The following is a 57,671-nucleotide window of genomic DNA, read 5'->3' as shown; positions in this document are numbered from 1 at the left end:
ACTATAGTATCAATGTTCCAATAAAACAATTGAAGTACCACAATCAAAACTAACAGCAACAATACTCCATTTCGTTGTCCGTTAGTAAAATTAAGTTTCAATAATAAAGATTTCACAATATTCATGCTATTTCTATTTATAAAAAAACATTAACAAACCTCTAACACAATGCACAACACATCAAAGAAAAGTAATTTTAACTATTAAAATCAATTATATCCATAAAAAAACAAAAAAAGTCACAAATCGAATAAAAATGTTTTTCTTTTTTATAAAAAACAATACATTTGAGACCTAATAACAAAAAATTATAACAATGTCAATTTGGAGAGTTAAACCTGTATCTGCTTTTGAAGCTGATATGAAAAAAAGCGAATTAAAACGAGTTTTAGGAAAGTGGAGCCTTACTGCTATAGGAATTGGAGCCATTATTGGTGGAGGGATTTTCGTTCTCACGGGAACAGGAGCTTACAATCATGCAGGACCAGCTTTAGCCCTTTCTTTTGTTATCGCAGGTATAGCTTGCGTATTCGCTGCACTTTGTTATTCTGAATTTGCTTCAATTCTTCCTGTTGAAGGTTCAGCATATGCTTATGCTTATGGAACAATTGGAGAGATTTTTGCATGGATTATTGGCTGGGGTCTCATTTTAGAATATGCCATGGGATCCATGACGGTTGCCGTATCCTGGTCTGGATATTTTAACAAAATGTTAAAAATGTTTGGCATTCATCTTCCAGAATGGCTCACCACAGATCCGGCAAGTTATGCAGGGGATGGATTTTCTATGAATTTACCTGCATTTCTTATTGTCGTTTTTGTGATTTCACTGTTAATAAAAGGAACTAAAAAAGCTGCAACTGCTAACAATTTCATTGTTATATTAAAAGTATCGGCTGTTATTTTTGTAATTATTGCAGGTGCATTTTTTGTACATATCGAAAACTGGACACCATTCATTCCTGAAGTTCAAACTATTATTGTAGACGACAAACCACATCAAGCTTATGGTATAGGCGGAGTAATCTCTGGAGCTGCTGCAATTTTCTTTGCCTATGTTGGATTTGATGCCGTATCGACACAAGCAGGAGAAGCCATTAACCCTAAAAAAGACGTTCCTTTTGCTATCATTGCCTCATTATTGGTTTGTACTTTATTGTACATTTTAGTATCATTAGTATTAACTGGTATGATCAGTTACCAAGATTTTAACCCACTAGGAAAATATCCTGAAGCAATCAAAGCACCTGTAGCTTATGCTTTTGACATTGCCGGGCAAGCTTGGGCGGGTTACATCATTACAATTGCAGCTACTGTAGGACTAATCTCTGTACTTATGGTAATGATTATGGGACAATCAAGAATTTTTCTTGGAATGTCTAAAGATGGTTTAATTCCTTCTGTATTTTCTAAAATCAATCCAATATCAGGTACACCAAAAAACAACTTAATGATTTTAGGAACATTTATCGCGCTTGTTGCTGCCTTTACTCCTATTAGCAAACTTGCAGAAATGACCAGTTTTGGTACTTTATTTGCCTTTACTATGGTATGTATTGCTGTTTGGATCTTAAGAGTAAAACAACCGGGATTAGAACGTACTTTTAAAGTACCTGCATTACCTGTTATAGCGTTATTAGGTATTGCAATCAACACTTATTTAATGATCAACCTAAGCAAAGACGCTCAATTACTATCCTTGGGATGGTTGGTAATTGGAATTTTGATTTATTACTTATACGGCAAACGAAATTCAAAACTTAATCAAAAATAAAAAACAAAAAGCTCCAGAATCCTGGAGCTTTTTTTATACTTATAAATCAAAAACCGAAGATCTTTTAGCCCGCACTAAATCCTTTAAGCGTATCCAAAAGGCAATAGTCAAATAAAAAGCAAAGCCTAAACCAGCAGTAACAAAGGATAAATAAATAAAAAACAACCGAACATTAGAAACACGCATTCCTAATTTATCTGCTAACCTCGATGACACTTGAAAGCCATACTTTTCAAAAAAAAACTTAAGTGGTACTATTGTTGCCATATCCTATTTTTGGACTGTAAAAATACAAATTATCCTGAATTGCCATTTAAAAACCTCGGGGGTTTGAAAGCTATCCCACAACTTTTGATTTTGTCTCTAACAAATTGGCTCCTATACCACAATCCAAACACTTATTTTGATTACAATACTCGGTTTTGAGCTGTAACAAAGTTTGAGACTCATAGGCATTATTGACACTAACTCCAAAGGAGTTGAACTTTTCTAGCACTGCATTTTTCTCAGCATTCAATGAACTCATTAGAATCAAAAGACTTTCATCGATTTCTTTTCCCAGGTATTTTGCATAGGCAAACTGCATGGGGATTATGGTATTAATAATCAATAAATCTATAAAAGAAGCTGAAAGTTTTTTATGCTTTGCTTTACTAACTTTATCAAATTGATAATGTGTTTCCCAATAAGAAGAAGCGGATTTACTGAAAAATTGGTACAATGATTTTTGGTCAAAATTTTCGATTATTTTACCGAAAACATTCACGTCCTTACTGTATAGATTTGCAAGTTGAGAAAGTCTAATGGTTGCAAAATTATCTGGTCTGTGTTTAAAAAACTGAATTGGGGCAATCTTTGGTGGTTCTATAGAATACTTTTGCAGTAAATAATAATATCGAAATTGCAGATTTTTATAATAATTATCTTCTTTTTCGTTTTCCAACAAACCTCCTAATCCGAAAAACAATGCTTCGAGATTTTCTACTTCGTTGGCTTCTTTACGTATAATTGAAAATGGGATTGCTTCAGCAATTTTAAAAAAAGAATGCCCATTGCTGTTTAAACCAAAATTTTTGGCTAATACTTGAAAAAAAACGGCATCCCAATCATTTCTGGTGGCATCAAGTCGTTCAAATATAAACTGTGTTTTTCGTTCCAAACGTTCAAAAAACAATCGTTCTTGCCAGTTTGCCCATACAAACTCCTCAATATCCTTAATCTGATTTTCGCAGTTTATCCATGACTTTTGCCTCATTAATTGTTGGTAATTATGAAATAAATCTAAAGCGACATAATCTTGAAGAACTAAAACAGGGATTTCATTATTATTTGGGGCAAAGACTGCTACATCATGCTCCCATACTACATGTAATATAACATTATCATAGGCTGAATCTCGTTCGTGATGGTGTAAATACCAGTCTGATGACTTGACATGAATTTCTACATTGCCAGCCCATCTTTGGTTAGCAATAATAATTTGAGCATTAAAAAAATCTGGTCCAGAAGATTCGAGATACCTACCAGGATGTATCACTGTGACACACTCCCCTTCAGTTGTTTTTAATTGAAGAGCATTTAATTTTTGGAATTTCCAGATATAGTGCAAAAAGTTTTCTTTCATTTGTAACACCCCTTAACTCTAAGTAAACTAAGGTATTAAAAAAACAAATAAAAGTAAACTTATCGTAAAAGAAATAACTTGGCACAAGCTCTAGCATCAGAAAGCGCCTCATGATGTTGTAATTCTATCTGCATGATTTTGCAACAATCACTTAATTTTGTGGGTTTAATACCTTTAGCCTTGTAAATTTTCATGGTACATTCCCATTTAGGAGCAATGTATAAATCATTATAATTTAAATTATTGATCGCCATAGATTTGAATAACACATTGCGATCAAAACTTTCGTTATGAGCTACAAGTACTCGATTTTGTATTCTTTGTTGAATTTCCGGAAAAACTTCTAAAAAAGTTTTTGCATATCGAGTATCTTCTGGATAAATACCATGCACTGCAATCGTATAAGGATTGTAATTATTATTAGGCGGTTGAATCAACGAAACGAATTCGTCAACAATTTGGCCATTCTCAACAGTCACAATCCCTACCGAACACGGGTGAAAAGCAGTAGCTGTTTCAAAATCAATTGCAGTAAAAGTCATACGTTCATTTTACTTTATAGAACCTATAATATCATATTTAGTAATGATATGATGTTTCCCGTTTCCTAAATCAATCAATACCGCAGCATTTTCTCTTGTAAACAATTTAGAAACCTCTTCTATAGGTGTTCCTAGAAGCACAATTGGAAAGGGAGCCCCCATAATTTCACGCAATGGACGTTCCGCTGAGTTCTTATCATTTACATAACTCTGAAACAATAAAGATTCGTCTACAGAACCTACAAAACCGTTTACATCCACCACTGGAATTTGAGAGATTTTATAGTTACGCATGCGCTCAATAGCATGAGAAACCAACTCTTCTGTTCTGGCAATAATCAAAGGTTTGTCTATATGATCTTTGATTACGTCTTCAGCTTTGGTAATCTCGTCATCCAAAAATCCTCTTTCACGCATCCAATCATCGTTAAACATTTTACCAACATATCTACTTCCAGAATCATGAAATAATACTACAACAACATCATCTGGTTTAAAGTGTTCTTTGAGTTGTAACAACCCTTTTAAAGCTGCGCCTGCAGAGTTCCCAACAAAAATCCCTTCCTCCAAAGCGATTTTTCGGGTGTACACCGCAGCATCTTTATCGGTCACCTTGGTAAAACCATCAATTAAAGAAAAGTCAACATTTTTTGGTAAAATATCTTCGCCAATGCCTTCGGTGATATACGAATAAATTTCATTTTCATCAAAAATACCCGTTTCATGATATTTTTTAAAAACAGAACCGTAAGTATCTATTCCCCAAATTTTAATATTTGGATTTTTCTCTTTCAAATATTTGGCCACCCCAGAAATGGTACCACCAGTACCTACACCAACAACGAAATGAGTAATTTTCCCATCGGTTTGTTCCCAAATTTCTGGGCCTGTTTGCTCATAATGTGCTAAGGCATTTGATGGATTATCATATTGATTCACATACCATGAATTAGGCGTTTCTTCGGCTAGGCGCTTAGAAACAGAATAATAGGAACGTGGGTCGGTAGGTTCAACATCGGTTGGACAAACTACTACTTTGGCGCCCACAGCTCTAAGTATATCCATTTTCTCTTTGGATTGCTTATCAGAAATAACACAAATTAACTTGTACCCTTTAATGATCGCTACTAGTGCCAATCCCATACCAGTATTACCTGAAGTTCCTTCAATGATTGTACCGCCAGGTTGCAAACGACCATCTGCTTCGGCATCTTCTATCATTTTTATGGCCATACGATCTTTAACGGAATTCCCTGGGTTAAATGTCTCCACTTTCGCCAAAACCAAAGCTGGAATACCTGCCACAATCTTATTTAATTTAACTAATGGTGTATTGCCTATTGTGCCTAAAATATTCTCTGAGTAGTTCATAATTGTTACTATTAATTGAAAAAATTCCAAATTAAACCAAAGCGAAATGTAAAATCGCGGTAAGGCGTATTTGGTGCTGAAAAATAATTATTGGGTGAAAACAAAGCATTAAAATGTTCTGCTTTTAAATAGATACGTGTTCTTTGTATTTTGGCGTTGATAAAGAAATCAAGTAATGGAAAATTTCCGATTTTTTTATTCGTTTGAACAAAAAAGTCGCCAACAACAGGGTTATAATCATTGGCATAAAAAGAAGAAAAATAATTAAATACAAATCCCGTTTGCAAAAAAAGTGCTTTGTTCTTAAAAAATGAATCCGAAAAATAAATGGCATTTCGAAGCATCAAATCTGGAACATTTAAAACCGGCTGATTTTGATTAACCTTTTGAAAAAGCACCGTATTATCCAAACCAAATTTCCCGAAAGTAAATTCTCTTGAAGCTTTTATAGAAAAATAATTTATTGTCTGATCAAATTGTTTGGGGGACACTATCTGTTGGCGTAAAATTTGTTGACCACTTGTTGTGACATCAGAAAAATACAAATAATCGTTGATAACAGAATATTGTGCATCGATTGAAGCCCATTTTGTGGCAGCGTTTACAATAAAACTATTGGTTTTCTCGTTTTTAAAATCATTTGACCAGTTATAATTAACATAACTGGATTGATATAAATTAAAGTTGTTATTAGGTAATTTGTTTTTACTTTGGTAGCGCAATGTAAACTGATTTTCATCGTCTAATTCATAGACAACTTTAGCTTCTAAATCAGATAAAGATTGATTGGTAAGTGATCGGGCATACTGCAATTTTGCTTGCCACTTTTCTTTTGAATAATTGTATTGTCCTCCAAAACTGTTAATATTGTATTTGAGTGCACTTGGAATTACTCCCGAATTCAAAATTAAGATTTGATTATAATAAAAATTACTTCTAAAGTCATCTACAAAGAAATGAAAACGCCCTAATGTGGTATTTTCATAGACTAATCCAGCTTTATTATACATGGTATTGTAACGGGTTTGATCATTAATCCCTGAACTTATATAGGATTCACCAAACCGATTCACCAATGTACTTCCTACAAATGAAGAAACGGTAGCTTGATTGTATTCAAAAAATTTGTTCTCATAATTGAATTGATGCGTTAACAACAGGTTGTTTGCCCCTTTGGTTGGGTTTATTCGAAATTCATGATCCAAAAATATTCTACGTCCTTTTAAAAAGGATTTGGCATCCGTAAAAAAAACCTCAAGTCTTGCCCTATTGTCATAATTTGGATTTTCTCCTTCAAAATCCGAAAGCGTCGTTATTCCGCCATTTTCTCCGTTTAAAATATCTTGATAAGTATAATGCGCATTGGCGATGTATCTAAAATCTTTGCTATGATAGCTTGTTGTAAATCTAAAATTCCCAGTACTCGACAATTGATTAATATACCTTCCCAAGGAACGCAAACCTCGATAAGCAACAGAAAAATTCAAGTTTGGATTAACATTTACAGTAAAATAGGAATCCACAGATTGACCTTGTTCAATAGTCGTTTTAAAAAAGAGTTCTGTTACAGGCGTTGCCACAGAGGCATAACGAATTTGATTGGCTTCTAAAAAGTTAAAATGCTTGGCTTTAAATCCCATTTCAGGTAAAACAGTATGCGACACTAAACTATAATCAAGCGTGTTAAAAGGTTGTCCTTCATTAGGAAAAAGCAACAATCCAAAGTTGTCTTTGCGAAGAAAATTATGAGAATACTCTTTTCGAATGGTTAATGAAGTATCAATATAGGTCGTGTCTTTTTCAAGTGATATTATGCGATACAAATCAATGGTAGCCACTTTTGTCTTAGAGGTATCTTTTTCAACAGTTCTTTCTAATTGTGCAGGGCTTCTCCTTGGGGATTGAGAAAGTAATATAGATGGAAAAAGTAAAATAAAAAAAAGGATGGACGCTCTCATTGATTATTAGAAATAAACAGTCATTCAAAAGGCAAAGGTAAATTAATAATGTTTAAAAACGAAAACTATTAAAGATAGGAAAACATAAAAAAAACCGTCTCAATTATATGAGACGGTTTTAAATTTAAATTAAACAAACACTTTACTACCAGCCAGGATTTTGTTGAGCGGCTAAAGTTGGATTGTTATTTGTTTCCAAAAGTGGAATAGGCCATAAAATTCTAAAATTAGAACTTGGAATTGCTTGCTCTCCAAAAGGACCAGCGAATGGAGTTCCTAAAGTAAACATAGATGCAGTAACCGCTCCATTACCAACTTTTGCAGGGATTCCGTCAATAGGTGCAATATCGTCATTTTGTAAACGATGAATATCAGACCATCTTCTTCCTTCCATTAAAAACTCAATTCTTCTCTCTTTTAGTATAGCTTTTACTAAGTCTGCTGCAGTTGCAAAAGACGTAGCTGTATAAGCTTGAGTTGCAGGGTTAGCAAGAGCTCTGTTTCTTACACTATTTAACAAAGTTAAAGCTCTAGTTAAATCTGGCGAAGATTTTCTAGCTAAAGCTTCAGCCATATTCAAAACAACTTCAGCGTAACGAATTACTGGTGCTGCATCAGATAATCCAGTTCCATCTTTGTATTTATTTGTGTATTTGATACCAGCTACTGTTTCTACCATAGAACCTTCCGCTCTACGTTTATCATCAGCTAACCAGCTTGGATCTCTCCAAATGATTGGACTAATACAAACTAATCTTCTAGTTTTGTATTGAGAAGGCAGAGCACCATTTGGTCCTGGATTTTGTCCAGAAGCTTTACCATGTTTTATAGAAAAGATAGACTCTGAATTAGATAAGTTTGTATCTGTATTGAAAGGTCCATCAGGTTGAGCCGTTAGAGCTATACCTGTTAAAGTTTTAGATCCTTCAGCAATTACTTTATCCCAATTTCTTTGGTGCAAATACACTCTTGTTTTGAAAGCGATAGCTGCATTTTTAGTAGCTAAACTTTTATCTGAAGTTTGACTAATTTTAGCTTCGGCTTCATCCAAATCAGCTAAAACTTTAGAATAACACTCAGCAACAGTATTTCTACCTTTTGTTAAATCAGCATCAACTTCAGCTTGAGTATCAATTCCAACTTCTCTGTATGGAATACCTGGATGATTTGCCGTTGCAGTGAAATTATAAGGTCTTGCAAAATAAGTTAGCAATTCGAAGTGTGTAATTGCTCTTAAAAATTTAGCTTGCCCAATATAATCGTCTCCAACTGCTTGAGTAATTACACCATTAGCAACGGCTTTGGTTACCCCTTCAATTACTAAGTTACAACGATTAATCAAACGGTATCCATCTACCCAATAATACACATTATTTGCAGTACTTTGATCAGACGTAGCTTGATAAGTAAATTGATAGAACGCAGCAATATTTACTACATCTTCACCTCTGTTATCTCCTTGTTGAACAAAAGCTGCCCCCCATAAATACCCTCTTCCTCCGTTAGGATCTGTAGTGTTGTATTGCCCTAATTGGGCTGCATTATACATTCCAGCTACTGATAGCTTAATCAATGAAGGAGTAGAATACGAAACTTCATTTGAAATATTATTTACTGGAGACAAATCCAACAATTTATCTTCATCACAGGAATGCATTAAAAATGCCAATAACAGTACGCTTGTTAGTTTTATATATTTTTTCATAATTTTTTACAAGTTAACATTAATACCCACTGAGAACACTTTGGCACGTGGTGTACCATTTAAATCTACACCAAATGTTTCCATCTCAGGATTAATCCCTTTGTAATCAGTAATAATCAATAAATTTTGAGCTTGAAGATAAACTCTGAATTTTTCTAATTTCAATCTATCAATCACAGATTTTGGGAAACTATAACCTAAAGAAACATTATCTAAACTGATGAAATCACCATCTTCAACAAATCTTGTACTAGCAGCACTTGCTAAATTGATAAAGTTACCTCTTGCAGCCCACAATCTTGGAGTAACCCCGTCTCCAGGATTGTCCACACTTTGCCATCTGCCTAAAATTTCAGTACTGTTATTGTTCAAATCTTGGTTTAAAAGATCTCTTCTTGTAGAGTTGAATACTTTATTTCCTCCACTAAAACGAACTAAAAATGTAAAATCAAGATTTTTATAATTCATTGTAGAACTTACCCCTCCAAAATATGTTGGCAAAGTATTTCCTAAAATTTTTCTATCCGTTAAAGCTAAAGAAGAAGGTGTAGAAACATTAGTTGGATTTGCAGGATCAAACGCTACATAGGTTTGAGTTGCAATGTTGCCTTGTACTAATGAACCATCAGCTTTAACATAAACAGGGTTTCCGTTTGAAGGGTTCACACCCCAATATTGAAATCCAAACAATGCATTTGGAGACTCCCCTTTTCTGATAATAATGTTTGGGTTAATGTTAATGTCAGAAGAAGATCCACCAACAATATCAGCATTATTACTAGGCAATGAAGTTACGATACTTTTTTGTAACGTTAAATTAGCATTAACATTCCAGTTGAAGTTTTCGGTATTGATTACATTAGCTTCAACCCCAAATTCCAAACCTGTATTACGCATTGCTCCAATATTTTTAGCAATTCTATTATTAGGCACACCTAAAGAAGGCGCTACAGGAACATTTAAAATCATTCCATCAATATCATTTCTGAAATAATCAAATGTAAGTTTGATTTTGTTGTTCAACAATCCTAAATCAGCACCAAAATCAAGTTTTTTACTTGCTTCCCAACGTAATTCATCATTACCAAATTGCGTATATCCAATACCGTTTGTAGTAGCATACTGAGAAGCTGAAGTTAATCCTAAGTAAGGGAAGTTACCAATCTCGGTATTACCTACTTCAGAATAAGAAGCTCTTAATTTCAAATCAGAAACATATTCTTTAATTCCAGACATGAACTCTTCATTAGACACTGTCCAACCTCCAGAATAACCTGTAAAGTTGTTCCATCTAGTTTTTGGACCTAATTTTGAAATACCATCACGTCTGATAGATCCTTGTAAGAAATACTTTTGCTTATAGTTATAAGAAAGCCTTCCAATATATGAGATAATTGAATTTAAACCGATACCTCCAGTAATAGCTTGTACTCCAGAACCACCTGTTACGATATTTTGATTGTAAAAATTATCCGCTAAATCTGTTCCAATAGCTTCAAAAAATTGATTTTTCTCTTTTTGATATTCAGCTACAGCAGTTGCTGAAACATTGTGATCCTCTGCAAATGTTTTGTTGTACGAAAGGATGTTTTGAAGATTCCATCTCAAAGAATTTGAATTACTGTTTTGAGCTCTACCATTTGTAGATCTTCCATCTCCATGAAGAGGATCCCAGTATAAAAACCCACCAGTAATAGCATTATCAGCACTTGCTTGAAATCTATAGTTCAAGTCTTTAGTGATATCTAAAGCTGCAAAAGTGTTGATTAAAATCCTTTGAATATTTGAATTTTGAATATTTTTATCAAGTGCATAAACCACATTAGTCAATTGTGAACCAACTGGTTGTAAATTATCCCATTGACCAACTTGGTTTAAAGCAATATTAATATTATACCCTGTTGGATTTTTTGGATCATAAATTGGAATATTTGGTAACTGACGTATAGCGTTGAAAATATTACCTGAAATAGAATTTCTTCCAGTATTTAAACCAGAATAATCCGTTTTCGTTAAAGCAACATTACCACCAAAAGACAATTTATCGTTTACTTTATGCTCTATATTTGTTCTAAAGCTGTAACGAGCCATTTCGTTCGATTTAGCGATACCATCTTGATCAGTATATCCAAGAGACAAGAAGTATTTAGTTTTTTCGTTACCTCCACTTACAGATAAATTATGATCAACTTGTACAGCACCATCTCTTAACACTGCACGTTGCCAGTCAGTATTGTAAGCATTACCAGCTGCCCAAATTGGTTGCGCTCCATTAGTTCTTTTTTCATTCGCAATAGTTAAAAACTGAGATGTGTTTAACAAATCAAATGTTTTAATCGGAGATGCAAAACCAACAACTGAACTAAAACTTACTTTAGCATTTCCAGCTTTACCTTTTTTGGTTGTAATTAAAATTACTCCATTTGCCGCTCTAGAACCATAAATAGCTGTAGCCGCACCATCTTTTAAAACTTCAAAAGATTCAATATCATTTGGATTGATATCTCCAAGACCATTGGCGTTTGCATAACCACCAACATCTCCAGAATAAATTGGCATACCATCTACAATGTACAATGGAGAAGTACCTGAAGAAATCGAAGCAACTCCACGAATTCTAACTACAGGCGCTTGTCCAATAATCCCTGTAGGCGCAGTTACTTGCACCCCAGTAGAACGTCCACCAAGTAAACTTTCGAAACTAGGAGAAACAAGTCCTTTGATCGCGTCTCCTTTTATCTGAGAAATAGCACCCGTTACATCTTTTTTCTTTTGAGTTCCGTAACCGATAACCACAACCTCTTCTAAATTTTGCGCATCATCACTTTTTAATTTAACATCAATAGTAGTCGAAGCTCCTACTGTTTTTCTTTCAGTATTCATTCCTAAAAATGAAAACACAAGAACATCACCTTGTTTTGCTTTGATAGCATAGGTTCCATCAAATCCGGTTTGTACTCCAGTTTTGGAACCACTAATTACCACGTTTACTCCTGGTAACACTCCAGTTTCATCAGTAACTGTACCTGTAATAGTTTTCTCTTGTGCGAAAACTAACTGCATGGACATAGCCACAAGCAAAGAAAAAATCCATTTGAATTTTGATCTCATATTATTTTTATTTGAATTAGTTGTGACAAAAATCATAATTAATTCTTAATTCACAAAAAAAACGCAGACATATTTGCTAACGAAGTATTAACTCAATCGCTACACAATTGTTAAATAAATACTCAATCATTCCTTTTTTCTATATATAATTTACAATTCTTTAATGAAAAAATGTATTTTTGTTAAAAAATACCAAATGCTTCATACTTTCCATTTAACAAAAAATTTCGAATCCGGTTGTGATGAGGCAGGAAGAGGCTGTCTAGCGGGGCCTGTAACGGCATGTTCTGTAATCCTTCCTTTACATTTTAATCATGAATTACTCAATGACAGTAAGAAAATAAGCGAGAAAAGTCGAGAAAAGCTTAAAGAAATCATAGAAAAAGATGCAATTTCATTTGCGATTAGCCATATTCTACCTAACGAAATTGATGAAATTAACATTTTGAACGCTTCTATTAAAGCCATGCAACAATGCGTCGTGCAACTTGACCCTAAACCCGAAGCTGTAATAATTGACGGAAACGCTCCTTTTATACCCAAAAAAGGAATCATTACTAAAGGTGTGAAAATATTTTCTGTGGAGGAAATTGAATTTTTACAATCGCTACCTAATGCCAGTATCATTAAAGGTGACGGAAAATACAAGAGCATTGCTGCTGCTTCAATATTAGCCAAAACCTATCGTGATGCCTACATGGATCGTATTCATGAAGAATTTCCTATGTACAATTGGAAAAAAAACAAAGGTTACCCAACAAAGGAGCACAGAGAAGCCATAAAAAAATATGGAGTCACCAAATACCATCGTTTGAGTTTTCAGTTATTACCCGAACAACTCAAATTAGATTTATAAACGCAACTTATTACACGCTTATCAAGGTCGCTTCGAACAGAGAGGAAAAATGTTTTTTAATTTTAAGCTTCACCTCTTCTTCATCTACTTTTTCAACCCCCAACTCAACATTTAATGACGTTACTGCTTTTCCTCGGATACCACACGGGATAATATTATCAAAATACCCCAAATCAACATTTACATTCAAAGCAAAACCATGCATGGTTACCCAGCGCGAAGCCCTTACACCCATAGCACATATTTTTCGTGCAAAAGGAGTACCAACGCCCAACCACACTCCTGTTTCGCCTTCACTTCGACCACACACTAGACCATATTCATTTAGCGTTAAAATAATAGCTTCTTCCAACAATCGAAGGTATTTATGTATGTCTGAAAAAAAATTTTCTAAATCCAATATAGGATAACCTACAATTTGTCCCGGCCCATGATAGGTAATATCGCCGCCACGATTGATTTTGTAAAAAGTAGCGCCTTTTGCTTCGAGTTGTTTTTCAGATAAAAGCAAATTACTGTAATCACCACTTTTCCCTAGTGTGTAAACGTGTGGATGTTCAACAAATAAAAAATAATTAGGTGTAGGCAAATGGGTGTTTTCACGTCGATTCTGAATTTTCAAATCTACGATACCCTTAAATAATTCCTCTTGATATCCCCAAGTTTCCTTGTAATCTTTGACACCTAAATCCTGAAGTTGGATATTTTTATTCATTTTCGACTTTGTTATAGAAAAACAATTCTTTTTTCTGTAAAAATTAATGCTCAAAGGTAAAGCTTACATTCTTTCTTCACAATACTCTCTACAATATTATCAGATGCATCAATAGCCAAATTAGGACTCTTTGATCTGAAACTTTTGCTGTAGCTCATGATTACTTTACATTTAAAAAAGAATATTACTTACAAAAATCTTTATTTCTGTTTGAAATAATAAACAACTTACCTCAAAATAAAATATTTTTGTACTCCCTAACCTACACAAATACTAGTATTATGAACTTAAAATCAAAAGCATCTAGTTTCATTGCTATAATTATGGCTTTTTTAGTCCTGAGTTGCGAAACTGATGTAATCTACAAAAACTACCAACCCAATTATTTGTCAAGCCTTGATGCTACACAGTTACCTTCTGGCAACCACCCCATGACACTCTTTGAAGACAATGAAGATCCCTCAAAAATGTACAACAAGAGTGACCGTTGGTTCCGTGTAAACGAACCATTACAAATCATACAAAAGGGAAAAGATTCCATTCAAATTTCACTATACTCTCCTATTGGACTTACAGATGTGAAAGTATATGCGAAGCTAACGAATTACGACAAAAAATTTGTCCTCTTTCATTTTTCTAAAATACCTGCATTTCATAGGTCTGTTCATCAAATACCCCTAGTAGCAGGCAAAAACGACTATCTGTTAGAAAACGGGAATACCGTAACCATCGACAAAATTGAAGGTTTTTCATCAGGGGCAATTACCTTCTCATTAGCTTCAACTGATCCTTTGTTTGCAAAATTCAACAAAATAAAATCCAAACATTTAGTACAATTTCATGATGGATACCACATCAATGAATTAGGGAAATTCCTCCCTATGAATCCCGTTTTGGCCAAAGAAGCCATAACAATGATTATCAATTATGCCTACGCTTTAAGTCATCCACTTTATTACAATACTTTTATCAACTTTGATCAATATAAAAAGGAACAAGCAACTTTGGCAGGAACAACAGTTAATGGAGCATTAGATTGGCATGGCAACGCAGATGATTCAAACGGGGTTTATGATTACTATACCAAAGAAGAAATCGAAAAAATATATTGGAACTACCTTGATAGTCGAACATTGTATATGGCTATGGTTGGTGGTGCTGCTGCTTTAGGCGGTGGTCCTCTAGCCTCTCAATGGGAATCAGGGTACATCACTGGTCATTGGGTAGGTGAAATGTCGGTTTGGTCTCACGAATTCTCACACCACATTGGATTCAGCCACAGTAGTAATTTAGCCAATAGCGGTGAAGGTGGCGGACAACAGGAAATGCTAGCCAACTTATATAAATATTTAATTTACATCAATGACCTTCCCTTTACCGACCCTGAAATTTTAAAAAGTTGGACCAAAATTGATTATTTAAACAAAAAAGATTACAAAAAACCCATTTTCACTATTAAACCCAACAACCCCTTCTTGTTGAAATACAAAGGAGAAGGAAAATGGAACTAATATTCGCTAAAGCAATGAAAAACGTATACATCCTCTCCTTGTTACTCCTTTTGACAAGCTGTTCTAAAGATACTTTCGAAAACTTTGAACCTACTTATTACACACATTATTATTTAAGCAATGAAACTGCTATAGCTCCCCAATCAATTCCAGGTGGCAACGGCACTCTAGATGCTAACGCTATAGCTATTGCCAGCAACAAACTTTACGTTTGCAATGGTGATGTGCTGGAAATTTTTGACGCCACAACTTTAGCCCATAGTAGTACGCTTAAAAATTACACAAAAGGCAGCGTTTCTATACCATTGACTAGATTATCTTCTATCTCCATAGATGAAGGCCGTATATACTTGGGTAGTATCGATTCAAGAGTTTTTGTATTGGACGAAAAAACATTAACTGGTATCAACACTATTGGAAACGGACAATGGTGGCAAACCTTTGTTCATGTTTTCGGACTAAAAGCAAAAGATGGTTTCCTTTTTGTTAAAGAAAAAAACACTACTATTAAAGTATTTCAAACAACTCAAATCACCGAAACCAGTTCTTGGAATTTGGCACCAATTGCCAAATTGAACACCCTAAAAGGCACAACCGAAATCTACTCCATGGATATTGCCAATGGTAATTTGATTGTGGCAGGAAGAAATGCTAATGGTTTTTTGCATTACAATCTTGCTGACATTACTAAAAACGCCACCAATTCATTAACCATACCCATTTCGCCCACAACAACACCCTTAACAGGCAACAACCCCATTTCTGTTACCTTTACTAATGATTGGGCCATAACCACCGAAAACATTAACAACATCAACCATATTCGATTGTACTCTAAAAATGCATTTCTAGATCAAACCTATAGCCCATTTATAAACAGCACCGACATCATGGGACAAGAGCCTTTTACAAGCATTTCCAATTGCGCCCTTTTAGACAATCGTCTATTTGTAGCCGATAACGCCAATCAAAAAATTAGAGTTTTAAAGATTAATAAAGTGACAATTGCTGAACAAAAATAACCCTACGCCCATTCAATTTTGAAAAATTCGAGTCAATTTAGATCAAAAAACAAGGTTTGTTTGTACATTAATACAAAACAGCAATTTCAATAATTTAAAAATCTGCTTTCTTTTCATATCTTTGCGCACTTAAAATTCAGAACAAAATGGCCTTATCAGAACAAGAAATTATCCGAAGAGAAAAACTACAAAGTTTACGTAATCTGGGCATTAACCCTTATCCTGCACAACTTTTTCCTGTAAATCATACTTCAAAGCAAGTAAAAGAAAGCTTTGAAGAAGGCAAGAAAGTAATCGTAGCAGGACGTTTAATGAGTGTTCGTGATCAAGGAAAGGCTTGTTTTGCAGAATTACAAGATAGCGAAGGACGTATTCAATTGTACGTAAATCGTGATGTTTTATGTCCAGAAGAAGACAAAACGCTATACAATCAAGTATTTAAAAAATTAACCGACTTAGGAGATTTTATAGGAATTGAAGGAGAATTGTTTACTACCAAAGTAGGCGCTCAATGTATTCGTGTGGATCATTTTACTTTTCTAAGTAAAACCTTGCGTCCATTACCTTTGCCAAAAATAGACGAAGAGGGGAAAATTCACGATGCTTTCAACGATGCCGAGCTGCGTTACCGTATGCGTTATGTGGATTTGACCGTAAACCAACACGTAAAAGAAACCTTTATTAAAAGAACCAAGTTGTTCAATGCCATGCGTACGTTTTTTAACGACAAAGGCTATTTAGAAGTAGAAACTCCTGTTTTACAATCCATCCCTGGTGGTGCAGCAGCGAGACCTTTTATTACGCATCACAACTCTCTAGACATTCCATTGTATATGCGAATTGCCAACGAATTGTATTTGAAAAGATTAATTGTTGGAGGATTTGATGGGGTGTACGAATTTTCTAAAAATTTCCGAAACGAAGGAATGGACAGAACCCATAATCCTGAATTTACCGCTATGGAAATTTATGTAGCCTACAAAGACTACAACTGGATGATGGAATTTACTGAGCAATTATTAGAATATTGTGCAACAGCAGTAAACGGAACAAGCGAAGTAACTTTTGGCGAGCACACCATAAATTTCAAAGCGCCTTATGCTCGTGTAACCATGACCGATGCTATCAAGCATTTTACAGGTTTTGATATTTCTGGTAAAAGCGAAGTTGAATTGTATGAAGCGGCTAAAGGAATGGGCATAGAAGTGGACGAAACAATGGGTAAAGGAAAATTGATTGACGAAATTTTTGGAGCAAAATGCGAAGGAAATTATATCCAGCCAACGTTCATTACTGATTATCCAAAAGAGATGTCGCCATTGTGTAAAGAACACCGCGATAATCCTGAATTAACAGAGCGTTTCGAGTTGATGGTTTGCGGAAAAGAAATCGCGAATGCCTATTCAGAATTGAACGACCCAATTGACCAAAGAGAACGTTTTGAAGACCAAATGCGTTTGGCCGAAAAAGGAGATGACGAAGCCAACGGAACTATAGACGAAGATTTCTTGAGAGCTTTGGAATACGGTATGCCGCCAACTTCAGGTTTAGGAATTGGAATGGACCGTTTGATGATGTTCTTGACCAATAATGCTTCCATTCAAGAAGTATTATTATTCCCTCAAATGCGTCCTGAAAAAAAACAAGTACATGTAGAATTATCAAATGACGAAAAAATCATCCTTAACTTGCTTCAAGCAAACGACCAACAAATGGAGTTAGGATTATTAAAAATAAAATCAGAATTGAGTGGCAAAAAATGGGACAAAGCCATGAAAAACCTCTCCGCACTTGGCATGACCGAAGTTGTGGTTGATGGCGATGTAAAAGCTTGCCGATTGAAGGAGTAATCTTTTCTTAATCATAAAAAACAAACCCGATAATATTTCATTATCGGGTTTTGTTTTTTCAAGAGATTAAGAATTTACTTTTTAACTACTTTAATGTGTTTGGATTTCAACCCATTGTCCTTAGCATATTTTTGCAATTGATTTCCACATTCAATCACTCGATCCGAAGATAATATGGTTGCACCATTAGCCACTAATTTATAATATAAGGCTTCTCCATTAGCAGCAGCACTGCGGTCAAGGTTACCCATAGTTCCAACAATAGAACTAATTTTTCGGCTATTTAGGTAATTATAGATCTCAGGTTTTGGCTCAGACACACCTACAAAAGCCACCATTTTTTCGACTTTTACGCCCATAGCTTCCATACGCTCAACATCTTCTTTTCCTCTTGCAGAAACAGAAAGCATCAAATCTGGAGCTAAACGAGCCACCTCAGCCGCTTGATTGGCATTATACGTAATAATAACCGAATAGGCCTCAGCTTTATTGCGACGCACAGCGTCGATTACTTTTTGCATTGGAACCCCTTTCTTAATGTCCAAATTATAAATCACCTTGCCCTTTCCCCATTGTAAAACTTGATCAAGTGTTTCGATTTTATAGGGTGTAACTTTACCTTCGGTATCCTTTAAATTAAAAGCTTGGAGTTCGGCATAGGTGTAATTACCAATCAAACCCGTTCCTGTGCTGGTTCTATCCAATTTATCATCATGCATCATTACCAAAACCGAGTCTTTGCTTAAGGCGATATCCGTTTCAATTATTGAAGGATTGTGCTGTATCGCATTTTGAAAAGTAGCGGTACAATTTTCAGGAAAACAAGACATTGGCCCTCCACGATGCGCACTTACTAATGGATACGACTTCTTGGAATAAGTCATGAATTTTTGTAATTCTTTAATGGAATTAAACTTTAATCTGAATTCTTTTTCCTGAGCTTGCAATTGAAAAACCAGAAAAAGAAGACACAATAAATGCAATCTATTTTTCATCATTTCTATTTTAGTTTCAAAAGTAATTATTAGAATCCCCTAAGCTTGCCATATTAAAAAAACTTTAAGATATAATTCACAGATTAAGTTATCAACAATTGCCGGAGGATAATTCAGCAAACCCAACAAATTCAACCCTTAAGAATCTTTTTTAATGGAGAATAAAAAAAGTCAAAAACTGACAAATATCAGTTCCTCTGATAGGCTTTAGCGGTAACATTGCATCATACGAAAACAAATTCCAACACAAAAATACTTTACTGATTTCAAGTTGTTTACCCAAAACGATTTGGATTTTTTTGCGTTGTAAAAAAAATTATGGGCACAAAAGCCCACCCTAGGAACTAACATATTTTTAACAACCTTTTACAATTAAAATTTTCAAAATCATGGAAAAATACGTTATCAAACGAAATGGAGAATACAAACCATTTGAAGCATTCAAAATCAAAGATGCTATTGAAAAAAGTTTTAATAGCGTACATCAACCCATTGACGAACTTGCCATAGTCAAAACTATGGAAGCCTTGGAAACTAAAACCACTTGGGCTGTTGAAGAAATACAAGACTGCATCGAAAAAGTGCTTTTTGAAAGCAAACATTTCGATGTAATGCGTTCTTTTATGTTGTTCAGACACACTCGAAAGTTACAAAGAGAACATATTGAAGGACTCAACGAAGACACTACCTATGTAGACAGTACCCAAACGATAGAAGAATACATTCACCAAACCGACTGGCGAATCAATGCCAATGCCAACACCTCGTACTCCAATGCAGGCTTAGTAAACAATGTAGCTGGAAAAATCATTGCCAACTATTGGCTAGATAAAGTGTACACCAAAGAAGAAGGCTACGCTCACAGAAACGGAGACGTTCACATTCACGATCTAGATTGCTTGACAGGATATTGTGCAGGTTGGAGTTTGAGAGTGCTTTTAAACGAGGGATTCAATGGCGTTCGCGGACGTGTCGAAAGTAGACCTCCCTCTCATTTTAGAGAAGCGCTTGGCCAAATGGCCAATTTTCTTGGCATTCTTCAAAGCGAATGGGCCGGCGCACAAGCCTTCAGCTCCTTTGACACCTATTTGGCTCCTTATGTATTCAAAGACAATTTATCGTTTGATGACGTTTTAAAAGCCGTACGTAGTTTTGTCTATAACTTAAACGTGCCAGCACGTTGGGGACAATCGCCTTTTACCAATATCACCTTAGACTGGGTGGTACCCGAAGATTTGAAAACACAAATCCCAACCAAAAAAGACGTACACTTTTTCGAAAACGAAACGGGAACCGACCTTTTAGAACGGGCCAAAGCGAGAGGTGTGAATGCATTAAACGAATTACGTTACGAACATTTCCAACCCGAAATGAACCTCATCAACAAAGCGTATTATACCGTAATGACCGAAGGTGATGCTAATGGACAACCCTTCACTTTCCCTATCCCAACGGTAAACATTACCGAAGAATTTGATTGGGACGGAGAAAATACCGAATTGTTATTTGAAAATACCGCCAAAATCGGTTCTTCCTACTTCCAAAACTTCATAGGTAGCCAGTATGTGCTTGACGAAAACGGAAACAAAGAAGAAAACCCAAATGCCTATAAACCCAACGCCGTTCGAAGCATGTGTTGCCGTTTACAATTGGATTTACGCGAATTATTAAAACGTGGAAACGGACTTTTCGGTAGTGCCGAAATGACCGGAAGCATTGGTGTGGTAACCATCAATATGGCCCGCCTAGGCTATTTATACAAAGGCAACAAAGCCGGATTAATCGAACAATTGGACCGTTTATTATATCTTTCGAAATCAACTTTAGAAAAGAAAAGAGTCTTCATTCAAGAAATGTACGACCGTGGCTTGTTCCCATACACCAAACGCTATTTGTCCCATTTCCGCAACCATTTCTCCACCATTGGCGTAAATGGTATGAACGAAATGATTCTCAATTTTACCAACAACACCGATACGATTACAAGTCCAACGGGGATCGAATTTGCTGGCGAAATTTTGGAACACATCCGTAATCGCATGAAAGAATTCCAAGAAAGTACTGGTAACTTGTACAATCTCGAAGCTACACCTGCCGAAGGAACCACTTATCGATTTGCCAAAGAGGACAAAAAACGCTTTGCCGATATCATTCAAGCTGGACAGGGCGACAATATTTATTACACCAATAGTTCTCAAATCCCAGCCGATTATACCGAGGATCCGTTCGAAGCCCTTTATTTACAAGATGGCTTACAATGCAAATACACCGGTGGAACCGTGTTACACTTGTACATGAGCGAAAAAATCAGCTCTTCCGAAGCTTGTAAACAATTCGTCAAAAAAGTAATTTCCAATTTCAAATTGCCCTACATCACCGTAACCCCCGTATTTAGCGTTTGCCCCGTACACGGTTACTTGAATGGCGAACACGAATATTGCCCAAAATGTGACGAAGCTTTAATTCAAGAAAAAGAAGCACAATTAGCAAATTAAGGAGCGGCAATCAATAGGCATTTTCAGCCCACATCGTCCCGCTCTTCGCTACAATCCCCGCCGAAAAAAGCGGGGGATTTTCACTGCGATCGGGGCTAAAGAGCCACAAAGTGCACTTTTGGAAACATCCAAAAACTTTAAACCTTAAACTTTAAACAATCTAAAACCCTAATACAATGAAAACACATCCCATTCTAGAGCAACATCCAGAACGCAGAACCAAATGTTTAGTCTACACTCGTGTGATGGGCTATCACCGTCCTGTAGAAAGTTTTAACATTGGTAAAAAAGGAGAACACAAACAACGCACCCATTTCAATGAATGCAAGTGCTAGCACACCCATTTACAGTATAACACCTTTTACCTTACTAGATTATCCGCATCAGTCGGCCTGCATCCTTTGGTTTGCAGGCTGCAACATGCGATGCCTGTATTGTTACAACCCCGAAATCGTGTTGGGAAAAGGAAAACTCAGCTTTCAACACGCCCTAGATTTTCTACAAACTCGAAAAAACCTACTCGATGCTGTAGTCTTTAGCGGTGGCGAATGCTTATTGCATAAAAAGAGTATCGAGTTCATTGCAACCGTCAAAAAAATGGGATTTCTAGTCAAAATTGACACCAACGGCTCTCAACCCAAAGTACTCCAAACCCTTATCGACCAACAAACCATTGATTATGTCGCATTGGATTTCAAAGCCATGCCCAATACTTTCGAAAAGATAACCCAATCGGATTTGTTTGCTCCTTTCGAACAATCGCTCGATTTGTTGCTTCACCTTTCCGTACCCTTCGAAGTACGCACCACCATCCACTCTGAGTTAATCTCGAAAGAAAACCTTCGAGACATGGTTAATTTTTTGGAACAAAAAGGCTATCAAGGCAAGTATTACCTACAGTATTTTGTCAATGACGCGCCCACCATTGAAAAAATGGGCTATTCACAACGAGAAATCAACGTAGAAGAATTATCGACCGCAACGATCCAATTAGTAATTCGGAATTAAAATCACCCCCCAATCTTAATCATGCTTCTATTCTGAGAGAATAAATCGGGATTTTGAAATTTGGCATCATTGTCCATACCGCCGCGCATCGCGTGTTTGGACTTGATGTTTTCATAAATAAGCGGTTCGATGGGGTTTCCCGCTCTCAGGGTCGGCAACAAGGCAGTTTCTGAATTGGAAAACAAGCAATTTTTTAGTTTTCCGTCGGCAGTGAGGCGAATGCGGTTGCAGGTGCTACAAAACGGGTTCGTAACCGAACTAATAATCGAAAAACTTCCTTTAAACCCATCTATTTTATAATTCTTAGCGGTATCGTTGGGCTGGTCTTCTATTCGGAGCAATTGGGTTTCCGAATAAACCGAATGCACTTTTTGTAAGATTTCGGCATAAGAAACGAGTTTTTCTTTATTCCATTGATTGCCATCGAAAGGCATGAACTCAATAAAACGAATTTGAAGCTTTTGTGCTTTGGTCAATGCAATAAAATCCAAAATTTCATTGTCATTAAAACCCTTAATAAGCACCACATTCAATTTGACTTGAAACTCATTTTGCTGCAACAATTCAATGTTATTCCATAACTGATGAAAAGAATCCCTGCGAGTAATAGTTTTGTATTTATCTTTTTGCAAAGTATCAATACTTACATTCAACGCTTTTATTCCAGCTTTTTTAAACGTTGGCTTAAAATCGTGTACCAAAAGTCCGTTAGTCGTCAAAGTAAGTTGCACACCCAATTGTCCCAATCGTTCGATAATAGAATGCGCTTCTTTACGCACTAAAGGCTCGCCCCCAGTGAGTCGGATTTTGTTCACGCCCAAATCTACAAAGGTTTGCGCAATGGAAACAATTTCGTCTTCGGTCATTAAGTGCGGTCTGGGCGTCAATGCAATTCCTTCGGCAGGCATGCAATACGTGCATCTCAAATTGCATTTTTCGGTAATCGAAATGCGTAAATAAGAATGCGTACGAAAATGCGTGTCCTGCAACAAAGGGGAGTTATTGCCCATGATTAAAGCCATTTAGAAGTTGGAACAAATGCAAGACCGAAGGAAAAACAGCATCGATAGATTCGCTGGCTCCTGCCGTAGAACCGGGTAAAGCCATAATTAACGTATTGCCTTTAAAACCCACCACACTTCTAGATAACATAGCATAAGGCGTTCGCTGTTGTCCGTAGGAACGAATCGCTTCTTCGATGCCAGGAATACGACGATCTAGCAACGGAATCACTGCTTCTGGTGTCACATCTCGATTGGACAAACCTGTGCCTCCCGTTAAAATAATCAACTCTTTTTGATCTTCACAAAGTTGGTGGATTGTAGTTTGAATGTCTATGATTTCATCTGGAATGATGGCGTAATGAGACACTTTTAAACCTAAATTCGTTACTTTTTCGGTAATTACTTTGCCTGCACGATCTTCTTTTTTACCAGCCGAAACACTATCCGAACACACAATCACGGCTACGGACAAATCCAATCTTTTTTTGCTTCCAAAATCGGATTTACCGCCTTTTTTGTGCAAGAGTTTGATGGTCGAAATTTCTACTTGTTTGTCGATAGGTTTGAGCATATCATACATCGTCAACGCTACAATTGACGCACCGTGCATGGCTTCGACCTCAACACCGGTTCGGTAAATGGCTTTTACGGTTACGTTAATTAATACGGAGTCTTCGAGTAATTCGTATTCAATTCCAGTGTACTCAATCGGAATAGGATGGCAATCCGGAATAGCACTCGATGTATTTTTTACCGCGAACAAACCAGCAGTTCGAGCCACTTCCAAAACATCGCCTTTGGGCACCGTTTTGTTTACAATCGCTTGCATTGTAGCGGGTGTCCCAACTTTTACTATCGCTTGAGCGGTTGCGGTACGTTGGGTGATTATTTTATGGGTGATATCTACCATTTTTTAGGGTTTGGGGTTTAGGGTTTAGGGTTAAATTTTCATTAAAAAAAGCTAAGGAACTGACGGCTAATCACTAAAAACCTATTTCTTATTCTCTTTCCACACATAGGTTTCATCTTCCAAAATTTCTTTCCCGAAAACGGGTGCTTTTTCTTTGATTTCCTCTACCAAATATTCCAAAGCTTCGTAAACCACTTTGCGTCTTGGAGCAGAAACAAAAACAAAAAGGCAAATTTCGCCCACATTCACTCGGCCCAAACTATGGTAGATATGCATACAAGTCAGTTCATACTTTTCAAAAGCCGATTCGCGTATGGTATGAAAGGAAGCTTCTGCCATTTCTTCATAAGCCGAATAGTCAATGGCGGTTACTTTTTTTCCGTTAATTTCGTCGGCACGTACTTGACCTAGAAAAATATTATGGGCTCCAATACTGGTTTTGCTTTGGTGCTTGGCGATTGAATTTCCTATGAACTCGGCGGTGATTTGTCCTTGGATAAAGGAACTTTTCTTTGGCTTTTCAGTTGACATTTTTCTGGTGTATTTTTTTATTGTAATTGGTTTTGTAATGAAATTATACCATTTTCCAAATGGAAAACGCTAGTAAATCCTGATTTTTCTAGATACTGCAATGCTGCAAGACTGCGCTGTCCACTTTGGCAAAACAGTAGTATTTCCTGATTTTTATTCAGATGCTTACTGTACGCTGCTAGTTGTCCCAAAGGAACCTGAATGATATTTGTTCCTTTATATTCTGGAAGTTCCTCCACTTCCCGAACATCAATTACTACTATTTCAGGTGAATTGCATTTCTCTAAAAAAGCTTTTGCATTTAGACCATTGTGGTTTTTCTTACTATTCAATATCGCGTTTCCGTTAATGATACCTTTTTCAATCGCTTTTTGATTTTTGGAAAAAGTCATCATTTGGGTTTGAGCACGAAGGGCATCAAATAGTAACAATTTACCCGATAAGACCTCCCCAACGCCTAAAATAATTTTCAGTACTTCGGTGGCTTGAAAACTCCCCAACGTCTGAGGAACTACTCCCAGCACTCCCGACATTTCGCAACTCGGAATGGTGATTCCTTCTTCTTTTTCTGGAAACAAACAACGATAGGAAGGTCCGTTTTGATAATTAAACACCGAAACCTGCCCTTGAAATTTATGAATGGAAGCGTAGACCACTGGAATTCTTTTGGCCACCGCCACATCGTTTATCAAATACCGAACACCAATGGCATCGGTACAATCTACAATGATTTGATACTTCTCGACGATAGTCGCAGTATTCGAATCGAAATATTCAGTAAAAACGACTAGGTCAACTTCAGGATTGAGTGCCTGTAGCGCTTGTTTGGCCACTACAACTTTTTGTTTTCCCACATCCGAATGGGTATACAAGGACTGACGATGCAAGTTGGATTCGTCCACCACATCACCATCTACAATTCCGATATGCCCAACACCAGCCATTACTAAGTTCTGCAAAACCGGACAACCCAAACCACCAGCACCAATCACCAAAACACGAACGTCAAGTAATTTTTGCTGACCGAGCGCTCCCACTTCTGGGAGAATGGTTTGTCGGGAATAGCGGGTGTTGTTGTGCATTTTAAAATATTGTTTTTAATTCTGTTAAACATATAAGACATTGAAGTTTTTTCTTCATAAACTTTGTAGTTAACTTTTTTAAACCATATAAGGCATTGAAGGTCATTTAAGTTTTTCTTTGTGAACTTTGCGTAAATCTTTGTGATCCTTGCGGTTAAATATTTTAAATATAGAAGTCATCTCAGTATCCTTTTTACTGACTAGGTTTTAAAGAAAAAAGAAGCCCATAAAAGTAAATTCTAGAATTCAAGTCAATCATAAAAACATTCAGGTACAATTTTATTTGCTATTTTCAACGCTCTCCTATGGACTTTTACTACTCATCTATAAATAACTTTACTATTATAATTAAAAACTTATTTGACTTAAATGTTTCATTTTTTTTTTAAGTGATTATTAATCAAGAAAAAAGTGCTGTATTATCCACCAGCAAAAGGAGGCAAAAAAGCAATTTCATCATCATCGTGTAAAGCAAGGTCATCATTACAAAGCGCTTGATTCAAAGCGATGCTATAGGCGGTTTTTTGAAAAGCAGGGAAACGATGTTCTACCGCACTTTTCAATCCCAAAAGCGTATTGACATCCGCAGTCAACTCCATTTGTTCTTCGTTGCAATGGGTAATTTCTGCCAGTAAGCCAAAATATTTTAGGGTAACGTTCATCCTTTTAAATTTTTATATTCTTCTGGTGTGTTGATGTTTTGCAATTGCGCACTCCATTGTTCAGGGACATTGATTGTTTGGTGTGTGAGTTCGTCCACAAATTTTCTTACTTTGAGTTGGTTTCCCGCTAAAAATTCAGGCAACAAAATGCGAACGGAACGATCATACACCGCGACCAACGGACTTGGTTTATCATTAACTTGTACTTGCGTCATTTGATAGGCATCCGAATGTGCATTGACCAACCACTGTAACAATTCGGAAGAAATCATGGGAACATCCACACTCAAAATCAAATTGCGTTTGGTTGTCGTGTGTTTCAAAGCCGTATAGATTCCGCCAAGAGGCCCTTTGTTCGTCACGATATCCGAAATTCGGGTTACGCCCAAAGCATCGTATCGTTCATCGGAAGAAATTAGTACGATATTATTCCCCACTACAGGAGTTAAAGCAGCTATAATACTCGCCACAAAAGACTGCCCTTTCCACTCCAAAAACCCTTTGTCAGTGCCCATTCGTTGGCTTTTTCCTCCTGCTAAAATATAGGCCGTGATAGCATTTTCCATATTTATTTTCTAATTAAGCTGTAGTGTATAATTTAAAAATAGCAATTCCCAAAACTAAAGCTAAAACATATCGCAATTGACTCGTATTCATTTTTTTACTTCCAAAAAAAGCACCCAATACTCCTCCAACAAAGACAATCGCAATTAATAGTAAGGAAGCTTCAGGTAATGTACCGCCTTTGGTCGCAAATCCAATTAAACCTGAAATAGAGTTTACCAAAATAAACAAGGCTGAAACCGCTGCGGTTTGTTTAATTGTAGCCCATCGTAGCAATAACAAAACTGGGCTTAAGATTATTCCTCCTCCTATTCCCAACAAGCCCGACAAAAAACCAATGACGGCTCCAATGGTCAATGCCAACGGAATGGACATGGGTCTTATTTCTGAATTTTCTTTGCCAAAGACACCCAGCAATCGAAGCACGGCAAAAACCAAAACAGAAGCCAAAATTATCTTGTAATAAAAAGCGTCGATGGTCAAGAAACCACCTAAAAATGAAAACGGAATCGAAGTAAGGGCAAAGGGATAAAACAACGACCAATTCATTTTTCGTTCTCTATAATAGAAATAAAACGATACTGCCGAAACCAAGATATTCAATACCAAAGCCGTAGGTTTCATAAAAGTCATTGGAAATGAAAAAAGACTCATCAAAGCCAAATAACCACTAGCGCCTCCGTGTCCCACACTTGCATACAAAAAGGCAACTATAGGCAATAAAAGTAGCAGAAGAGGTGAATCAAAAAGTGTGACAACTGTCATAGATTGTGTTTTTTAATTTGTTCGTCTAAAAAATCCCAACAAGCTCGATTGATGCTTTCAAAAGAAGCGATTAACGATTTACCATAAGGCGTCAAGACAGTTCCTCCGCCTTTGCTTCCGCCAATTTGAGTAGTAATCAAAGGGCTTGATGCTGCCTTGTTGGATTCATCGACTAACTTCCACGCTTTTTGATAAGACAAATTCATCGCTTTTGCCGCTTTGTTTAGCGAACCCGTCTCATCAATTAGCTTTAGCAAATGTACTCGGCCTTCACTAATCAAAACTCCCTCTTCGGATTCAATCCAAATTTTACTTTTAATTTTCAAAGCTCTTTACGTTATCTATTATCAAATATAACGAAAAGCAAAATAAAGAGAAGATAAAAATTTGCTTTTACTACAATTTTTACTAAATAAATAAAAAAAAAGGTTGTTAATTGAGATTAAAACAAATACACTGGTACAGTTTTTCCTTTTTTTAGCTCATAATTACCTTCAGATATGTATATCAAGGCATTGGCAACAGCAAACGAATTCAACATAGAAGAAGCTTGATGCGACAAGACCCTGACTCCCTCTTCAGAAACAAAAGCTTTTAAAAATTGAGCTCGGGAATTATTGACGATATAATCGTGAAGTAAGCCTCTTCGCTTTGTGGTATCAAATTGAAAATCTATACCAGAAAGTTTTTTTAATGTTGGCAACACATACACATAAAAACAGGTTAAACAAGCCGCTGGATTTCCGGGCAATGCAAAAATCATCTTTTCATTTACTTTTCCAGCAAAAAGGGGCTTCCCTGGCTTTTGATTGACTTTATGAAACAACGTATTTACTTGTAATTCTTGAAGAGCTTGAGCAACAAAATCATAATCGCCTACCGAAATTCCGCCAGAAACCAAAATCACATCGTGCTTTTCAATGGCGGTTTGAAGGGCGTTTTTGGTACTTTCAAAATCATCTTTTACAGTGTAACGCGCAACCTCTTGAAAAAAAGCATCCAATAAAGCCGCTTCAAGCATTACACCATTGCTTTCATACACTTTACCATACGTTAAAGGCCTACCTAGGGAGAGCAATTCGTTGCCCGTTACCACTATTCCAACACTTGGTTTTTTAAATACCGGAACAGTCGTTATTCCTAAAGCCGCCAAAAAACCTATGGCAGCAGCATCCAACTCAGTGCCTTTTTCTAGGGCTAGCTCCCCTTTTTTGATTTGCTCCCCAATGGGGCGAATGTTATCTTCGAGTTGTGGCGTACTTTGTAGTGTCAAAACCGATTGTGTCACAGTAACTTTTTCAATCGGAATCATAGCTTGGGCTGTATCTGGGACAGGAGCCCCTGTAAAAATCTTCACTGCTTGACCGGGTTTCAAAACAAAAGATTCGGCATCGCCCGCTTTGATTTCACCAATAATTTCATAGGTTAGATTCTCGTGTATACCAACCGCATAACCATCCATAGCCGATTGTCGAAAAGGCGGCATGTGGATTGGAGAAAGGATGGACTGTGAAAGTGTCTTTTTTCTAGCTTCAAGCAAAGAGCAATATTCTTCTTTAGGAGTAGGTAGATTATTTTGTAAAATTGAAAACGCTTCTGAAACGGTAATCATAAAGTTAGTTTTTGATGCATTCAAAAGTACAATTCCGAATTGATTTTACGGTGTCAGAATGTAACATAAATTGCATTTATTGTTGTTGTTTATTTCCTGAAGGCAAATAATACAACCATCCAAAACCAATTAAAAAGAGAATCAGTGAGGCAATAAATGCCGGAATCAAAATCTCTCGATTATTTTCTAAAGCATTGTTCAAAGAAGCATACAACAACCAAATTTGTATCGTAACATTCAATATCAATATAAATATCAAGGTAGAGAGAATATTATTCAGTTTGTTGGGATTCGCTTGATTCTGACGGGTTCTAAAAGTGCTCATTTATCCGTTTGTTTTAAATTTATCGTTTGTGGTATATTGGTATTACTGATACTTTTTGCTCAGTTTAAACCGACTGTGCTTCACTAGTGGAAGCTTTTACAAAAATGTCATTCCCATTTAAAAATACTTCTAGATTTGGCAGTGCTCTTGGCGGAGGGCCGGCTAATACTTCTCCTGTTTTGGCATCAAAAGAACCATTATGGCAAGGACAATAAATAATATCCGTACCGGGTTTGTAAAAAACAGAGCAAGACAAATGGGTACACTTTTGTTCATAGGCTTTGAATTCTCCCGATTCTAAATGAATTAAAATATAAGGAATGGTGCTGCCTTCAATCACAAAAGCACGAGTACCTCCTACAGGAATTTCGTCTTTTTTACACACGAAATGTTCGCCTGCTACTTCTTCTTTTGGGAGTATATAGGCTTTGGCAGCAACTAGTCCACTTCCCACCATCAATCCACCAGAAACCAAGGTGAGGAATTTGGCAAAATCACGGCGACTCACATTACTCGCTTGTTGCTTGAGAATTGGAAAATCCTTTTTCCAATTTTTATTTAAGTTATCTTCTTTTGACATAGGACAGTTATCTGTTTTCGGTTATCAGTTATCGGTTATCAGTTATCAGTTATCGGTTATGGGTTATGGGTTTTCGGTTATCTGTTATCTATTATCTATTATCTGTTATCTATTATCTGTTATCTATTATCTGATATCTGTTATCTGTTATCTGATATCTGTTATCTGTTATCTGTTATCTATTATCTGTTATCTATTATCTATTATCTATTTTCTATTATCTATTATCTATTATCTATTTTCTATTTTCTATTATCTATTTTCTATTTTCTATTATCTATTTTCTATTATCTATTATGGGTGTTCATTTTGCTTTGAAATTACCTTTGGAGTTGGGAATTTCTAATAAATGATTAATTCCGTACTTCCTTTGGGCATCATAATATTGACTTTGGTATTGACTACTTCTTTTCCAAAAACAAACGTATTGACAGGGGTGCTATTAGGTCGCATTTCTTCAATTTCAGCTCTGGTACCATAAAACAAAGCCCCACTAGGACAAACGGTAGCGCACATCGGTTTTTTGCCAATGCTGGTTCGGTCATAACACATGGTACACTTCATCATCAAATCGTAAGATTCTTCCTTTTTAGGCACGCCAAACGGACAAGCCATCACACAATTGGAACAACCGATACAACGCTCAGTATTGGCTGTATGCACTATCCCAAATTCATCTTTTGAAATGGCATCGGCTGGACACACATTGGCACACACTGGGTCCTCGCAATGCATACAAACCTGCACCGTAGTTTGAATCGTCGACGCTCTATCTACATAATTGACATGAATCATGGAATCTTGCCCATTGGTTTCGCATTCGGCACAAGCCATCTCACAAGCTTTGCAGCCAATGCATCGTTGCATATCTACAAAAAACTCCTCGTTGGTATTGAAACTAGTATAGTTCATATTTCTCTTTTATAGATTAAACACTGGCATACGCTGTTGATTCTTTAGCCGGTCCTGCTATTTCTCTCAGAGGTTCCAATCGGCAAGCACTAACTTTGAATTCGGGTATTTTAGAAACTGGATCTAAAGTTCCGGGTGTTAACTGATTGGCCGACTTTTTTCCGGACCAATGGTACGGGATGAAAACCGTATCCTCTCTAATGGTTTCAACGATATTCGCTGGGAAAATTCCTTCTCCTCTTCGGGTGGACACTTTTACCAATTCTCTTTGTTGGATACCATAGTGCTGGGCTAATTTGGGATGAATTTCTAGCAAGGGTTCTGGAAATTGATCTACTAATTTCCCTATTCTTCGAGTTTGCGTACCACTCAAATACTGAGAAACCACTCGACCTGTTGTCAAAACCACGGGATATTCTGCATCGACTACTTCACCTGGCAATTTATATGGTGCTGGGTTAAAATGGGCTTTCCCATCGGGGGTTTTAAACTTTCTATCTTCCCAAAGGCGTGGGGTTCCGGGGTGATCTTCGGTAGGGCAAGGCCAAAAAATGCCCATATTATCTTCAATTCTTTTATAGGTAATTCCGTTATAATCGGCGGTTCCTCCTTTGGACGCTACTCGCAATTCGTTAAAAACGGCTTCACTATTGTCGTAGGTAAATTTATCTTTGGCCCCCAAACGATCCGCCAACTCTAATAAAATGGAAGTATCCGTTCTGGCATCACCCGGTGGGGTTACCGCTTGACGAATACGGATAACGCGCCCTTCTGCCGAGGTGGTGGTACCTTCCTCCTCTTCTTGTAAAGAACCCGCCAAAATCATATCGGCATGACGAGCTGTTTCATTCAAGAAAAAGTCGATAGCAACATAATATTCTAATTTTTCTAAGGCTTCGCGAACGTAATTGCTATTAGGCAAAGACACCAGAGGGTTGAAACAAATCGAAAGCAATCCTTTTATTTCTCCACGATGAATGGCTTCTATAATTTCGTAAGCAGACAATCCTTTTCCGGGTAAATCCTTTTCATTGATACCCCAAACTTCCGAAATATATTTACGGTGTTCTGGATTTTCGATATCTCGATTGCCAGGCAATTGATCGCATTTATGCCCGTGTTCTCTACCACCTTGACCATTTCCTTGCCCAGTTATCGTTCCGTAACCACAATAGGGTTTCCCGATTCTACCTGTTGCTAATACTAAATTAATACAACCTACAACATTGTCCACACCTTTGGAATGGTGTTCAATTCCTCGAGCATGTAATAAAAAACTGGTTTTGGCTTTGCCCCATAATTCGGCGGCAGCTTTTATTTTATTCTTATCGATTCCAGTTACTTCCTCAGCCCATTCTAACGTATAGTCTTTTACCGCATCAATTGTTTCTTGAAATCCGGAAGTGTAATTATCAATAAAATCGTGATCCAAAAGATCATTCGCTACTAAATAGTTCAACATGGCGCCATACAAGGCTGAATCCGTTCCCGGGCGAACATCCAAATGAATATCGGCAGTTCTAGCCAGAGGAATCATTCGCGGATCTACTACAATAATCTTAGCACCGCGATCGCGGGCTTTCCAAATCCAATGGGTTAAGGTCGGAAACGTTTCGCTAATATTGGCTCCCGCCACAATAATGACTTCAGCATATTCTAAATCAGAATAATTATTAGAGGCTCTATCCAAACCAAAAGCTTTCTTATTACCCGCTCCAGCGCTCACCATACACAAACGACCGTTGTAGTCTAAGTTTTTGGTTTTCAAAGCGACTCTAGCAAATTTACCCACCAAATAACTTTTTTCGTTGGTCAAGGAAACACCGGAGAGCATCGAAAAAGCATCTTTCCCATATTTTTCTTGAATACGTTGAATTTCAGAAACGGTGGTACCCAAAGCCTCGTCCCAAGAAGTAGGTACAAATCCTTTACCCTCTACCCTTTTATGTGGTGCAAGTAATCGGTCGGGGTGATTGTTTTGCAGATAGCGTTGTACGCCTTTGGGGCATAATCTCCCTTCATTAAACGGGAATTCCATCCAAGGTTCAAAACCCACCACTTTGTTGTCTTTGACCAACAATTCGATACCGCATTGCATGCCACAAAAACAACAATGGGTTTTTACATTTTTATCGGGTTCATCTCTACCTTCATAGCCATCTTTGGGAGCATAATTCAAGTGTGGACCAAACTTGGCAATAATGTTTTCTTCTGATACGGGTAATTTTGCCATTTTATATTTTTTACAATTGTCAGTATTCCGTTCCTTGCTTCTAAAATCTAACTTCTATCCTTTACCTCATCAACCTGAGCGGAGTCGAAGGGTTAACCTCTAACTCGTCACCCTGAGTGAAGTCGAAGGGCTAACTTCCAAAACTATCCAAACAAATTTCCCCCCGCTTGTCTTGCCTTCAAATGAGCTTGTGCCAATCGGGATCTTTTGCCTTCTGGACTCAAATCCAAATGAGAAGTACCATCTTCATGCGAAAAATCGAACCCTAATTCTTTAGTTACTGTTTTCAAATCTTGGATGTGTAATTTGGTAGCAAATTCTTCTCCAGTATGAGGACATACAGCCATACCCATTTTCATGCCTTGTTTTTTATAAATATGTGCCCCAATTTGAGCGGGTCTTTGAATGATGTGGAAAAATTTTCCAAAGGGAATCCAAATCAAAAACAAAATCACGGTAACGGCATGTAAAACCGCCAAGAAATCAAAGGCGAATCCTTTCATGAATTGATACGAATAGGTCAATCCTAAACCTGTCACTGAAATAGCAATCAACAAAATCAGCGGCAATAAATCGCCTTCAAAAGTTTGAGTAGCAATCAAACCGGGATGGGTCAAACGTCTTCTTAAATAATATAAAGACCCAAAAATTACTAGGTAAGACGACCAATTCAAGGCATGAAAAGTGAGAAACGCCATAATGGAATCGAGTTCAAAATCCATTACTTTAAATCCAAAGAAATAGGCTTCGTAGGTAGCAATCGTATTGGGCGCCATAGCGAAGTGAATCCAACCGAAGGTGAGTGGAATGGTAATCAAAAAAGCAGAGGTACATCCCACGGCTATCATAAAATGCGCCACCCAGCGGTATTTTCCTCTAGGATAAATAAACTTTTGAAAAGCGATATTTTCGACAGATTCCTTGGTAGCAAACCAAAAATGAGAAAACACCTTTCCGGTAACCAAATACGTAACGCCTCTTTTGAAATAAATCCAAGTAGGCGGTCTTTGCAACCACACCGAATAGCGATAGACTATTCCGAAAAAAGCGAAAACAGTTCCAAACAAATACGTAATTAAAGCCGCATCGAAATTTTGCAATTTTCTAGAACCAAAAAACACCAAGGCAATCATCACAATAGAAAGTCCTGTTGCAATTAGTAATGCTTTTGTATTGAGATTTTTATTTTTCATGGTAATACCTAACAAATTAATTACTCAAGATTTTCACTAACTTGGTTTCTCGCAACCTTTTCTATTGTAAAACCACCAATTGATGATAGTAGCTAAGATACAAAATAAAATTAATCCCGTAAAGAATTGATTTACAGTTCCATTAGCCGTTAAATTATTTCCAATTAATTTTGAAAAAATAAAAGGTCCAAAAGCAGCAATGGCAGCCGTCCAACCGATAACGCCTGCAGCTTGGCGTTGATTTTCGGCAAATATGATAGGATATTGTCTAAAAGTTCCTGCATTGCCCACTCCAGTAAAAAAGAACATTACAAACATTACTCCCACAAACATAGGGAACTGATCCAGACTAGTAGGCGATACTAAACCTTGAGTAATTAAAATTATAGCTCCTCCAATGATTCCGAGCCCAGTTAATGTGGTTAGAATTGCGCCTCCAACTCTATCAGCCACAAAACCAAAAGCCACACGACTCGCCGAACCAATTAAGGGGCCATAAAAAGCGTAGACTAAAGGATCGGGAGCGTTGGGAAAATCGCCATATAAGAACTTAATCATTAAAGGAAATGCTGCCGATAATCCAGCAAACGTTCCAAAAGTCATAACATAAGTAATGGTACAATACCAAGTATGCTTGTTGCCAAAAATATCCATTTGCTCTTTTATTGAAGAATGCATCGGAATACTTCTGAGATAAAACCAGCTGATAATCGATAAAATAATAAGAAATGGAACATACCAAAAGGCTGCCGATTGAATAAAAATTTCTTTGTTGACCACCGCTTTATTACCTGCACTTAAATCATTTAAGATTTTCTCCGCTAATTTTGGATTGGCATTCGCCATGGCTTTGGCCTTAGCTTTGGCGGGAAGTGCTGAAAAAACAGTGGCATTATCTGAAGTAGTAATTGTAGCTTTTACAGAGTCTAAAACTGCCGGTTTTACAGAGGACAATACACCGTTTTGAACCTGAACATCTAAGGAATTAAAAACCTCTTTTTGTTTGGTCACTTCTACCGTTTTAAAAAGCGTTAGTGCTTCTTTAGCATCAATACTAGTAAAAACAGCCCCTGCACCATAGAGACTCACACTCAAAATTAGAGGTGTAACAAACTGAGCCAATGACACACCAAAGTTACCAATACCTGCTTGTATACCTAAAGCAGTCCCCTTTAACCTTTTAGGAAAAAACAAACTTGTACTAGGCATGTAAGACGAAAAATCTCCTCCACCAAAACCACAGGTAAAGGCTAAAATAGCAAATACCCAAAAAGGTGTACTCGTATCCATAACCGCAAAACCAATACCAATAACAGGAATTAGTTTAATTATGGTTGCCCATGCTACCACGTGTCTAGTACCAAAAATGGGCAAAATAAAAGTATGCACTATTCTTAAAAATCCAGCGGCAAGTCCTGGAATTGCTACCAACCAAAACAGTTGGTCTTTAGAAAAGGAAAATCCAAGGCCTGGTAATTTTACTGATATAACACTCATCATAAACCATGAGGCAAACGACAGTGTTAAAGATAAGGTTGTAATGATTAGGGTTTTCCACGCAATTGCGCTACCAGTTTTTTCCCAAAATTCATTGTCTTCTGGGTCCCATTTATCTAGCCATGTTTTCATGTGGTAATTTTTTAAGGTTAAAAAGATTAAAATATAGTCATTTTGGCTGTTCTAATTTAGTGAAAATTATTGAAAAACAGCTATTTGTAATTATTTCTTACTAGTGCTAAATAATTTTGGATTGAAAGAAACCATTACCCAAGCCCAATTGTTGGCATCGGCAGCATTGGTTACATTTTTTACACGCTCCAAAGTGGAAGAAGTAAATATTTGAGAAAACCCACCACTTAAAACAATGTCTTTTTGTAAAACATAGGAAGCTGTGAAATCAATTTCTGTTCCTAAATAACTATCCATTTTTTTGCCTTGCGCATCAAAAACCTTACTTGGAGCATTAAAAATATGTGGTACCAAAGTAAATTGCCATTGTTTATTTTTGTAATTCAACTTCAAATAAGCATCTTGTAAACCCACATTATTTTGATGATTCCCTACATAAAAATAATCCATCAATCCATTGAAAGCATGGTTGGTACCGAATAATGGAGTGAATGATTTCAACTTAGAATCGGTATCATTTTGATCTTTCCCCGAAAGAAATTCATATCCTAAACCTGCAGAAAAACCATCAACAATAGCATAATTTACAAAACCTGAAGCATACCAAGCACTTAATTGTTTACCCGCACTTTGTCCTGTTTGCGCATACAATCCAAGATTAGCATCCCATCTATTTTCTTTGTAAGTGAGATAGGTCCCAAAGGTTTGTTTGTAATCTACCTCCAATTCGGTCGCGTTTTTTTGAAATTCATAACCCGTATTCAAAAATAACACACTCATATTAATTTTTGACCAATTATTATGAAACCAAGCATATTGCATCGACTTGTAATTGGTAGTATAAGGTGTTTTCGGTTCCACTAAATTCTCCGCATTGGCATTTAAGGCTAATCCTAAATCTAATTGACTTTTTCCTTTTTTGTAACTGATTAAAGCTGCGTCGTGACTTTGCCCTTGTTGCAACCAATCAATTCCACCCATAATCCTTTCATTATCATACGAAAGAACTTGTCGTCCTAATCGGGTTGACCAATTATCATTGAATTGATACGCAGCCCAAGCTTCAAAAACAGCCAACCCATTTTTACCAGCAGTTGCCGTAGTAGCAGCGTCTCCCCATGTACGAATGTCTTGCACACTTAATTTAGTAGTTAATTTATCTTGATGAAAAGAAAAATTGACACGAGAACGTTGCGAAATAAATGAAGTGGCCTCTTCCGAATCTAAAAGTGGGCTTTTGAAACCATTTCTAAATTCAAAACGAGGGCGAATTTGAAGATCTACCGCTACCTCCTGAGCAAAACCAAATGTGCCAATTATCAAAAATACTAATAGACAGGTTTTTTTTACTATTTCCATATAAGTTGTAAGATTAAGTTAATACACTAATAATTTAGCGTAAAAATAGAGGACCTTTTTATCTTTATTTATGATATAAATCATAAATTTAAGAAAATTACAAATAAAAATTACAAATTCATATAAAGAAAAAATACTGACTATCAATATTTTATAAAAATTAATATTTAACAAGTTGAGTACTGTTATTATTTCAATAAAAAAGTTATTTTTACGCAAAATATTCATTTTATGCTAGTTAAAGTTTTCGGTAGTGCTGTTTTTGGAGTAGAAGCCACTACAATAACAGTTGAAGTTAATATAGACAATGGAGTAGGATATCATTTGGTAGGACTACCCGATAATGCTATCAAGGAAAGTAGTTATCGCATAGCCGCTGCACTTAAAAACAATGGCTATTCCTTACCTGGTAAAAAAATCACCATCAATATGGCCCCTGCCGATCTTCGCAAAGAAGGTTCTGCTTATGATTTGACTTTGGCCATTGGAATTTTGGTTGCCTCTGGACAAATCAAAACAACAGTTCTAGAGGATTACATAATTATGGGGGAATTGTCTTTGGACGGAAGTTTACAACCCATAAAAGGCGCTTTACCAATAGCTATCAAAGCGAAAGAAGAAGGATTCAAAGGTTTCTTCCTACCTAAGCAAAATGTAAAAGAAGCAGCTATAGTAGCAGGTTTGGACGTATATGGAGTTGAAAACGTACAAGAAGTCATTGATTTTCTTCAAGGAAAGGGCACTCTTGAAGCTACTAAGATTGATACCCGGGCTGAGTTTTATAAAACCTTAGATTTCCCAGAGCATGATTTTTCTGATGTCAAAGGACAAGAGAGCATCAAACGATGTATGGAAATTGCTGCAGCTGGCGGACATAATATTATATTAATTGGTCCTCCCGGCGCAGGAAAAACAATGTTAGCCAAGCGATTGCCTAGTATTTTACCTCCAATGACTTTAAAAGAAGCTTTGGAGACTACCAAAATTCATAGTGTTGCTGGGAAGTTAAAAGAAGTGGGGTTAATGAATCAACGCCCGTTTCGCAGTCCGCATCATACCATTTCTAATGTGGCATTAGTAGGGGGCGGCAGTTATCCTCAACCCGGAGAAATCTCTATGGCGCATAATGGCGTTTTGTTTTTGGATGAATTACCCGAATTCAAACGCGATGTTTTGGAAGTCATGCGACAACCCTTGGAAGACCGTGAAGTAACGATTTCTAGAGCTAAATTCACGGTGACCTACCCTTCTTCATTTATGTTGGTGGCTAGTATGAATCCGAGTCCGAGTGGTTTTTTCAACGACCCGAGCGCACCTCAAACTTCCTCCCCACATGAAATGCAACGGTATTTGAGTAAAATTTCGGGACCGCTTTTGGACAGAATTGACATACACATAGAAGTAACGCCTGTTCCATTCGAAAAATTATCTGATAATAGAAAAGCGGAAAGTAGTGTTGAAATTAGAAAACGAGTTACTGAAGCAAGAGACCTACAAAGTAAACGCTTTGCTTCCATGGAATCCATTCACTACAATGCCCAAATGAATACCAAACACATTCGCGAATTTTGTAGTCTGAATGATTCCTCTAAAGAGCTTTTAAAAACAGCTATGGAACGTTTGAATTTATCGGCAAGGGCCTATGATCGTATTTTAAAAGTTGCACGAACCATAGCCGACTTAGAAGCCTCTGAAAATGTAGAAGCCTCACATATAGCCGAAGCGATTCAGTACAGAAGTTTGGACCGAGAAGGTTGGTTGGGATAATGCTCACAAAAAAGGGCTTTGGTTGCTCTTTAGCCCTGATCGAAACGGCATCCTTTTGGGGCTTAGAGATCCTTTTTGTTGCCCCAAAAGATACAGTGTAGAGCAGGAACCCATAATACCCAAAAAACCTATTAATGCGCTCCAAAAAAAAGTGCTATTGGATATAATCAAACGTATTCCCTTGACGGATATCTCCGGATTTAAATCCTTTGGTAAACCAATATATACGCTGCTCAGAAGTACCATGTGTGAAAGAATCGGGTACCACATGTCCTTGCATTTTCTTTTGAATGGCATCGTCGCCAACGGCTTGGGCAGCACTAATTGCTTCATCTATATCGCCAGGTTCTAGCATCGCATTTTGTTTTTCGTTATAATGTGTCCAAAGACCGGCATAAAAATCAGCTTGAAGTTCTAAAGCTACTGAGAGTTTATTGGCCTCGGCTTGACTTTTGCCTTGCTGAAGTTGGCGCATTTTGGCCGAAGTTCCTAAAATGGTTTGTATATGATGTCCGAATTCGTGAGCGAGTACATAAGCAACTGCAAAATCTCCACCCTTAGCTCCAAAGCGGGTTCGCAATTCCTCAAAAAAAGTCATGTCCATATAGATTACTTTATCTCCAGGACAATAAAAAGGACCCGAGGCAGAGCTTGCTCCTCCACAAGCGGTATTCACTTGGCCACTAAACAGGACCAGTTTAGGCGCTTCAAAGGGAAGATTGTTTTCTTGAAATATTTTTTGCCAAACATCTTCATTGTCGGCCAATAGGGTTTTGACAAAATTTCCCTCTTCAATTTCACTGGCTGTTAAAGCGCGTTGCTCTGTTGGTGCGCCTTGTGATTGATTGTTGAGTTGTTCCAAAACTGGCGTAATCATTTGGGCATTTTCGCCACCAAAGGTATTCAGAAGTAATATTATTATACCCAAAATTCCACCACCTAAAATAGTTTTTCCGCCGGCTGACATCCCTCGGCGGTCTTCCATATTATCGCTTTGTCTTCTACCCTGCCATTTCATACAATGTTGATTTTATGATTATTACCTTTAAAATTAATAAATTATCGCATAGTAATATTATTTTTTTTCATAATTACTATTTGAGTATAAAAAGCAACACTAAAACGACAAAACACTATTTTAATCTTCTCCTAAAGGTTCGGTATGATTTACAATAGTATAAAGTAAAGCGATAAAAAAGGGATAGGTAAAGAAAATACCAATACAAAAGGCAAAAAGACCTAACAAAGTAGCCAATATCCCTAATACTGCCAACATAAAAATCACGATTGGATTTTGAGAAACGATAGTCATACTTCGTTTAATTGCTTCTATGGCACCATAATTTTTCAATACTATCAGAGGTATAGTTAACAGTGTTAGAAAATTTATTGGCAATATTAATAAGATACTAACTAAAGGAAGTCCTGCTTCTTCCATACCTAAATTTATCGCATTTGTAACAACATTTATTAAAAAAGTTGCCACAAGAATAGGCCCAACATAGGGAGAAGAGTAACATGAAAATAAATTTCTAATACCAAAAGAGATATTTTTTTCAGCAGCATCTGCCATTTTATAAAATCCAGCAAGAAAAGGACTCAAAACACAACCGATTAGTATTGCAAATCCCGTATAATACCAACTATAAGGTTTGGTAAGTAATAACTTTTGATATCCCTCAATGGTTTTTTCGTTCATTTGTTCTGGGTTAATAAAATTAGCCAAAATCGCTGTAGCAAAAATCAGAAAAATAAAACTAAACACTAGCAAAGCTAATCCTGCATAAACTGCAATTTTTCTGTAGGTTGTAAATGAATCGTTAATTACATTTTCAAAGTCTAAAGCTTTACTATCAGGGTTTGGACTTAAAGGTTGATTTTGATTGGTCATAAGAAGTAAAATTAGATTTGTGTGTAAACATCATTAAAAGGAACTCTAAATCGATCACCATAGATGCCATCTTTATCTCGAATTCCACAGCCGAGAATCATAGTGATTTCGGAAGATGAGGGCAATCCTAGAATTTGTTTGACTCTTAACGAGTCAAAACCTTCCATAGGGCAGGTATCGTATCCAATGGCAGCCATACTTACCATGAAATTTTGTGCCGCCAAAGCAGCACTTTTATGTGCTACAATTCGCATATCGCTATTTCTAACTTGACGATAAATGGGTTTAAACAATCCCATAAGTTGAAAAACAACAAATTTCAGCATCCCTAGTATTCCAAAAATATCAAAATAAAGAGTAGGAATAAGCTTTTGATAATAATTCAGTGCGAATTTTTCACGTCTGGAATATTCAGATGCCGATTTATTACCATATTGACCTTTTAAAAAAGCAACATTAGCCTGTTGTCTTTTTTTCCATAAATCTTTTCTAGCCACTACAATCACCAATTGATTAGCGGTTTTGGCGGCATTTTGGTCAAAACTAGCTGTAGCAATTTTCTGAATTACAGTTGGGTTTACCACGTGATAAAATTCCCAAAGTTGCATATTGCTACTCGTTGGGGCCAAAGTAGCCAAAGCAATACAATCTTTTACTTTTTGAGTATCTAAAGCTTCTTCTTTAAAAACTCTAACCGATCTTCTGTAATGTATGGCTTCGCTAACTGTTCTTTCTATATCCATTTCAGGATTTTTTTAATTGATTCTAATTTACCTTTGTAAGGTGCGTATCTCAAGGGTACATCTAACCAATTTCCCTTTTTAACAATTCCTTTTTTGTGCGAAAAAACATCAAAACTTAATTGCCCATGATACGCCCCTATACCACTATGCCCCACTCCTCCAAAAGGAAGACGATGATTTGAGAAGTGAACTACCGTGTCGTTAATGCATCCTCCTCCAAAGGAAAACTTCTTCAATAAAGTGTTGGCAAAATTTCGATCTTCAGTAAAAACATAAAGGGCCAACGGTTTTTCGTATTTCAAAACGATACGATCAATTTCATTGGGTTCATCATAGGTTACTATTGGCAAAAGAGGGCCAAATATTTCCTCCTTCATCAATAGAGAATCTAGGTTGTTTTCTTCAATAACTGTTGGCGCAATGTACTTATCCTGAATATCTGATTCGCCTCCAATCAAAATTTTATCTTTTTCTATAAAATTGACCAATCGCAACCAATTTTTCTCATTTACAATACGGGCATAATCACTTGAATTTTGTGGATTTTCCCCATAAGCGTTTTGGATTTCTTCTTTCAAAAAAGCTACAAATTGAGATTTCATTCGATACTGAATCAAAATATAATCAGGAGCAATACACGTTTGGCCTGCATTGATAAATTTACCCCAAACTATCCTTTTGGCCGCTAGTTTCAAATTGGCGGTTTCATCAATTATACAGGGGTTTTTACCTCCTAATTCGAGTACAACGGGTGTTAAATGTTCTGCTGCTGCTTTGGCTACAATTTTTCCAACGGGAACACTTCCGGTGAAAAAGATAAAATCCCATCGTTGTGAAAGCAAGTTTTGCGATACTTCAACACCACCATTTTCTACTTTGACGTGATTGACATGAAACACCTTTTCAATTATTTTTTCAATAATTTTTGACGTATTTGGAGTAAGTTCTGAGGGTTTAAGAACCACTTGATTCCCTGCCGCAACTGCTGCTATCAATGGGCAAAGCGCCAATTGAAAAGGATAATTCCAAGGAGCAATGACCAACACTTTCCCATAAGGTTCCCTCAAAATAAAATCACTAGACGGAAAGTTAAGTAAAGAAGGCCATACGCGTTGTGGTTTTGACCACTGCTTTAGTTTTTTGATCGTAGTTTTGAGTTCATTGATAACATAACTAGTCTCAGTTACAACTGATTCAAAAGGAGGTTTTTTAAAATCATCGTAAAGTGCTTTGATGATTTCGTCTTCAAATACTTCGATAGTATTGAGTAATTTTATTAAGGTTTCTTTCCTATAAGCAACACTTATTTTATAATTCATTGTCCCGTATTAAAAGGTTACTAGCACTGTCATTGTTCTTGAGTAAATATACTTATTTTTTCAATTCCTCAAATGGCATTCCAAATAGGATCCTCTGGAACCGGGGCAATAATCTCAAGTGGCTCTTTTGCAACAGGATGCACAAAGAGTAATTTTCGAGCATGCAAATGAATGCCTCCATCTGGATTACTCCTTTCGGCGCCATATTTCAAATCTCCTTTTATGGGACAACCAATTGCGGATAATTGCGCTCTTATTTGATGATGGCGACCGGTATGAAGTTGAACTTCTAGAGCAAAATAGTGGGCTAATTCTTTGATTACAGTATAATCCAAACGGGCCAATTTGCTTTCTGGAACTTCTTTAAGATAGGCTCTAGAAGTGTTATTTTTCTCGTTTCTTTTTAAGAAATGAACCAAGGTTGCTGATGCAATTTCGGGTTTATTTTTAACAACAGCCCAATACGTTTTTTGAGTTTCTCGAGCACTAAAAAGCGCGTTCATTCTAGTTAATGCTTTGGACGTTTTAGCAAAAACAACAATGCCGGTTGTGGGTCTATCTAAGCGATGTACTACCCCAAGAAAAACTTCACCTGGTTTTTTGTATTTTTCTTTAAGATATTCTTTTACTACTTCCGATAAGGGTTTGTCACCCGTTTTATCGCCTTGAACCAAATCGCCTACTCGTTTGTTTACAATTATCAAATGATTGTCCTCATGAAGTATTTGAAGATTATTTTTAGTAGAGCGTACTTTCATAGTTGGCACTAATATTGTTCATTGGCATTGGGAAAATCGCATGATTTCACATCGGTAACATAAGTTCCAATGGCGTTTTTCATTTGATCGTACAAATCCAAGTATCGTCTTAAAAATCTGGGGCTGAACTCGTTGTTCATTCCCAACATATCATGTATTACCAAAACTTGACCATCTACACCACCTCCTGCTCCAATCCCAATTACTGGAATGGAAATACTCTGAGCCACTTGTTCTGCCAAATGTGCGGGTATTTTTTCGAGTACTAGAGCAAAACATCCCAATTTTTCAAGCATTTTTGCATCTTCCATCAATTTTTCGGCCTCTGCTTCTTCTTTTGCTCTTACGGTATAGGTCCCGAACTTATAGATTGACTGAGGAGTCAGCCCTAAATGTCCCATTACAGGAATTCCCGCATTTAATATTTTCTTTATGGAATCTTTGATTTCGTGTCCTCCTTCTAATTTTACAGCATGTCCGCCACTTTCTTTCATGATCCGAATAGCTGAATGCAAAGCTTTTTTGGAATCCGATTGATAGGTACCGAAAGGTAAATCAACTACTACTAACGCTCTATCGATGGCTCTAACCACCGATGAGGCATGATAAATCATTTGATCTAAAGTAATAGGCAAAGTAGTTTCATGTCCTGCCATAACATTCGAAGCTGAGTCGCCTACTAAAATTACATCGACTCCGGCTGAATCAACTATTTTGGCCATGGTATAGTCATATGCTGTTAACATGGAGATTTTTTCTCCATTGGCTTTCATATCTATTAGTGATTTGGTGGTGACCTTCTTATATTCTTTTTTGGCTACTGACATACCTAAGTGTTTTTTTGAAATGTAAAGGCAAAATTACTAAAAGGAATAGGTATATCAGAATTATTTGTGTATAAAATTAACATATGCTCAAAATAGCCTAGTCCACTTATTGATTTATTACATATATAATAAGTATCATTTGCAAAAATTCAAAATACCGCAAGTGCTATCCGTTGAAAATAATTTAAGTAGCTGCGCAAATTTTATCAAACAATTAAGGATGTTTTTGTCTTTTATTACAAAGAATACTGTAATTTTGTCTTGTAAATCAATTTAAATCACACCCTTATGAATACCAATCAACAAACAACAATAGGAGAATATGTAACCCTTGACTTTAGAACTGCCGCTGTTTTTTCTAAATACGGTATCGATTTTTGCTGCAAAGGCAATAGAACTATCGAAGAAGCTTCGGAACGAAAAGGAAAAGATGGCATCGAGATTTTAAAAGAAATAAATGAAGTGCTGTCTAGTAAAACTGATAATACAATAGATTTTAAATCTTGGCCATTGGATTTATTAGCAGATTATATCGAAAAAACACACCATCGTTTTGTACAAGAAAAGACCAATGTATTACTTCCGTTTTTAGATAAACTTTGTAAAGTTCACGGACCAAATCATCCTGAATTGCTAGAAATCAATGCGCTTTTCCTTGCTTGTGCGGCCGATATGGCACAACATATGAAAAAAGAGGAATTGATTCTTTTTCCTTTTATCAGAAAAATGGTGCACGCTACAATTACCGACGAACTTCTGGAGCAACCTCATTTCGGCACTGTTGAAAATCCAATTGCAATGATGAAGCATGAACATGATAACGAAGGTGATCGTTTCAGAAAAATTGCTGAACTTACTAACAACTACACTCCTCCCTCCTATGCCTGCAATACTTTCAAAGTAACCTATGCCATGCTACAAGAATTTGAGCAGGATTTACACAAACATATTCACCTAGAAAACAACATTTTATTTCCAGCAGCCACTGCTTTAGAGAAAGATTTCAAAGTTCAATTTTAATATTTGCTAAAACCCTGAACGACAGCCTCCATTTATAGGTTATGTTTAGGGTTTATTTTTTTTGTCTCTTATGAAGCATCATAATTAGAAAAAATAAAAGGAAGAATTCATTCAAAAGGCATAAAATTCTATCTAGATTGAATAAATTTGCAAAAACACCAAATTATGTTTTCAAAAACCTGCGAATACGGCATTCGAGCTGCTATTTTTATAGCTTCTGAATCGCATCAAAATAAAAGATCGGGACTTAAGGATATTGCCAAAAAAATAGATTCTCCCGAAGCATTTACCGCCAAAATCATGCAAATTTTAACCAAAAACAAACTCATTGATTCTGTAAAAGGAGTGGGGGGCGGTTTTGAAATTCCAAAAGAGCGCATGTCTCAAATTAAACTTTCTCAAATTGTAAACGCACTAGAAGGCGATCGTGTTTTTAAAGGTTGTGGTTTAGGTTTGGCTAATTGTTCCGAAGAACATCCTTGTCCTCTGCATGATAAATTTAAATCGATTAGAAACGATCTTTCCTATATGCTAGAAAACACAACTCTTGAAGACTTAACCTTAGGCTTACATGCTGGGGAAACATTTCTGAGATATTAACCCGATCAAAATTAATTGGCCTATTCTTTAGAATTTCTACCTCCACTTTTTGTAAAGCCCCACCTATTAAAACATCTTACTTAAAAAAACAAAGCCAGCAAAAACATAAAATGCTGATTTTGTATAACTTACACCTTAATACAGTCATTAAAAAGACTACAACAACCACCATCACTTTGTAAGAATTAGATAGGTTTTTCTATTTTACCCTCCTGATTTTCTTAAAAATTAACAATTCAGTTCTAAAACTGACATTTATCATTGCCCATACTTTTGCAGTACAATAATTTTACACGACCTTTGTAATAACATTTATTTTAAAAAGGTAGCTCAAAATGAAAGATTTAAAAGAAAAAATTCTTGCCCTAAAAAAAGAAAAGAATGCTGTAATCTTAGCTCATTATTACCAAGAGCCAGACATACAAGACATCGCAGATTATGTAGGAGATAGTTTGGGGTTATCTCAAGAAGCCACCAAAGTGGATGCTTCAATTATTCTATTTGCTGGAGTTCATTTTATGGCCGAAACCGCCAAAATTTTAAACCCCTCCAAAAAAGTTATCCTTCCAGATTTGAATGCAGGTTGTTCATTGGCGGATTCTTGTCCACCTGATTTGTTTGCTAAATTCAAAGCACAGCACCCAGATCATTTGGTAATAACGTATGTCAATTGTTCTGCAGAAATCAAAGCCATGACCGATATTGTTTGTACTTCTGCCAATGCCCTTAAAATCGTTGAATCGGTTCCAAAAGACACTCCAATTATTTTTGCTCCAGACAAAAATTTAGGTAAATATATCAGTCAAAAAACCGGTAGAGACCTTTTGCTTTGGGATGGATCATGTGTTGTACACGAAGCTTTTTCTTTGGACAAATTAATTGAGTTGTACAAACAAAATCCTGATGCCGAAATAATCGCGCATCCGGAATCAGAAACCCATATATTAAAAACGGCACACTATATAGGATCTACCTCAGGTATGATTGAATATGCCAAAAAGAGTGCCAAAACCAAATTCATTGTAGCCACTGAAGCTGGTATCTTGCACAAGATGCAACAAGAAGTCCCAGAAAAAATATTAATTCCAGCTCCTGCTGAAGAAGACAATACTTGTGCTTGCAGCGAATGTGGGTATATGAAAGTAAATACTTTGCAAAAAGTATACGATTGCTTACTAAACGAAACCCCAGAAATCATAGTCCCAGAAACAATTAGAGAACGTGCTCTCCTCCCGATTGAACGTATGCTTGAACTATCCAACTAATGATACAAACCAATTATTTAGTTATCGGTTCGGGTGTTGCAGGGCTTACTTTTGCCTTAAAAATTGCCGCTCGCTTTCCCGATAAAACCATTACCATTGTTACTAAGGCCAATGCCGAAGAATCCAACACCAAATACGCACAAGGTGGAATTGCCATTGTAACCAATAAGATTGAAGATTCTTATCAAAAACACATACAAGACACCCTTATTTGTGGTGATGGATTGTGTGTTGAAGAAGTAGTACATAAAGTCATCACCGAAGGCCCAAAACGCCTCCAAGAACTAATTGACTGGGGGGCACAATTCGACCTAAATGATCAAGGTAATTTTGACTTAGGCAAAGAAGGAGGCCATTCTCAAAATCGCGTAGTACATCACAAAGACCAAACCGGTTTTGAAATTGAACGCGCTATTTTGAAACAAGTCTATCTTCAAGAAAACATAAGAGTGTTAGATCATCATTTTGCAGTTGATTTAATAACAGAAAACAAGGTCTGCTTAGGTGCAAAAATCCTGAATCAAAAAGACAAAACAATCAACTATTGTTGGTCCGACTATACCCTCTTAGCAACGGGTGGAATAGGAAATGTATACGGACATACCACAAACCCAATCATTGCTACCGGGGATGGCATTGCTATGGCTCAAAGAGTAGATGCCGATATCACCGAGATGGAATTTATACAATTTCATCCAACAGCCTTATTCCATAATTCCAATGGAACCCAATTCTTAATTTCAGAAGCTGTACGTGGCTTTGGCGCTTATTTAAGAACCAGAGATGGACGTCGATTCATGGAAGATTATGACCCAAGAATGGAATTAGCGTCAAGAGACATTATCTCACGAAGCATCGATCTAGAATTAAAAAAATCTCGTGACACTCATGTTTTCTTGGATTGCACACATCTGGATATACCAGCTTTTCAAGACCACTTCCCAATGATTTACAAATACTGTCAAAAAATTGGCATTGATATTGCCAAAGATTGGATTCCTGTGGTCCCTGCTCAACATTACTTGTGTGGTGGAATCGTTGTTGATATGCATGGAAAAACTTCAATTGAGAATCTTTTTGCCTGTGGGGAATGTTCTCGTACTGGATTGCATGGCGCCAACAGACTCGCTTCTAACTCTTTACTAGAAGCACTCGTTTATTCTAATGCTATTTATGAATACCTTTGCGAAAAAACGGAGACAAAACCTTTGAATTTACCATTAATCAAACAGGATTTTAAAGACAGATTACCACTTATTACTAATTCTTTATTAAGTCAAATTAAATGCGAATTGCAATTACTTATGAGAAGTCATGCAGGAATTGTAAGAAATAATCATGATTTAAAAAAGGCCAAAAAACAGTTGACACATTGGCTTAAAGACTTGCAAGAACTGGAAAATAACTATCACGGTAATACTGCTTTTTACGAATTAAAAAATCTTATCACTATTGGACTACTTATAGTAAAGCATTCATTATTGCGAGAAGAAAATCGGGGAGGTTTTTACAAAACAAACAACGTAAAATAATTTTCACCTAAGACATTAAACCTTTTACTAAAATGATTATCTTAATGTTATAATTCAAAAAACATTATAATCATGAGAACTTTAATTGTAATTGCACTATTAGCAATAAGTTTTACTGGGTGGTCTCAAGAGAGAAGAGAAAGACCCAATCGGGAGGAAATGGAAAAAATGACGCCCGAACAGCGTCAAGAACAGCGTTTGAATAAAATGACCCAAGACTTAAACTTAGATACCAAACAACAAGAAGAAGTCAAAAAACTAATGGCCGAAGAAGGAGAAAAAGCCGAAAAATTTAGAGCAAAAAGAAAAGAAGCGAAAGAAAAACAATTGCTAGAATCAGCTAAAGAAAGAAAAGAAATGGCTGAAAAAATGAGAGTCGAAAAAGAAGCTCATGATGCCAAAATGAAAAAAATTCTATCGCCAGAACAATATACCAAATGGGAAAATAATCGCTTAATTCAACAAGAAAAAATGCGCCAAAAAAGAGGGCAAAGAAAAGTAGAAAGACAATTGCAAAAAGTTGATGAAAAATAAAACATTAAGGGGCTATCAAAATGATATTTGAAAGCCCCTTTTTTTATTTTACAAAGTCTTCGATACTTTATCTATAGCCTGTATGGTAAAATCTAAATCATCATAAGTCAATGCATCGGTAATAAACCAAGTTTCATACGCCGATGGTGCGATGTAAACGCCTTCTTGCAACAAACCGTGGAAGAATTTTTTAAAGATTGCATTGTCGCCTTTAGCAGCCGTTTGAAAATCGACTACAGGTTCTGCATCAAAATGCACCGAAATCATAGAACCTACTCTATTAATGGTAAAAACCACTCCATTTGCAGTAAGTACTTTACGAATTCCTGCTTCTAAATAAGCGGTTTTCTCTTCCAATCGTTGAAATACAGCTCTGTCGTTGTTTAACGATTCCAACATTGCCAATCCAGCCGCCATCGCTAACGGATTTCCTGATAATGTTCCAGCTTGATACACGGGACCTAGTGGCGCTAAGTAATTCATAATTTCTTCACGAGCAGCAAAAGCACCTACAGGCAATCCACCACCAATTACTTTTCCGAAACAAACGATATCCGCTTGAATGCCGTACAACTCCTGCACTCCACCAGCTGCCAAACGGAAACCTGTCATTACCTCATCAAAAATCAACAAAATACCGTTAGCTGAACACAACTCACGTAAACCTTCTAAGAATCCGTTGAGTGGTGGTACACAACCCATATTTCCTGCAACAGGCTCCACAATAATCGCTGCAATTTCATTTGGATTAGCCTCAATTAAAGCACTAACATTTTCTAAATCATTGAAACGAGCCAACAAAGTATCTTTAGCTGTTCCTTCGGTTACTCCAGGACTATTAGGTACTCCAAAAGTACTTAAGCCACTACCCGCTGCAATCAAAAATGAATCGGAGTGACCGTGATAGCAACCTGCAAACTTGATAATTTTATCTCTTTTGGTAAAGCCACGCGCCAAACGAATGGCACTCATGCAAGCTTCTGTCCCCGAATTCACAAAACGAATTTTATCAATATTCGGCACCATCGAAACCGCCAAAGCAGCAATTTTGGTTTCCAACTCCGTAGGCATTCCAAAAGAAGTTCCTAATTTGGCACGTTCCGTTAGTGCCTCCACAACGGGTTCGTAAGCGTGACCCAAAATCATTGGCCCCCAAGAATTAATGTAATCGATCAATCGGTTACCATCTTCATCATATAAATACGCGCCTTTCGCACTTTTTACAAAAATTGGAGTACCACCTACGGCTTTAAAAGCTCGTACTGGCGAATTTACGCCTCCTGGAATTACTTTTTCCGCTTCAGCAAAAAGCTGACTGCTTCTTTGGTATATCATATTTTTACTATTTATAAAGTACATTTAATTTTAAAAAAACAATTCTAATGAACGCCAATTTTACTTCACAATCAATTTTTGTCCAATAGAAATGGCATTGTCAGTTAAGTTGTTTTTGCGTTGTAAATCTTCGACCAAAACATTGAATTTTTTGGAAATGGAATACAACGTATCGCCTTTTTGGACTTCATACAAAGAGGATTTTTGGTTCTCAATTGTTGTAGATACTGCATTTTGACTTTCATCAAAAGAATATTTTTTCCCGAGAACTTTATTGTCGTACTGATGCAAATTGTAACGTTCGATATACGAAATTAACTTATTGGGATATTGTGGATCAGTGGCATAACCTGCGGCTCTTAGCCCTTTGGCCCATCCTACATAATCTCCTTTTTTTAAAGAAAATAATGCTGCATAACGTTTTTTACTCGTCAAAAACAACGCATGGTCTTTGTATGAACCCTCTGGATTATCGTATTTTCGAAAGCATTCTTGTGCTGAATCATCGTCGTGATACACACTCTCGCCTGCCCAATCGTTATGACATTTGATTCCAAAATGATTGTTGGAATTGACCGCCAAAGTACCTCTTCCTGCTCCCGATTCTAAAATTCCTTGAGCCAAAATGATACTAGCTGGAATCCCGTATTGCTTCATATTACTCATAGCAACATCTTTATAACGGGCGATATATTTGTTGACCACCTCATTAGTGGTCACTGTTTTTGAAGTTGCTGTAATGACTTCCTTTTTGTTGTTTTTTGAAGAGCTAACTGCTTTTTTGGAACTATGGCAACTTATCAAAACTAAACACAAAAGAAAACTTAATCCTTTTTTAATCATACTAAAATTATTGGCTGATTCTTTCTTTTTAATAGAGCGTTCATCCCCGCAATCCCTTGCAACCCTCCTGTGTGTATCATCAGGATTTTGGATTTCGGAGGAAAATAATTGCGATGAATCAAATCCACTACACCAAAAGCCATTTTCCCTGTATAAATTGGGTCTATCGGAATTTGAGTTTGGGCATAAAACCAATTGATCCATTCGATAAATTCTGTGGTTACTTTGCCATAACCTCCAAAATGATAATCAGTGATTAATTCCCAATTTTTATTGTTGACAAATTTATGAATTTCATTTTGTAAAAAATCCCCTTTTAACGCCGGAAATCCCAAAACTTTTTGATGCGGCAAAGCACTATTGATAAGTCCAGAAATGGTTCCTCCCGTTCCCACGGCGCTACAAACAAAATCAAAATCAGCATCAAGCTCGGTTAGAATTTCTTCACAACCTTTGACGGCCAAATCGTTCGTGCCACCTTCTGGAACCAAATAAAAAGACCCGAATTGTGCTTGGAGTTGTTCGATAAAAACAGTCTCTGTTTTATGACGATAGGCTTCACGGGTGACAAATTCAAAACGCATTCCGCATTCTTGGGCAAAAGACAAGGTAGGATTTTCCGAAATTTTATCACGTAATTCATCCCCTCGAATCACTCCAATAGATTCAAAACCTTGCTCTTTTCCGGCATAGGCCACAGCAGCAATATGATTGGAAAAAGCGCCTCCAAAAGTGAGTAACACCGAATGCTTTTCGGCTTTGGCTTGCAATATATTGTATTTAAGTTTTCGGAATTTATTGCCTGAGACAAAAGGATGAAGTAAATCCTCTCTTTTTATCTCAAGAGTAATTCCATTGGGTAATTCGTATGCTATTTCTTGATTCAAAGTGTATCGATTTTATAAAATTAACCGCAATGAACACATAGCTTAGCGAACTTTGCGGAACTCTTTGTGTACTTTGTGGTTAAACATTTCTTACTTGCAAATAGTTTAAAAAACTAAAATATTTCCTCGTTTCAAGGTAACTCAAATTCGATTCGTTGGCATAAGCTTCGCGTTCAAAACTCAGGTTCCGATACGCCAAGTTTTTATCTTTGTATTGGCACCATCGAAGCAAAAACTCTAAACTGTACCAAATAAAAAAAGGAACAATCAGCAATTCGAGTTGTTGTCTCAAATGTATTTTTTCGTGATTGAGGAAAATGTGATTCTCTTTGTATCCTGCTTTTTTAAGGAATACAAACGGAAAAGCAGCGAGGCCGCTATAACCTTTTGGAATTAAATATTTAGCAACAATAAGAATCATTTCGCTTTAAAATTTATAGATTTGCAACTGTTGCAGCCTTTTATTTAAGGAAAACACCATTCGTTCTAGTAGCACGAACATCCCAAAAAAACAAGTCGCTTATGTTAGAGCAAAGTAATGAAAATAAATTAATCGAGGGTGAAGATTTTTACTTTACTCCCGAAGGCTATAAATGTTTTACCGAAAAACACCACCTAAAAAGAGGGTATTGTTGCAAAAGCGGTTGCCGCCATTGTCCGTATGGCTATGATAAGAAAACGGGAGCGTTTAAGAAGGGAGAAGGCAGAAGGTAGATTGGAGCAGGCAGATTGGAGAAGGCGGATTGGAGCAATAGCCGATTAATCAAAGATCAATAGTCTCGATCAAATGATTGAACTCAAAATATAAAAAAACGCTAAGAAATGGATGTCCTTTCTTTACAATACAGAATCAAAATATACAAGTCCTACCACCGGTCGGATATTAGGTATCCTTAGTCGGTTTTTAACCAACTAGAGGGTGAGGATATAGTCCTAAGTAGTTTTGGAAGCAAAAAGTCCTTGGTCTACGGGTCGCGAGAGGGATAGGAACTGGCTACCGAAGTAGCGTGGATAGCCCGACCGCAATACCGCAAGTGGCCGTATCAAGACAACGCTGCATAGGCTACTTGGGGTATTGGGGTCTCGCCCAAATCTTACTAAAAAGTATCGCTATTATTTTATTTTCGATTGTAAAAACAAAAAAAAGATGACATTTAAAGAACAAATCCAACAAGGAATTCCTGATATTTTACCACAACCTAAGCCGTATGATGCTGCCATAAATCACGCGCCGATACGCAAAGAGATTTTGACGGCTGAAGAGAAAAAGTTGGCGTTGCGCAATGCCTTGCGATACTTTGACCAGAAACATCATTCGGAATTAGCCCCTGAATTCTCGGAAGAGTTAGAGCAATACGGGCGTATTTATATGTACCGTTTTCGTCCTGATTACAAAATGTACGCGCGCCCGATTGATGAATATCCGGGGAAAAGCGAGCAAGCAAAAGCTATTATGTTGATGATTCAAAACAATTTGGATTATGCCGTGGCACAGCATCCGCACGAGTTGATTACGTATGGCGGAAATGGTGCGGTGTTTCAAAATTGGGCACAATACCTTTTGACGATGCAATACTTGTCGGAAATGACCGATGAGCAAACGTTGACGATGTATTCGGGCCATCCAATGGGATTGTTTCCGTCGCATAAAGAGGCGCCGAGAGTCGTGGTAACCAACGGGATGGTGATTCCGAATTATTCTGCACCAGACGATTGGGAAAAAATGAATGCCTTGGGCGTTTCGCAATACGGACAAATGACGGCTGGAAGTTATATGTACATTGGTCCACAAGGGATTGTGCACGGCACAACCATCACGGTTTTGAATGGTTTTAGAAAAATTAAAAAGAATCCAAAAGGAAGTTTATTTGTAACGTCTGGATTGGGCGGAATGAGTGGCGCGCAACCCAAAGCGGGAAATATTGCGGGTTGTATCACCGTTTGCGCCGAAGTGAATCCAAAAATCACCCATATTCGTCACAGCCAAGGTTGGATTAATGAAGTGATCGAAGATTTAGACGCTTTAGTGCAACGTGTAGCCTTGGCAAAAACGAATAACGAGACCGTTTCTATTGCTTACTTGGGGAATGTCGTAGACGTTTGGGAACGTTTTGACCAAGAAAGTATGCATATCGATTTGGGTTCTGACCAAACTTCATTACATAATCCGTGGGCTGGCGGGTATTATCCAGCGGGCATTTCGTTTGAGGAAGCCAATGAAATGATGGCGAACCAACCAGAACTTTTTAAAGAAAAAGTGCAAGAAACTTTGCGTCGTCACGCAGCGGCAATCAACAAACATACCGCAAAAGGTACCTATTTCTTTGATTATGGCAACGCCTTTTTGCTAGAAGCCTCAAGAGCGGGAGCTGATGTGATGGCCGAAAATCCAACGTTGGGTAGAGAATTCAAATACCCTTCGTACGTGCAAGATATTATGGGACCGATGTGTTTTGATTATGGCTTTGGTCCTTTTCGTTGGGTTTGTACCTCAGGAAAACCAGAAGATTTGGCCAAAACAGATGCTATTGCTTGCGAAGTTTTAGAAAAAATGATGGAAACCTCTCCTGAAGAAATTCAGCAACAAATGCAGGACAACATTCAGTGGATTAAAGGAGCTCAAGAAAATAAATTGGTCGTAGGTTCACAAGCGCGAATTTTATACGCCGATGCCGAAGGTCGTACTAAAATCGCCGAAGCATTTAACCAAGCTATTGCCAAAGGCGAAATTGGTTATGTGGTTTTAGGTCGTGACCATCACGATGTTTCAGGAACCGATTCGCCTTATCGAGAAACTTCGAATATTTATGACGGCTCTAGATTTACCGCTGATATGGCCATTCATAATGTGATTGGCGATAGTTTCCGTGGCGCTACTTGGGTTTCTATTCACAACGGCGGCGGTGTGGGCTGGGGCGAAGTTATTAATGGTGGCTTTGGTATGGTTCTTGATGGTACGAAAGAAGCTTCAAAACGTTTGGCTTCAATGTTGTTTTGGGATGTTAACAACGGTATCTCAAGAAGAAGTTGGGCCAGAAATGAAGGAGCTATATTTGCTATCAAACGTGCCATGGATGCAGAACCGTTATTGAAAGTAACCCTACCAAATTTGGTTGCTGATGAATTACTTAATCAATAATGATTTCGTACTTTTATAATTCAAGGAAATACGTTTGATGATTTATTGTTAATGCGATATGCATCATTAAAACTATATTATTAACCTTTAAATTCAATTTGTATGAAACCATCACAATTATTAGCTTTATTTTTTGTAGTTTTTTTAAGCTCTTGCAGTTCTGTAAGAGTGTATTCGGATTATGATAAAAACGTAAATTTTTCAAACTATAAAACCTATGCCTATCATAAAGCAGGTATAGACAAAGTAGAAATTTCGGATTTAGATAAAAAAAGAATTTTAAGAGCTATTGACCAACAAATGGCTGCCAAAGGATTCACTAAGAGCGAAGCACCTGATTTGTTAATTAATATTTTCACCAAATCTAGAGAACAAGTTAGCGTGAACCAATTCAACGCAGGTTGGGGCTATGGATGGGGCTGGGGTTGGAATCCTTGGATGATGGGTATGGGCAACCAAACCACAGTATCTACTTCGACAGAAGGCACCCTCTATATTGACCTCATCGATGCTAAAAAGAAAGAATTGATTTGGCAAGGTGAAGGAATTGGTAATCTTACCAAAGATGTAAACAAAAAAGATGAAGTGGTTGCTGAATTTGTGGGGAAAATTTTAGCACAATATCCTCCTGTGAAAAAATAACACTTCAAGTATAAAAGATTTTAAAACACCAAAAGCCTATCTTTGTATAGGCTTTTTTTATTCCTTAATTTATGACACCCACTCAAGACATACAAACCCTCGACGATATCAAAAAAATGGTCGATACATTTTATACCAATGTGCGTCAAGACGATACAATCGGCCCCGTTTTCAACGAAAAAATAGGCGATCGCTGGCCAGAACATCTCGAAAAAATGTACCGCTTTTGGCAAACCATTTTGCTCGAAGTCCACACCTATTCGGGAAGTCCGTTTCCCCCACACAAACAATTGCCCGTAGACAAAACCCATTTCGACCGCTGGATGGCGATTTTCACCACCACAATCGACCGCTTGTTTGCCGGCCCACTAGCCGAAGAAGCTAAGCTAAGAGCCAAAAATATGGCCGAAATGTTCAACTATAAGATTGAGTATTTCAGACAAGCCGAAAGAGACCAATTAAAATAGTACTGTCTCCTAGACAAAAGCATACAAAATCAGGTAATTGTTCAGTTGTTTTTTTGGACTTCAATTGCCTCCAGCTTTAGCTGGAGGAGTGAAATTTGAATATTTTAAAGGCTTTAGCCAAAATTAGCTGATTTATTTGGATAAAGCCAACACAAATCCACACCCATTACTCCAGCTAAAGCTGGAGCCAATTCAAAGCAAAAC

Annotated in this window: 55 protein-coding genes (1 of these 55 running past the window's edge); 19 read left to right on the top strand and 36 right to left on the bottom strand. The window is 36.9% G+C overall.

The genetic code is table 11. The annotated features are described in order from the left end of the window. Nucleotides 1-125 carry the 5' end (the start) of a ComEA family DNA-binding protein gene (locus tag ACZIX2_RS09670; RefSeq protein WP_463339898.1) on the bottom strand. 760 nt of this gene lie to the left of the window's left edge, so only the first 125 of its 885 coding nucleotides appear in the window; it begins with the start codon at nt 123-125; its stop codon lies off the left edge, out of view. Nucleotides 126-316: 191 nt separating this feature from the next. Between ACZIX2_RS09670 and ACZIX2_RS09665 the strand changes: the two genes are divergently transcribed. After that, nucleotides 317-1,774: an APC family permease gene (locus ACZIX2_RS09665; RefSeq protein ID WP_463339897.1), complete on the top strand. Its 1,458-nt coding sequence runs from the start codon at nt 317-319 to the stop codon at nt 1,772-1,774. Between the two features lie 39 nt (nt 1,775-1,813). On the opposite strand, the gene ACZIX2_RS09660 is transcribed toward ACZIX2_RS09665, so the two are convergent. The 7 genes from ACZIX2_RS09660 to ACZIX2_RS09630 all read right to left on the bottom strand — a co-directional run bounded on the left by ACZIX2_RS09660 (nt 1,814) and on the right by ACZIX2_RS09630 (nt 12,085). Beyond that, nucleotides 1,814-2,041, bottom strand: coding sequence for a PspC domain-containing protein (locus ACZIX2_RS09660; protein WP_463339896.1), 228 nt, complete (start codon nt 2,039-2,041; stop codon nt 1,814-1,816). A gap of 70 nt (nt 2,042-2,111) precedes the next feature. Next, on the bottom strand, nt 2,112-3,398 hold the full coding sequence (locus ACZIX2_RS09655) for a DUF2851 family protein (RefSeq protein ID WP_463339895.1): 1,287 nt from the start codon (nt 3,396-3,398) through the stop codon (nt 2,112-2,114). A gap of 59 nt (nt 3,399-3,457) precedes the next feature. Further along, on the bottom strand, nt 3,458-3,940 hold the full coding sequence (locus ACZIX2_RS09650; RefSeq protein WP_463339894.1) for a 3'-5' exonuclease: 483 nt from the start codon (nt 3,938-3,940) through the stop codon (nt 3,458-3,460). Nucleotides 3,941-3,949: 9 nt separating this feature from the next. After that, a complete protein-coding gene (locus ACZIX2_RS09645) occupies nt 3,950-5,311 on the bottom strand; it encodes a pyridoxal-phosphate dependent enzyme (protein ID WP_463339893.1) in 1,362 nt (453 codons plus the stop codon). Nucleotides 5,312-5,322: 11 nt separating this feature from the next. Further along, on the bottom strand, nt 5,323-7,269 hold the full coding sequence (locus tag ACZIX2_RS09640) for a putative porin (protein WP_463339892.1): 1,947 nt from the start codon (nt 7,267-7,269) through the stop codon (nt 5,323-5,325). A 145-nt stretch (nt 7,270-7,414) separates the two neighbouring features. Beyond that, nucleotides 7,415-8,974 carry a RagB/SusD family nutrient uptake outer membrane protein gene (locus tag ACZIX2_RS09635; protein ID WP_463339891.1) on the bottom strand — a complete coding sequence of 520 codons (1,560 nt, stop codon included), beginning with the start codon at nt 8,972-8,974 and terminating at the stop codon, nt 7,415-7,417. 6 nt (nt 8,975-8,980) lie between these two features. Further along, complete coding sequence (locus tag ACZIX2_RS09630) at nt 8,981-12,085, bottom strand: SusC/RagA family TonB-linked outer membrane protein (RefSeq protein ID WP_463339890.1); 3,105 nt, start codon at nt 12,083-12,085, stop codon at nt 8,981-8,983. Nucleotides 12,086-12,281: 196 nt separating this feature from the next. Between ACZIX2_RS09630 and ACZIX2_RS09625 the strand changes: the two genes are divergently transcribed. Continuing rightward, on the top strand, nt 12,282-12,941 hold the full coding sequence (locus ACZIX2_RS09625) for a ribonuclease HII (RefSeq protein WP_463339889.1): 660 nt from the start codon (nt 12,282-12,284) through the stop codon (nt 12,939-12,941). 10 nt (nt 12,942-12,951) lie between these two features. Here the strand turns inward: ACZIX2_RS09625 and lipB are convergent, their stop codons facing one another. Next, complete coding sequence (lipB, locus tag ACZIX2_RS09620) at nt 12,952-13,656, bottom strand: lipoyl(octanoyl) transferase LipB (protein ID WP_463339888.1); 705 nt, start codon at nt 13,654-13,656, stop codon at nt 12,952-12,954. Between the two features lie 281 nt (nt 13,657-13,937). Here lipB and ACZIX2_RS09615 point away from each other — a divergent pair, with 281 nt between their 5' ends. From ACZIX2_RS09615 to lysS, 3 genes are all read left to right on the top strand, one after another. Next, nucleotides 13,938-15,167 carry a hypothetical protein gene (locus tag ACZIX2_RS09615; RefSeq protein ID WP_463339887.1) on the top strand — a complete coding sequence of 410 codons (1,230 nt, stop codon included), beginning with the start codon at nt 13,938-13,940 and terminating at the stop codon, nt 15,165-15,167. Further along, nucleotides 15,158-16,189: an NHL repeat-containing protein gene (locus ACZIX2_RS09610; protein ID WP_463339886.1), complete on the top strand. Its 1,032-nt coding sequence runs from the start codon at nt 15,158-15,160 to the stop codon at nt 16,187-16,189. The genes ACZIX2_RS09615 and ACZIX2_RS09610 overlap by 10 nt, the downstream gene beginning before the upstream one ends. 146 nt (nt 16,190-16,335) lie before the next feature. Continuing rightward, a complete protein-coding gene (gene lysS / locus ACZIX2_RS09605) occupies nt 16,336-18,039 on the top strand; it encodes a lysine--tRNA ligase (RefSeq protein WP_463339885.1) in 1,704 nt (567 codons plus the stop codon). Between the two features lie 74 nt (nt 18,040-18,113). Here the strand turns inward: lysS and ACZIX2_RS09600 are convergent, their stop codons facing one another. Continuing rightward, on the bottom strand, nt 18,114-19,037 hold the full coding sequence (locus ACZIX2_RS09600) for a glycerophosphodiester phosphodiesterase family protein (protein ID WP_463339884.1): 924 nt from the start codon (nt 19,035-19,037) through the stop codon (nt 18,114-18,116). A gap of 182 nt (nt 19,038-19,219) precedes the next feature. Here ACZIX2_RS09600 and ACZIX2_RS09595 point away from each other — a divergent pair, with 182 nt between their 5' ends. The 4 genes from ACZIX2_RS09595 (at nt 19,220) to ACZIX2_RS09580 (ending at nt 22,537) form a co-directional block, all read left to right on the top strand. After that, nucleotides 19,220-19,375 carry a DUF3627 domain-containing protein gene (locus ACZIX2_RS09595; RefSeq protein ID WP_463339927.1) on the top strand — a complete coding sequence of 52 codons (156 nt, stop codon included), beginning with the start codon at nt 19,220-19,222 and terminating at the stop codon, nt 19,373-19,375. 48 nt (nt 19,376-19,423) lie between these two features. Further along, nucleotides 19,424-21,529, top strand: a complete 2,106-nt coding sequence (locus ACZIX2_RS09590) for a ribonucleoside triphosphate reductase (protein ID WP_463339883.1) — start codon at nt 19,424-19,426, stop codon at nt 21,527-21,529. A gap of 176 nt (nt 21,530-21,705) precedes the next feature. Beyond that, nucleotides 21,706-21,864, top strand: a complete 159-nt coding sequence (gene nrdD, locus ACZIX2_RS09585) for an anaerobic ribonucleoside-triphosphate reductase (RefSeq protein WP_157490620.1) — start codon at nt 21,706-21,708, stop codon at nt 21,862-21,864. Continuing rightward, nucleotides 21,848-22,537, top strand: coding sequence for an anaerobic ribonucleoside-triphosphate reductase activating protein (locus ACZIX2_RS09580; protein WP_463339882.1), 690 nt, complete (start codon nt 21,848-21,850; stop codon nt 22,535-22,537). Before nrdD ends, ACZIX2_RS09580 begins: the two co-directional genes overlap by 17 nt. A gap of 2 nt (nt 22,538-22,539) precedes the next feature. On the opposite strand, the gene moaA is transcribed toward ACZIX2_RS09580, so the two are convergent. The 16 genes from moaA to ACZIX2_RS09500 all read right to left on the bottom strand — a co-directional run bounded on the left by moaA (nt 22,540) and on the right by ACZIX2_RS09500 (nt 37,898). Further along, nucleotides 22,540-23,547 (bottom strand): GTP 3',8-cyclase MoaA, encoded by a 1,008-nt coding sequence (moaA, locus tag ACZIX2_RS09575; RefSeq protein WP_463339881.1) that lies wholly within the window; start codon nt 23,545-23,547, stop codon nt 22,540-22,542. After that, a complete protein-coding gene (moaCB, locus tag ACZIX2_RS09570) occupies nt 23,537-24,451 on the bottom strand; it encodes a bifunctional molybdenum cofactor biosynthesis protein MoaC/MoaB (RefSeq protein WP_463339880.1) in 915 nt (304 codons plus the stop codon). The genes moaA and moaCB overlap by 11 nt, the downstream gene beginning before the upstream one ends. 81 nt (nt 24,452-24,532) lie before the next feature. Continuing rightward, complete coding sequence (locus ACZIX2_RS09565) at nt 24,533-24,982, bottom strand: molybdenum cofactor biosynthesis protein MoaE (protein WP_463339879.1); 450 nt, start codon at nt 24,980-24,982, stop codon at nt 24,533-24,535. A 17-nt stretch (nt 24,983-24,999) separates the two neighbouring features. Then, nucleotides 25,000-26,064, bottom strand: a complete 1,065-nt coding sequence (locus ACZIX2_RS09560) for a ThiF family adenylyltransferase (protein WP_463339878.1) — start codon at nt 26,062-26,064, stop codon at nt 25,000-25,002. A 419-nt stretch (nt 26,065-26,483) separates the two neighbouring features. Beyond that, on the bottom strand, nt 26,484-26,726 hold the full coding sequence (locus tag ACZIX2_RS09555) for a MoaD/ThiS family protein (protein WP_463339877.1): 243 nt from the start codon (nt 26,724-26,726) through the stop codon (nt 26,484-26,486). Continuing rightward, nucleotides 26,723-27,292, bottom strand: coding sequence for a molybdenum cofactor guanylyltransferase (gene mobA / locus ACZIX2_RS09550; RefSeq protein ID WP_463339876.1), 570 nt, complete (start codon nt 27,290-27,292; stop codon nt 26,723-26,725). The genes ACZIX2_RS09555 and mobA overlap by 4 nt, the downstream gene beginning before the upstream one ends. Before the next feature lie 13 nt (nt 27,293-27,305). Then, nucleotides 27,306-28,055, bottom strand: a complete 750-nt coding sequence (locus ACZIX2_RS09545; RefSeq protein ID WP_463339875.1) for a sulfite exporter TauE/SafE family protein — start codon at nt 28,053-28,055, stop codon at nt 27,306-27,308. After that, nucleotides 28,052-28,381, bottom strand: a complete 330-nt coding sequence (locus ACZIX2_RS09540) for a winged helix-turn-helix domain-containing protein (RefSeq protein WP_463339874.1) — start codon at nt 28,379-28,381, stop codon at nt 28,052-28,054. Before ACZIX2_RS09540 ends, ACZIX2_RS09545 begins: the two co-directional genes overlap by 4 nt. A gap of 116 nt (nt 28,382-28,497) precedes the next feature. Then, a complete protein-coding gene (locus ACZIX2_RS09535) occupies nt 28,498-29,667 on the bottom strand; it encodes a molybdopterin molybdotransferase MoeA (RefSeq protein ID WP_463339873.1) in 1,170 nt (389 codons plus the stop codon). A 76-nt stretch (nt 29,668-29,743) separates the two neighbouring features. Next, on the bottom strand, nt 29,744-29,992 hold the full coding sequence (locus ACZIX2_RS09530; protein ID WP_159686467.1) for a DUF6755 family protein: 249 nt from the start codon (nt 29,990-29,992) through the stop codon (nt 29,744-29,746). A 64-nt stretch (nt 29,993-30,056) separates the two neighbouring features. Next, a complete protein-coding gene (locus tag ACZIX2_RS09525; protein ID WP_463339872.1) occupies nt 30,057-30,572 on the bottom strand; it encodes a Rieske (2Fe-2S) protein in 516 nt (171 codons plus the stop codon). Between the two features lie 342 nt (nt 30,573-30,914). Further along, nucleotides 30,915-31,484: a 4Fe-4S dicluster domain-containing protein gene (locus tag ACZIX2_RS09520; RefSeq protein ID WP_463339871.1), complete on the bottom strand. Its 570-nt coding sequence runs from the start codon at nt 31,482-31,484 to the stop codon at nt 30,915-30,917. Between the two features lie 16 nt (nt 31,485-31,500). Further along, nucleotides 31,501-33,717 (bottom strand): molybdopterin oxidoreductase family protein, encoded by a 2,217-nt coding sequence (locus ACZIX2_RS09515; RefSeq protein ID WP_463339870.1) that lies wholly within the window; start codon nt 33,715-33,717, stop codon nt 31,501-31,503. Nucleotides 33,718-33,860: 143 nt separating this feature from the next. Further along, nucleotides 33,861-34,910 (bottom strand): MFS transporter, encoded by a 1,050-nt coding sequence (locus tag ACZIX2_RS09510; protein ID WP_463339869.1) that lies wholly within the window; start codon nt 34,908-34,910, stop codon nt 33,861-33,863. A gap of 36 nt (nt 34,911-34,946) precedes the next feature. Then, nucleotides 34,947-36,539, bottom strand: a complete 1,593-nt coding sequence (locus ACZIX2_RS09505) for an MFS transporter (RefSeq protein ID WP_463339868.1) — start codon at nt 36,537-36,539, stop codon at nt 34,947-34,949. A 90-nt stretch (nt 36,540-36,629) separates the two neighbouring features. Next, complete coding sequence (locus ACZIX2_RS09500; RefSeq protein WP_463339867.1) at nt 36,630-37,898, bottom strand: alginate export family protein; 1,269 nt, start codon at nt 37,896-37,898, stop codon at nt 36,630-36,632. A 231-nt stretch (nt 37,899-38,129) separates the two neighbouring features. Between ACZIX2_RS09500 and ACZIX2_RS09495 the strand changes: the two genes are divergently transcribed. After that, entirely contained in the window at nt 38,130-39,665 is a 1,536-nt protein-coding gene (locus ACZIX2_RS09495) for a YifB family Mg chelatase-like AAA ATPase (protein WP_463339866.1), read from the top strand. A 154-nt stretch (nt 39,666-39,819) separates the two neighbouring features. On the opposite strand, the gene ypfJ is transcribed toward ACZIX2_RS09495, so the two are convergent. From ypfJ to panB, 6 genes are all read right to left on the bottom strand, one after another. After that, nucleotides 39,820-40,683: a KPN_02809 family neutral zinc metallopeptidase gene (ypfJ, locus tag ACZIX2_RS09490; protein ID WP_463339865.1), complete on the bottom strand. Its 864-nt coding sequence runs from the start codon at nt 40,681-40,683 to the stop codon at nt 39,820-39,822. A 120-nt stretch (nt 40,684-40,803) separates the two neighbouring features. Further along, the gene (locus tag ACZIX2_RS09485; RefSeq protein WP_463339864.1) at nt 40,804-41,556 is read right to left on the bottom strand and encodes a DUF2189 domain-containing protein; all 753 of its coding nucleotides are present in this window, start codon (nt 41,554-41,556) and stop codon (nt 40,804-40,806) included. An 11-nt stretch (nt 41,557-41,567) separates the two neighbouring features. Beyond that, nucleotides 41,568-42,299: a nitroreductase family protein gene (locus tag ACZIX2_RS09480; protein WP_463339863.1), complete on the bottom strand. Its 732-nt coding sequence runs from the start codon at nt 42,297-42,299 to the stop codon at nt 41,568-41,570. Continuing rightward, nucleotides 42,290-43,618 carry an aldehyde dehydrogenase gene (locus ACZIX2_RS09475; RefSeq protein ID WP_463339862.1) on the bottom strand — a complete coding sequence of 443 codons (1,329 nt, stop codon included), beginning with the start codon at nt 43,616-43,618 and terminating at the stop codon, nt 42,290-42,292. Before ACZIX2_RS09475 ends, ACZIX2_RS09480 begins: the two co-directional genes overlap by 10 nt. A gap of 68 nt (nt 43,619-43,686) precedes the next feature. After that, complete coding sequence (locus ACZIX2_RS09470) at nt 43,687-44,376, bottom strand: RluA family pseudouridine synthase (protein WP_463339861.1); 690 nt, start codon at nt 44,374-44,376, stop codon at nt 43,687-43,689. 8 nt (nt 44,377-44,384) lie between these two features. Next, nucleotides 44,385-45,203 (bottom strand): 3-methyl-2-oxobutanoate hydroxymethyltransferase, encoded by an 819-nt coding sequence (panB, locus tag ACZIX2_RS09465; RefSeq protein WP_463339860.1) that lies wholly within the window; start codon nt 45,201-45,203, stop codon nt 44,385-44,387. Between the two features lie 288 nt (nt 45,204-45,491). On the opposite strand from panB, the gene ric reads away from it, so the two are divergent. From ric to ACZIX2_RS09440, 5 genes are all read left to right on the top strand, one after another. Beyond that, nucleotides 45,492-46,223, top strand: a complete 732-nt coding sequence (gene ric / locus ACZIX2_RS09460) for an iron-sulfur cluster repair di-iron protein (RefSeq protein ID WP_463339859.1) — start codon at nt 45,492-45,494, stop codon at nt 46,221-46,223. 165 nt (nt 46,224-46,388) lie between these two features. Further along, a complete protein-coding gene (locus ACZIX2_RS09455) occupies nt 46,389-46,823 on the top strand; it encodes an RrF2 family transcriptional regulator (protein WP_463339858.1) in 435 nt (144 codons plus the stop codon). A 335-nt stretch (nt 46,824-47,158) separates the two neighbouring features. Beyond that, nucleotides 47,159-48,088, top strand: a complete 930-nt coding sequence (nadA, locus tag ACZIX2_RS09450) for a quinolinate synthase NadA (RefSeq protein WP_463339857.1) — start codon at nt 47,159-47,161, stop codon at nt 48,086-48,088. Further along, entirely contained in the window at nt 48,088-49,620 is a 1,533-nt protein-coding gene (nadB, locus tag ACZIX2_RS09445; RefSeq protein ID WP_463339856.1) for an L-aspartate oxidase, read from the top strand. The genes nadA and nadB overlap by 1 nt, the downstream gene beginning before the upstream one ends. Before the next feature lie 72 nt (nt 49,621-49,692). Then, on the top strand, nt 49,693-50,154 hold the full coding sequence (locus ACZIX2_RS09440; RefSeq protein ID WP_463339855.1) for a hypothetical protein: 462 nt from the start codon (nt 49,693-49,695) through the stop codon (nt 50,152-50,154). A gap of 48 nt (nt 50,155-50,202) precedes the next feature. On the opposite strand, the gene hemL is transcribed toward ACZIX2_RS09440, so the two are convergent. The 4 genes from hemL to ACZIX2_RS09420 all read right to left on the bottom strand — a co-directional run bounded on the left by hemL (nt 50,203) and on the right by ACZIX2_RS09420 (nt 53,640). After that, a complete protein-coding gene (hemL, locus tag ACZIX2_RS09435) occupies nt 50,203-51,489 on the bottom strand; it encodes a glutamate-1-semialdehyde 2,1-aminomutase (RefSeq protein WP_463339854.1) in 1,287 nt (428 codons plus the stop codon). A 60-nt stretch (nt 51,490-51,549) separates the two neighbouring features. Beyond that, a complete protein-coding gene (locus ACZIX2_RS09430) occupies nt 51,550-52,332 on the bottom strand; it encodes a glucosaminidase domain-containing protein (protein WP_463339853.1) in 783 nt (260 codons plus the stop codon). After that, on the bottom strand, nt 52,329-53,219 hold the full coding sequence (locus tag ACZIX2_RS09425; protein ID WP_463339852.1) for a 1-aminocyclopropane-1-carboxylate deaminase/D-cysteine desulfhydrase: 891 nt from the start codon (nt 53,217-53,219) through the stop codon (nt 52,329-52,331). The genes ACZIX2_RS09430 and ACZIX2_RS09425 overlap by 4 nt, the downstream gene beginning before the upstream one ends. A 79-nt stretch (nt 53,220-53,298) precedes the next feature. Further along, nucleotides 53,299-53,640, bottom strand: coding sequence for a hypothetical protein (locus tag ACZIX2_RS09420; RefSeq protein ID WP_463339851.1), 342 nt, complete (start codon nt 53,638-53,640; stop codon nt 53,299-53,301). A 101-nt stretch (nt 53,641-53,741) separates the two neighbouring features. Between ACZIX2_RS09420 and ACZIX2_RS09415 the strand changes: the two genes are divergently transcribed. From ACZIX2_RS09415 to ACZIX2_RS09400, 4 genes are all read left to right on the top strand, one after another. Continuing rightward, complete coding sequence (locus ACZIX2_RS09415; protein ID WP_463339850.1) at nt 53,742-53,933, top strand: DUF5522 domain-containing protein; 192 nt, start codon at nt 53,742-53,744, stop codon at nt 53,931-53,933. A 433-nt stretch (nt 53,934-54,366) separates the two neighbouring features. Further along, on the top strand, nt 54,367-56,358 hold the full coding sequence (locus tag ACZIX2_RS09410) for a urocanate hydratase (protein ID WP_463339849.1): 1,992 nt from the start codon (nt 54,367-54,369) through the stop codon (nt 56,356-56,358). A 102-nt stretch (nt 56,359-56,460) separates the two neighbouring features. Further along, nucleotides 56,461-57,000, top strand: a complete 540-nt coding sequence (locus ACZIX2_RS09405; protein WP_463339848.1) for a DUF4136 domain-containing protein — start codon at nt 56,461-56,463, stop codon at nt 56,998-57,000. A 71-nt stretch (nt 57,001-57,071) separates the two neighbouring features. Next, the gene (locus ACZIX2_RS09400; protein ID WP_463339847.1) at nt 57,072-57,467 is read left to right on the top strand and encodes a group III truncated hemoglobin; all 396 of its coding nucleotides are present in this window, start codon (nt 57,072-57,074) and stop codon (nt 57,465-57,467) included. Nucleotides 57,468-57,671: the final 204 nt, after the last annotated feature.

The organism is Flavobacterium riviphilum (genome assembly GCF_055231795.1).
Note: the sequence above shows the minus strand (reverse complement) of the source record. Positions and strands in the feature narration are given on the sequence as shown.

Coding starts and splice junctions, on each gene's coding strand:
- mobA (WP_463339876.1), bottom strand. CDS start 27,292: ATGGAAAATGCTATCACGGCCTATATTTTAGCAGGAGGAAAAAGCCAA.
- ACZIX2_RS09530 (WP_159686467.1), bottom strand. CDS start 29,992: ATGAGCACTTTTAGAACCCGTCAGAATCAAGCGAATCCCAACAAACTG.
- ACZIX2_RS09535 (WP_463339873.1), bottom strand. CDS start 29,667: ATGATTACCGTTTCAGAAGCGTTTTCAATTTTACAAAATAATCTACCT.
- ACZIX2_RS09525 (WP_463339872.1), bottom strand. CDS start 30,572: ATGTCAAAAGAAGATAACTTAAATAAAAATTGGAAAAAGGATTTTCCA.
- ACZIX2_RS09470 (WP_463339861.1), bottom strand. CDS start 44,376: ATGAAAGTACGCTCTACTAAAAATAATCTTCAAATACTTCATGAGGAC.
- nadB (WP_463339856.1), top strand. CDS start 48,088: ATGATACAAACCAATTATTTAGTTATCGGTTCGGGTGTTGCAGGGCTT.
- ACZIX2_RS09630 (WP_463339890.1), bottom strand. CDS start 12,085: ATGAGATCAAAATTCAAATGGATTTTTTCTTTGCTTGTGGCTATGTCC.
- ACZIX2_RS09440 (WP_463339855.1), top strand. CDS start 49,693: ATGAGAACTTTAATTGTAATTGCACTATTAGCAATAAGTTTTACTGGG.
- ACZIX2_RS09405 (WP_463339848.1), top strand. CDS start 56,461: ATGAAACCATCACAATTATTAGCTTTATTTTTTGTAGTTTTTTTAAGC.
- ACZIX2_RS09500 (WP_463339867.1), bottom strand. CDS start 37,898: ATGGAAATAGTAAAAAAAACCTGTCTATTAGTATTTTTGATAATTGGC.
- ACZIX2_RS09660 (WP_463339896.1), bottom strand. CDS start 2,041: ATGGCAACAATAGTACCACTTAAGTTTTTTTTTGAAAAGTATGGCTTT.
- ACZIX2_RS09665 (WP_463339897.1), top strand. CDS start 317: ATGTCAATTTGGAGAGTTAAACCTGTATCTGCTTTTGAAGCTGATATG.
- ACZIX2_RS09640 (WP_463339892.1), bottom strand. CDS start 7,269: ATGAGAGCGTCCATCCTTTTTTTTATTTTACTTTTTCCATCTATATTA.
- ACZIX2_RS09565 (WP_463339879.1), bottom strand. CDS start 24,982: ATGTCAACTGAAAAGCCAAAGAAAAGTTCCTTTATCCAAGGACAAATC.
- ACZIX2_RS09495 (WP_463339866.1), top strand. CDS start 38,130: ATGCTAGTTAAAGTTTTCGGTAGTGCTGTTTTTGGAGTAGAAGCCACT.
- lipB (WP_463339888.1), bottom strand. CDS start 13,656: ATGAATAAAAATATCCAACTTCAGGATTTAGGTGTCAAAGATTACAAG.
- ACZIX2_RS09420 (WP_463339851.1), bottom strand. CDS start 53,640: ATGATTCTTATTGTTGCTAAATATTTAATTCCAAAAGGTTATAGCGGC.
- ACZIX2_RS09455 (WP_463339858.1), top strand. CDS start 46,389: ATGTTTTCAAAAACCTGCGAATACGGCATTCGAGCTGCTATTTTTATA.
- panB (WP_463339860.1), bottom strand. CDS start 45,203: ATGTCAGTAGCCAAAAAAGAATATAAGAAGGTCACCACCAAATCACTA.
- ACZIX2_RS09625 (WP_463339889.1), top strand. CDS start 12,282: ATGCTTCATACTTTCCATTTAACAAAAAATTTCGAATCCGGTTGTGAT.
- ACZIX2_RS09515 (WP_463339870.1), bottom strand. CDS start 33,717: ATGGCAAAATTACCCGTATCAGAAGAAAACATTATTGCCAAGTTTGGT.
- ACZIX2_RS09545 (WP_463339875.1), bottom strand. CDS start 28,055: ATGACAGTTGTCACACTTTTTGATTCACCTCTTCTGCTACTTTTATTG.
- ACZIX2_RS09590 (WP_463339883.1), top strand. CDS start 19,424: ATGGAAAAATACGTTATCAAACGAAATGGAGAATACAAACCATTTGAA.
- ACZIX2_RS09520 (WP_463339871.1), bottom strand. CDS start 31,484: ATGAACTATACTAGTTTCAATACCAACGAGGAGTTTTTTGTAGATATG.
- moaA (WP_463339881.1), bottom strand. CDS start 23,547: ATGGGCAATAACTCCCCTTTGTTGCAGGACACGCATTTTCGTACGCAT.
- ric (WP_463339859.1), top strand. CDS start 45,492: ATGAATACCAATCAACAAACAACAATAGGAGAATATGTAACCCTTGAC.
- ACZIX2_RS09400 (WP_463339847.1), top strand. CDS start 57,072: ATGACACCCACTCAAGACATACAAACCCTCGACGATATCAAAAAAATG.
- lysS (WP_463339885.1), top strand. CDS start 16,336: ATGGCCTTATCAGAACAAGAAATTATCCGAAGAGAAAAACTACAAAGT.
- moaCB (WP_463339880.1), bottom strand. CDS start 24,451: ATGGTAGATATCACCCATAAAATAATCACCCAACGTACCGCAACCGCT.
- ACZIX2_RS09650 (WP_463339894.1), bottom strand. CDS start 3,940: ATGACTTTTACTGCAATTGATTTTGAAACAGCTACTGCTTTTCACCCG.
- ACZIX2_RS09560 (WP_463339878.1), bottom strand. CDS start 26,064: ATGCACAACAACACCCGCTATTCCCGACAAACCATTCTCCCAGAAGTG.
- nrdD (WP_157490620.1), top strand. CDS start 21,706: ATGAAAACACATCCCATTCTAGAGCAACATCCAGAACGCAGAACCAAA.
- hemL (WP_463339854.1), bottom strand. CDS start 51,489: ATGATATACCAAAGAAGCAGTCAGCTTTTTGCTGAAGCGGAAAAAGTA.
- ACZIX2_RS09430 (WP_463339853.1), bottom strand. CDS start 52,332: ATGATTAAAAAAGGATTAAGTTTTCTTTTGTGTTTAGTTTTGATAAGT.
- ypfJ (WP_463339865.1), bottom strand. CDS start 40,683: ATGAAATGGCAGGGTAGAAGACAAAGCGATAATATGGAAGACCGCCGA.
- ACZIX2_RS09415 (WP_463339850.1), top strand. CDS start 53,742: ATGTTAGAGCAAAGTAATGAAAATAAATTAATCGAGGGTGAAGATTTT.
- ACZIX2_RS09600 (WP_463339884.1), bottom strand. CDS start 19,037: ATGATGAAAAATAGATTGCATTTATTGTGTCTTCTTTTTCTGGTTTTT.
- ACZIX2_RS09615 (WP_463339887.1), top strand. CDS start 13,938: ATGAACTTAAAATCAAAAGCATCTAGTTTCATTGCTATAATTATGGCT.
- ACZIX2_RS09505 (WP_463339868.1), bottom strand. CDS start 36,539: ATGAAAACATGGCTAGATAAATGGGACCCAGAAGACAATGAATTTTGG.
- ACZIX2_RS09635 (WP_463339891.1), bottom strand. CDS start 8,974: ATGAAAAAATATATAAAACTAACAAGCGTACTGTTATTGGCATTTTTA.
- ACZIX2_RS09510 (WP_463339869.1), bottom strand. CDS start 34,910: ATGAAAAATAAAAATCTCAATACAAAAGCATTACTAATTGCAACAGGA.
- ACZIX2_RS09645 (WP_463339893.1), bottom strand. CDS start 5,311: ATGAACTACTCAGAGAATATTTTAGGCACAATAGGCAATACACCATTA.
- ACZIX2_RS09610 (WP_463339886.1), top strand. CDS start 15,158: ATGGAACTAATATTCGCTAAAGCAATGAAAAACGTATACATCCTCTCC.
- ACZIX2_RS09410 (WP_463339849.1), top strand. CDS start 54,367: ATGACATTTAAAGAACAAATCCAACAAGGAATTCCTGATATTTTACCA.
- ACZIX2_RS09655 (WP_463339895.1), bottom strand. CDS start 3,398: ATGAAAGAAAACTTTTTGCACTATATCTGGAAATTCCAAAAATTAAAT.
- ACZIX2_RS09485 (WP_463339864.1), bottom strand. CDS start 41,556: ATGACCAATCAAAATCAACCTTTAAGTCCAAACCCTGATAGTAAAGCT.
- ACZIX2_RS09475 (WP_463339862.1), bottom strand. CDS start 43,618: ATGAATTATAAAATAAGTGTTGCTTATAGGAAAGAAACCTTAATAAAA.
- ACZIX2_RS09480 (WP_463339863.1), bottom strand. CDS start 42,299: ATGGATATAGAAAGAACAGTTAGCGAAGCCATACATTACAGAAGATCG.
- nadA (WP_463339857.1), top strand. CDS start 47,159: ATGAAAGATTTAAAAGAAAAAATTCTTGCCCTAAAAAAAGAAAAGAAT.
- ACZIX2_RS09555 (WP_463339877.1), bottom strand. CDS start 26,726: ATGAACGTTACCCTAAAATATTTTGGCTTACTGGCAGAAATTACCCAT.
- ACZIX2_RS09580 (WP_463339882.1), top strand. CDS start 21,848: ATGAATGCAAGTGCTAGCACACCCATTTACAGTATAACACCTTTTACC.